Here is a 57,671-nt window from a genome sequence, read left to right as displayed (position 1 = left end):
CATAGATTTTTTCTACTCGGCTTAAATAGTATTCCCTAGTATATTTCCGATTCATGCGCTGGAGTATGAAATTACTCCCGGATTGAATCGGTAAATGGAAGTGCTCACATAATTTCTGACCCTCAGCAACAGTTTCAATCAGCTTATCCGACAAATCCTTGGGATGTGAGGTAATAAAGCGTATCCGTAACAGATCTGCAATTTGATCTACATCCTTAAGCAAATCTGCGAAGTCATAGGCAGGCGAAAATTCTTTACCGTAGGAGTTTACGTTTTGTCCTAGTAAGGTGACTTCGCGACAACCGCTGTCCACCAGGTCTTTAATTTCTTGAATGATTTCCTCAGGTTTGCGACTCCGTTCCCGGCCTCGCACATGTGGAACAATACAATATGAACAAAAGTTATCGCAACCGTACATAATATTAACGTTCGCTTGCAGTTTACCTTTCTCAGCGAGGGGAGTAGATTCCAGGGTTAATTTGGGTTCAGTCCAAACTTCGGCGACTTTTCCGCCTTGTTCTACCTGATGTAAGAGATCCGAAAAATTGTGTAAATTATGAGTTCCTGTCCAAATATCTATAAACGGTGCTCGTTTACGCAAGCGTTCCACGGCACCAGGTTGTTGAACCATACAGCCACTAATGGCAATTTTCAGATGGGGGTTTCTTTCCTTTAGTTTTTTAAGCTCTCCTATTTTCCCGAGTATTCTATTTTCTGCACTCTCTCTTACGCAACAGGTATTTAAGATCACTAAATCTGCATTTTCAAGTTCTTCAGAACTCTGATAGCCTTCTTGCCTAGTAATTTCCGTCAAGGTTTCAGCATCACGTTCAGACATTTGGCAACCATAGGCAATAGTAACTACCTTCTTACCCTTTTCCAAGTTAGTCAACTCCTAAATCATACCCTTATTGTTATAGTCTTATTATATAGTTTTTTTTCTGAGCGAACAATTTTCAGTCAATTCCGTCTCACCATAACAAAAGCATTAGACATCAAATCTAATGCTTCTATCACTTAATTATATTATATCCTAACTTGACTCTCTTCGTTTCGCAAGTCGTGCCTGTCTTTTTAAATAACGAGAGGCGTTTCTTTTATGATTGATAAATACAACAATGCCTACCATCGCCATCGCTCCAAAGAACCAAGATGTTTGAAAAGAACCCACGGTCTGATATGGAATTTTTGGTTGAACTGCCCGTGAGGTTTTTAAAGGAAATGTGTCTAAATGCGTAATACCATCTAAAACTGCAACTTGAGCTACCACTTGCCCTTCTTCTACTGAGGATAATGTACCCAAATTTAAAGGGGATACACGAAGATCTAACGTTTTCTGCTGTTCGCCAAGTTTCTGGGTAATATAGATAGGACGGTCAAGTATAAGGTCAACGGATTGACTATCAACCGTAATGGATGCCATTGCGGCACCTTTAGGTTTATAAACAATAGTTTCAAATTCAGTAAATCCATATTCAAACATGTTTTCCATATCTGTATAGATTTCTTTGCCTGGTGATTTGAGAATGACACCAATTAATTGACGTCCATCCTTGGAAGCCGAGGCCACTAGACAATTTTGGGCAGCAGCCGTATATCCCAATTTGATGCCATCAACAGCAGCATCCATCCATAATAGTTTGTTTTGATTGACCAAAAGTGAAGGCACATTTTCTTTGGAGCGAGAAATGGTTTTTGACTTAGTACGAACATACTCAGCAAAGATAGGATTTTGATAAGCAACACGGGCGATAAGGGCAAGATCATGTGCTGTGGTGACATGTCCTTGCTCGGTTAAACCACTCGGATTCTTAAAATGAGTTTGAAGAGCTCCGATTTCTTGAGCACGTTGATTCATCATTTCGACGAAGTGCGGTAGGTCACCACCGACATGCTCAGCAATAGTTACTGCAGCATCATTGGCTGAGTTTAACAGTGTTGCATGGAGAAGATCCTGTAATGATAGCTTTTCACCTGGTTCAAGGTATATCCGTGTACCATAGACAAGCTTATTATTTAACATAGTAGGACTTGCTGTCACAATGTCATTCAAATTACCACGTTCAATAGCTAATAATCCAGTCATAATCTTGGTTGTGCTGGCAGGTGCAAGAGGCTGATCAGGGTTTTTCATAAAGAGCGTTTGTCCTGATAATACATCAATTAAATAAGCCCCTTCTCCCTGCACTATTGGCAAAGTACCCTTTGTTGATGACGAGCCTAGGGCAATTATCGGGGTAATGCTAAACATCAAAAATAAGGCTAGCAAGAAAGCTGCGATGGATTTCAACTAAGTTTCTCTCCTATTCTGTGTTTTAACGTTGATAAAAAAGTGCCAGTGTACCAGGACCTGTATGGCTTCCAATGACACAGCCCACTTCACTAATTATGACATCCTTTACTTTGAAGTGCTGATGGATTTCATTGGCTAAGATCTGAGCATCTTCATAACATGTTGAATGGGATATTCCAATCACTTGCTGTTCAGGGAACGTGATTTCCTGTTCCATAACTTCGACTAATTTTTTAATTGCGGCACGGCGAGTACGGACTTTAGCAAAAGGTTCTATCTTGCCATCCGGGGTAATATGCAAGACGGGCTTGACATCAAGCAATCCACCAATAAACCCAGCCGTTTTGCTGACTCTTCCCCCTTTTACGAGGTAGTCTAGCACGTCTAGGGTAAAAACATAACGCATTTTTTGGCGGAAAGCAAGTATTATTTCTTCCGCTTCCTCCCAGGAAGTTACGGAAGACAGAGTTTTTTGGGCAAATATAGCGAGTAAGCCATACCCAAATGATGCACCCAGGCTATCGATAATATGCACTCGCTCTGGAGCAGACGTCATTTCGCGTACCATATTAGCCGTCGAAACAGTTGCACTCAAGCCTGATGAAAGATGAATAGCCACCACGTCGTATCCAGCGGATAAAGCCTTTTCATATTCTTCTAATAAGTTGTTCGGATTTGGCTGGGATGTTTTAGGTAATTCCTTAAACTCAGCAAATTGCGCGTAAAACTCTTTGTTGAAAAGGTTAACCCCTTCCAGAAAGCTCTTGCCATCAATGGTTACGGGCATTGGTACAGTAACGATCCCCGCAGAGACTGCCATGTTGAAGGGGATGTCCGACGAGCTGTCTACTATCACTTTGAAGGACATAAACAACCTCCTTCTCAATAAAACTCCTAAATTCTGTAATACATAAGTATTCTCGGTCAACAAGAATTATCCTGCACGAAGTTAGACAAAAAATAAATGCCCATCGATATTGATGGGCATACTTGATTATAATTAAATTCCCTTATATAAGTAAACGTTTTTTCTACGCTAATATTTTTGGATAATTGCATGTTGTCCAAGAGAAGCCATCAAGGTTGGAAGTTCTTGGTTCTGTACGACCCTGTAATTAACTTCTTCTCCTTCAATCCACGTAACTAGATACATAGAATCCCTTCTCTCTTTGTATTTTGTATACATGATAACATAACACAAAGAGTAATGCAATCAGTTTTGGCAGATCCCTGCTTGCTTTTCAAGCACACTTTCTAAACTTTTCCATATTTCATACTTACGTACATCTGTAGCGCGACCTGCCTTGTTCATAAATACATGGACCGTCTTTCCTTCTGCCATCAAAGTTTCTTCAAGGAAAACTCGATAAGAAAACGTTACCCTTCTGGACGTCATCTGTTCTATCTCAGTAACAATAATCAACTCATCGTCATAGCGTGTGGGTTTTCGATAGCGGCAACTGGCTTCTACGACAGCTAATCCTATACCCTGTTCCTCAAACTTAGTATAGGGAAGATTTAATTCCCGGAACAATTCTGTTCTTCCAACCTCAAACCAAATAAGGTAATTTGAATGATAGACAATCCCCATTTGATCAGTTTCAGCATAACGAACTCTTAAGTGTGTTTTGGAAAGCAATCCCATTTAAAAATCCTCCTAGGTATCTTATATAAAGCAAATAGTATTTTGGCATATTATAGCACTCTTGGCTTAGTATAGGAATTATTTGAATTATTTTCGAAGCATGTTATAATGCAAAAAATGATAACCTTTACTATGGTAAGATGAAAGGAGATTCTTAATTGAGTACTTCACCTATCAATATAATTATTGAGCGTATCAACGAACTATCAAAAAAGAAGCGCGCCACTAGTTTAGAAGAGTGGGAACGCGCCGAGCAGGAAGCGTTGCGACAGGAATATTTATCATTTATTCGTGATCAAGTTAAAGATACCTTAAGTAACGTTAAATTTGCTGAGGATTCTCCAGTACAGTAGTAAGTTTTGTCACCATCCCAAGAAGATGTATTTGTTTAGACTATTAGGCAAATAATATCATCAGATTAGTCGTCTGATTATTATTAAAAGGAGGAGATCCTTTTGCCTGAACGTATTTTGAAGTATGGAGGAGTAAAATTCCGAAATCTTGTTCCCCCTGTTAAGATTAATCGGTTTGTCAATCAATTACCTCGTTTCAAACGAGACTCTCTCTTCGAAATTGCGAACGAATTAGAAGGAGCGGGTTTAATAGAGGTTTTTAACGACCGTGCCCATAGTACTATCGATAAAGATACTATTGACAATCAAATGACGAATACCGGAAATTTTGATCACGAACTCCAAGGCTTTAAAAGACATACTAAGGACACTTTAAATCTACCTAAATAGTAGAACACCTTAAATTCATCAAAATAGCAGCTAAAACTCTAATTCTCTGCATAGATAAACGCGTATAGTCGACGGTGGTCGGCTATACGCGTTTTAGTGTATCCGATTTCCAGACCCCTACATAAGTAAGGTTACTTAAGATCAGAAGTCTCGATGTCAGCTTTAGCCGAAAAGTATTAGCTGAAAGAGTTATCGGTTTTAGACCTCACCTATTAGGCAAGTAAAATATTAACACCTAAAAGAGTAAGCTCTTCCTTGATCGATGTCGATAGTCCAGAGTCTGTTACGAGTGTATGAACACTGTCCCAAAGGGCAAAGGTATGATAACGAACTTGCCCTATCTTGGCACTATGGGCAACAAGAATAACGTCTTTTGCTACTTTAAGCATCGTTTGTTTAACTTCTGATTCTAACATGTTTGCCGTCGATAATCCTCGTGCGACATTTACGCCGGTTGCTCCTAAAAATAGTTTATCAGCATTGAAGCCCTCTAAAAACCCTCGGGTCATTGGACCGACCAGAGCGAAGGTATTTGTGCGGACTTCTCCACCTGTCATAAGGACTGTAATCTCTTCTCGATTACCTAGAACACTAGCAATTGGTAGAGAATTGGTGATTACAGTACATTTTGTGTGTATAGCCTGGGCAACGGCTAGAGTCGTAGTCCCAGCGTCCAGAATAATGGAATCCCCTTCATTAATCAAAGTTGCAGCTAATTGGCCTATTCTAGCCTTTTCTCGCTCGGCCTCTCCCATGCTCATCATCAACAAAGTATCCATTGGGGTAATAGGAGGATAAATCGCTCGTCCGTGTTGGCGTTGAATTAAACCCAACGCAGCAAGGTTCTTGAGATCTCGACGAATGGTCATTTCAGATACTTTTAACCGCTGTGCTAATTCTGTAACGGTCAAATTTCCATGTTCTTGGAGTAAGAAATGAATCTCATCCTGCCTTTCAGAACTCACGAATTCCCTCCTCTCATAATTTATAGAATACTAATCGAGCCTTCATACATCATTCCGGATAAGGAGTCGACCGTCAAAGTCTGACCATCGGTTACCTTAGAAAAGGCATCAAAAGCTCCTACAATTGCTGGAATTCCATATTGTAAGGCTGCAATAGCAGCGTGTGATGTCAAACCACCCTCAACAACGACCAAGGCTCCAGCTCGAGCAATGAGTGGGACAAACCTTGCATCAGTAGTCTCTGCAATTAGAATATCTCCATCCTTAAAATCGTCTCGCTCTGGATTCCGTACTTTGCGTGCGATACCGGAATAGGACTTGCGCCCAATACCTGTCCCTTTGGCCAAAATATTGCCCATGATCTGTACTTTGATCATATTTGTCGAGCCTACTTTACCAATCGGAACGCCGGCAGTAATGACTACCACATCCCCCGCATTAATGATCTTTTTGTTGAGAGATGTATTGACAGCTACAGACAACATTTCGTCCGTTCCTGCGCTTTGTGGGACAATCAGAGATTGAACACCCCATTGCAGGGATAGTTGCCTAGCGGTCGTTTCAAAGGGCGTCGCGGCAACAATCAAGGCGCTGGGACGATACTTAGAGATCATTCGCGCAGTCAAGCCTGAGTGGGTTGGGGTCAGAATAGCAGCGGCTTGGAGGTCATTGGCAATAGTATAACTTGCAAAACTTATGGCCTCAGCGACATTAATTTGGGGTTGTCGAATAGCTTGACGGTCAGAACAGATCTGTTCGGTTCTCTGAGCGATCTTATCCATCATCTGAACTGCTTCCACTGGGAAAAGCCCTGCTGCAGTTTCACCGGATAACATGATGGCATCAGTTCCATCGAGAATTGCATTAGCAACATCACTAGCCTCAGCCCTAGTGGGTCTCGGCTGACGGATCATTGAATCAAGCATCTGAGTGGCGACAATAACCGGCTTGCCTAGTAAGTTGGATTTGCGGATCATTTCCTTCTGCCTGATCGGAACTTCTTCCACAGGGATCTCAACTCCAAGATCTCCGCGTGCAACCATTAGACCATCGGCAACCTCAAGAATTGCGTCTAGATTATTGATCCCTTCTTGACTTTCAATCTTGGCAATGATGTGCACATTAGCTTCCATTTCCTCAACAACCCTGCGCACATCCAAAATATTGATCGCTCTACGAGTAAAAGACGCTGCAATAAAGTCAATCCCTTGGGAGATTCCAAAGCGAATATCTTCAATATCTCTTTCCGTAACTGCAGGTAGATCAATCAGCGCCCCTGGCGCATTAACCCCTTTTTGAGACTTAAGAATTCCACCATTCCGAACCGTTGTGCGAATGATTTTATGATCAATCGAGGTGACTTCTAAATCGATTTGTCCATCATCAATCAGAATATGAGTACCTGGGTTGATTTTTCTCCATAAATCAGTATAAGTAATTCCAACACGCTGCTGGTCACCTAGACTTAGATCTGTATCCAATGAGAATTCAGATCCATTTTCAAGAGTAATACCCCCCTCAGGAACTTTACCAGTCCGTACTTCCGGCCCTTTAGTATCGAGAAGAATGCCTAGATGTTTCCCGATCCTGGCAGCTTCCTCTCGCAAAATCTTGATCCTGTGACCATGTTCTTCGTGGGTTCCATGTGAAAAATTCAGACGAGCTACATTCATTCCTGCAGCTAGAAGAGCTTGAACCTTTTCTCTAGATTCACTTGCCGGACCGATGGTACAGACGATTTTAGTTCTCCTCATGGTGCATTACCTCCAAAGCCTACAAGCCTTTATTTACAATGAGCTTCACTAAATCCACAATGCGGTTAGAGTAGCCACTCTCATTATCATACCAAGCTAAGACCTTAACCATGCGATCACCCATCATCATCGTCGATAAGCCATCGACGATTGAACTGGCCGGATTACCATTAAAATCAATGGAGACTAGCGGTAATTCGCAAAATTCCAAGATTCCTTTTAAAGGACCCTCAGCAGCTTGACGTAAAGCAGCATTGACTTCTTCTTTGGTTGTAGGTTTAGTCAAGTTTGCCACAAAGTCAACTAAAGAGACATTAGGGGTTGGAACTCGAACGGCTAAGCCATTCATTTTACCTTCTAATTCAGGTAGAACAAGAGTAACTGCTTTGGCTGCACCAGTGGTTGTTGGTATCATGGATTGGTATGCAGCTCTGGATCTACGCCAATCTGAATGTTCAAGGTCTAAAATGCGTTGGTCATTGGTGACTGAGTGAGTAGTCGTCATCATTCCTTGTTCAATTCCAAACTTGTCAAGTAAGACTTTGGCTACAGGTGCCAGGCAGTTCGTAGTACAGGATGCATTAGAAATAATATGGTGCTTCTGGGCATCATATTTATCTTCATTGACCCCTAAGACAATCGTGATATCTTCATTTTTTGCTGGTGCGGATATAATAACCTTTTTGGCTCCAGCTGTAAGATGTTGAGCAGCAGCGTCACGTTTTGTAAAACGTCCGGTTGACTCGATGACGATATCTACGCCAAGTTTACTCCAAGGTAAATCTTGGGGATTTCTCTCTGCTAAAATTTCGATGCGTTTACCATCAATAATCATAGTCCTGCCATCGATTTCTACTGAATTCGGAAGAATTCCATGAACTGAATCGTACTTGAACAAATGCGCAAGTAAATCTGGACTTCCTAAATCATTAATAGCTACCACTTCAAAAGGAACAGATTGTTTTAGTGCTGCCCGTAGGGTAAGTCGACCAATTCTACCGAAACCATTAATTGCTACCTTTAAACTCATTTGTTGACCTCCTCATATTATCCGGCCTTTAAATCCGGTTCGTGCATTAAACAATGCTCATAAGTATCACTATTCTGTGCAAATAAACAAATTCCTGCTTAAAAAATGTTTAGATACACAAGAATTTAGTTTTAATAGCTTTATGGTACCCTAAATTTAGAAAAACTTGCAAGGCAATGCTTTGCAAGTTTTCAAAGGTGCTTTTCGTCTAATCACCATCAGGTGAGATCTTGCAGTTTGGAACTCCCTTTATGAACTGCAATGGCTGTTTCATCTTGGTAGGCTAAAATTCTTTCAAGGACAGATTTATACTTCACTTCAATTCCCAAAAAGTTCATAGCAGGCACATAATAAGTTTCTAATAAATCATGGGTTGCTTTGGCCTTTTTAGAATGGCCTAAGGCTCGTGCGATATGTTGGTTTACTCGGATTCGACAATCCGCTATCTCCTCTCCACACTCCTTCATGAACTGATCACTATTTAGACTCTGCTCGAAATCCAAAGTAATAATAGTACCACTATAATTTGGACTGTAGGCATAGGGCTCAGCGTTAATGACCAAGGCAATTCGAAGATCCGGAAGAATAATCAGATCGAGTTGCTCAGGATTAAGGGTATTATGATAGTATTCAACATCTAAGCCAAAGGTTATGGCCCGTTCGGCAATTCTTGCCAGGAATGTTGACTTTCCTGTTCCAGGCTGCCCAATTAAGGTGTAGAGCGTTTCCGTACCCTTTACTAAGGTGTCTATAAACTCAGTTTTCCCTTGTGGAGTATGGGCCCAGGCAAACAGATGCCGTTGATTTCCACCATTTTTGGGCGTTATTTTAAAAATTTCTCGTTCTATTTTTAAAGTCAGCTGATTAATTTGATTCCAATTCTGGTAAGACGATATATAATACTTCCACTCATCTAAGGCAATCTTGGCTTCTTTTAAGGCAAAGTAGGCTCTTTGAAAATAGCTTGATACTTTAAGATTGCAGTTTTTGATTTCCTCTCTAGACTGTTTCAACATTTCTTCATTCCAATAATCCCCCAGGTTAATGATTTCATCGACAGCACCTGGGTTTTTAGGATCGACAACATGGGGGGCAGTACCGTCTAAGAGGGCAACATTAAGTTGGGGTATGACAATCCCGTCGATCGAGCCGTTATCAGAGGAACAACAGTGGTATTCCAGGTCGTAACCTTGTTCTAGCATAGCTTGGCCAATTTTCTTCATAAAGGATGATTTACCGACTCCTGGTCCCCCTTTAATTACGAAAATATGATTTGCGCTTTGTTCAATCATGTATTGATAGTATGAGTAGAATCCTTGAGAAGTAACTGCTCCGGGAAACATCTTTTTGATATGTGCACTGGACATGATGAATTCTCCTTTCACATTAAAGCGTCTGCAAACCATTTTTATTCAAAATGATCAAGTTTTAGTTCCGTTTTTTCAAAAAAATTTCGGACCTTGAACCTAAGACTGCCCAGCATGGCGTAAAAGAAAGACCCACTGATCAAGGATCAGTGGGTCTTTCTCTAGTCATTTACAGCGTTTGCATTATATCACAGTGATTTTTCTAAAATCTCAGCAATATCTAAGGCCTTGAGCTGTTCCCCAGCTTCACGAGCAGCAATTCCATCGACGATCATGGTGAGACAGAACGGACAGGCAGTACCGACATAATCAGTTTTCACAGCGATTGCTTCATCTGTGCGCATCTCATTGATACGTTGTCCTTCATGTTCTTCAAGCCACATTCTTCCGCCACCAGCACCGCAACAGAAACTCTTTTCTCCGGTGTGTTTCATCTCCTTGATTTCTAAGCCAACCGCTTTAAGCAATTCACGAGGTTGCTCGTAAATCTCATTGTAGCGGCCTAAATAACAAGAATCATGGTAGGTGACCGATTTTTTGTCTCCATTGGAGAGCTTTAGCTTACCTGATTTAACGAGATCTAAGAGGAATACAGTATGGTGAATGACTTCGAAGTTTCCACCCAATTGAGGGTATTCGTTTTTCAGGAAATTGTAGCAGTGCGGGCATTGAGTAATGATTTTCTTTACCCCATATCCATTCATCACTTCGATATTTTCGGTAGCTAAGGAGTAGAATAAATACTCATTTCCTAGTTTACGAGCGGAGTCACCGCAACATTTTTCTTCATTGCCTAGAATTGCAAAACGTACACCTGCAGCTTGAAGTAATTTTACAAGGGCAGCGGATACTTTTTGGTTGCGAGCATCAAATGCTCCGGAGCAACCAGGCCAATATAAATATTCTACTTCAGGGTCTTCTTCATAGGTTTTAACACCGAGACCTGTGAGGAAATCGGCACGAGTACTCCAGCCAATACCCCAAGGGTTACCGTTATTCTCCATGTTTTTGAATGCCAATTGAGCTTCTGATGGGAAGCGTGTTTCCATCAGAACGAGGTTACGGCGCATATCGATGGTCTTATCGACATGTTCCACAAAAACAGGACACTGTTGTTCGCAAGAGCGGCAGGTCGTACAGGCCCAGAGGTCATCTTCAGGAATCACTTCGCCAATCAGAGCCCTGCCAGTCCACTCTTCGGACTCATCCGCATCACTAGCCGCAGCGGCTTCTTGCCCCTCTACTGCACCTGCTGCTGCTACCTTTTTCAGAGGTAAAAGAGCCTCTCCCGTTTCCTCCATAAGAACACGCATATCCTGAATAATCCCTTTAGGAGTTAAGTGCTTTCCACTCAAGTAGGCAGGACAGTTATCTTGACACCGACCGCACCTCAAACAAGCATCTGTGTTAAATAACGTTTTCCAAGAAAATTCTCGTAACTGACTTTTTCCAAAGGTTTCTAAACTCTCATCTTCAAAATCAATAGGATCTGGAATACCGATCGGTCCACGTTTGCGGAAGAACTGGTTGAGCGGTCCAAGCAAGACGTGGAAAAGCTTGGAGTATGGGAAATAAGCTATGAAAGCCATGGCGAGGACGAGGTGGAACCACCACAGAAAGACGTGTAAGGACAAGAGTTGGGCTTCATTGAACATTGCTTTGAGGGGAATGGCCATCCACTGTCCAACAAAGGCATATCCTGCCCAAGGATCTGGTAATACAGCAATACGTGCACCTTGAATGACAAAACCCGTGACTAAAATCGCGAAGAGTAACGCGAGGGTAATAGCATCGTCAGCTTTATTGTCTAAGCGATCTGGTCTCTCGATGTAGCGACGGTAAGCTGCGATAAGGATTCCAATCACAGCCAAGAGCCCAAACAAGTTAGCAGTTACTTTAATGAAAAGATAAAGCCAACCGTTAAAAATCATTAAGGCAAAGTCTGCTTGGAGGGTTATAATGGCGGTAGCAAAGGCTAGAAATAAAAAGCCGAAGAAAATAGTCGCATGCATTAAGCCTGGATAGGGATCTTTAAGTATTCGCTTGTGAGCAAAGGTATAGACTAGAACGTCTTTGATTCCTGCTCCAATATCTTTCCAACGATTTTCAGGCTGTCCTAATTTCCAGAGCTGTACACGTTTATAAACACCGTAACCAAAGATTATTAGTGCAATGATGAAAAACAAATAAAGCAAACTGTGGCCATCAATGTTCCAATACACTTGACGTGTTGCCATTCTTCCCTCTCCTTACTTTTATTAACGAAGCGCCTTAGAAAGGCGCTTCGCTGAATTTCTTTTATTCAATCGTAAGACTCCCACTTCTACAAGTGGGAGTGGTACCCCCGGCTCCGCTTCGGTGGGGGTAGAGTCCCCCACCGAAGACTCGATGTTCAACTTTAGTTGAACGAGTTCACTCATTAACCAGTTTCTTAAACTCTTCTGTCAATAAGGGAACAACTTCAAAAAGGTCACCGACAATACCGTAATCAGCCACATTGAAAATGTTAGCTTCCGGGTCTTTGTTAACGGCTACAATGAATTTTGAGGATCCCATGCCTGCCAAGTGTTGTATTGCTCCGGAAATTCCACAAGCAATATAGAGCGTTGGAGCAACAGTTTTTCCTGTTTGTCCAACTTGGAACTTATGTTCCTTCCACCCGGAATCTACTGCAGCGCGTGATGCTCCGACAGCAGCTCCAACAACATCGGCAAGATCTTCGAGTATGCCATAATTCTCAGGGCCTTTCATTCCACGTCCACCAGATACAATAACATTTGCCTCTGTAAGCTCAGGACGCTTAGAAGCTGCGATAGCAACTTCCTTAAGAATGGCAACTAAGTCAGAAGCGTCAATTTCTACTGCTTCTTTAACAACTTCAGCCTGACGTCCAGCTTCAGGTGCTGTGGCAGTGAAGGTATTGGGGCGGATAGTTGCGAGAATTGGTCGCACTGCTGACGAAAGATGGGCGAAAGCTTTACCTGCATAAATAGGGCGTTTAAAGGTCAAGAAGTTCGTTGCATCAGTTTCCATACCAGTGCAATCTGAGGCTAAGCCAACACCTAAACGTTGAGCAAGACGAGGAGCAAGATCCTTTCCAACAGCAGTGTTACCCATTAAGACTGCCTGAGGTTCATGCTTACTAATCAGTTTGTTAAGAACTGAGGTATAAGCACCCGTAGTATATTCTGCTAACTTTGCATCATCAACAAGGATAACCTTGTCAGCTCCAGATTCGGCAACAGTCTGAGCAAGTCCATCAATACCTTGTCCGAGAATTACGGCGACTAAAGCTTCGCCTGTTTCATCCGCAATTTTACGTCCTTGACTGAGTAATTCTAATGAAACTTTACGGATTTGCATGTTGCGTTGTTCGACTATAATCCAAATTCCTTTAGCCATGTTAATTCCTCCCTTTACAGAACCTTAGCTTCTTCACGCAAGAGTCGTGCTAATTCATTTGCAGCTTGTGCAGCATCACCGGCAAGTTTTCGTCCACCTTGGCGAGCACTAGGTAAACTGTATTTATCAATATTCATTTTCAAACACAAATCTCCAGCGTTAATTCCAAGGTCAGCAAGGGTCATAGTTTTTAAAGGTTTTTTCTTGGCTTTCATAATCCCTGCAACGGAAGGATAACGAGGTTCATTTAGACCTTTTTGAGCAGTAATTACGACTGGTAAGCAAACTTCAATTAGCTCAGTTCCACCGTCTATTTCGCGGGTTGCAGTCACTTGAGTTCCAGCAACTTCAAGTTTTAGGACACTGCTGACTGAAGGTATTTTTAAAGCTTCTGCTAAGCGAACAGCAATTTGACTAGCGCCATCATCGATGGCGATACGTCCCACCAAGATGACATCATATGGGATTTGGGCAATCGCTTTTGCAAGGATCTCTGCTTTAGCACATTCATCAGTATTATCTAAAGCAGGATCGCTAACTAAAACGCCTTTATCTATTCCCATCGCTAATGCGGTGCGAATAGCTTCTTGGGCACGCGCGCCCCCCATAGTTACTACGGTTACTTCGCCACCGAACTTCTCTTTAAGTCTAATTCCTTCTTCAATGGCAAATTCATCGTAAGGGTTAATAATCAAATTTACCCCATTGGCATCGATTTTACCGTTAGCATCTAGTACGATTTTAGCCTCAGTATCAAATGTTTGTTTGATGAAAACGACAATATTCACACTGTTTCCCCCTTACTGCAACAATATTACTCTTTAAGAATGTGGCTAATAATAGCCGTTAAAGTTCGCCTGTGCCTAAGAACGATAAGCTGACCTAATTAAATACTTGTAACCATGCTATTTTTTTCCCATAACACCCCCCAATACAACGTGAGAAGGAATTATTTTCCAGAACAAATATTATAGACTCTGGCCAGACACAAGTAAGTTAAAATTTCCAGCAGAATCACTGGTCAAAAAGAAAAGAAATAAGATTTGTTTCACATATGCAAGTAAGAGCATTTTCACCCTATTATTTTGAACGTAACTTTTTGCACAAACTATAATAATCTTATTCTTCTCACTTATTAAGACTAGCACTGAGGTCGCAATAAGTCAATATGAGAATAATTAATATATCATATAATGCAACTGTAATGCATTGTCAAAGAATGTAAGGACTGTTTCGTAGAGGTGCCCTGTCTCGATAAAAATTCTAGTCGAGCATACTAACCTTCGAATTTGACCATAGAAATACTGGATGGTAAGATGTAAAAATTCTATTCTGGGTAGAAAAAGAGTGTGCTTTTGAGCACACTCTTTTCTTAAGGATTTTTACGAGGAAGTGGTTTTTGAATATTTCGTTCTTTATGCGTGTCAAATTCTTGGAAATGAGGATCTCTTACAGTAACCGGTGATTTTGGTCGTGAAACCTTCTTATGAGCGCCCATAAATAACCACCTTTCGTGTCAAGATCATTTTCGAAACTAAGCTTATCATTTCCTTATCTAAAATACCTATGCTTGGTTCTGTGAAAAAATCGGTTACTTAGATCTGATTGAATTTAATCTTGCCGTATAACACGTGTTATAATACTCTTGTCACGAATAAGCAATACTTAGCGATTACTTATTAGTCTATGAACGGGGGGGTCACGTGTCCAAAGAACAACAAGTTCGAGAACTTATCGAACATAAACTCGTTTCGGGTAATATGCCATCCGAACTTATAAGTTTTTGCTTAGCCCACGGTCGGATTCGTCACTATGCGCCTAAACAGTATCTATACTTTGCAGGAGATGAAGGAAATACGATCTTTTTTCTGGTTACGGGTAGAATTCGCTTGTACTTAATGGGTGAGTTTTCAGAAAAAATTATTCGCATCCTTAGTAACCCTACTTTCTTTCCTGAAGTTATCCTGGATGGAAAACCCTATCCCCACGCCGCGCTCTGCATCGAGGAGACTGACGTTTTGGCAATCGATCGACAGACCTTAACTCGTTTCATAGAAAATAATCCTTCAGTACTCTGGGTGTTCTACCGAGAACTTGCTTTAGATTTGCGTCGTTCCTATCGACAAATTCGGAATCTATCTCTGGGCGATGCGCGTTTGCGCCTGGGGGCTAAGCTTTTTGCTTTAGCGCATGTGCACGGAAAAGCGTCTCCAAGCGGAACCTTAATTACTATTCCCCTCTCCGCGACAGAGCTTGCCGCAATGTGCAGCCTAGCTCGTGAGTCAGTTAGTCGCATTTTAGGAGAATTAAAAGACCTAAAAATTATCATAATTGAGAAAAAAAATATTACCGTTCCCAATCTTGAGAATTTACGTGCCTGGATTCACGAACGTGCTTCCCGTACTCGAACTTCTTTAGATTAAAATTTTTTAAAAAAACTCTGCAAGTGGTCTTTTGACTCCAGCAGAAGTTTAGCTGAACTTATCGTTCAAGAAATGCGTCAATCTTTCTTGTGGTCGACCCTCATTAATATAGCTCAACATCGTTTCCGTGATCCAGTCCACTACTTCCTGATCAGTAGTGGCTTGCCCAGCCAGCTTGGCAAATTGTGGATGTCGCCCTACTCGTCCACCAAGACGCAATGTCCAACCACTTTCTCCTGCAGTTAGCGTTCCTGTAGGACAGACATTTTGACAATTCCCACAGGAAAGGCAAAGAGTATTATCGATCGTTATCCCGTTTGATTGCCAAGTTATGGCCTTTTCCAGGCAAGTATCAATACAAATTTTACACCCTGAACAGGGAACCTTTGTAATTGCAGGAGTTACATAGCCAGTAATCCCAAAGTCTTTAATATTTGGCTGTGAACACCCATTGGGGCAACCAGCCAAACTTATTTTTGGCAGATGATGATGAAGAACTGGACGAAACTTATCTTCAAGGGTTTCTAATAAGTTCAGGTCATTGAGCGTCTTGCTAAGTGCATGGTAGAGCGTGGTCCAGTCACGAGCTAATTTAGGGCAATTCGGGCGGCAATGATCTAGCTGATATCCCTTCTGTTGCATATCGATAATTCCCCCAGCAATATATAGTCTTTTTTATCCTAACCATCTGGGGGTAGTTTATCAAAAATTATTATCACAAGATGTGGCTTAGATCACATTGTAAAACAATGGTACAAACATAGCAAAAAGCAAATCACTATAAATAGCCCTAATAGTGATTTGCTTTTTGTTTTGATAATGCTATTAATTGACTTATTCGTTTAGATCTACTCTTTTACCAGTACAAATGTACACAATCTCTTCACCGATATTTGTACAATAGTCCCCTAAACGCTCTAAAAAGCGACTGGCAAATAACAAATAATTTGCCTGTGTTACCTTATTGGGATCTTCCATCATGATAGCTCGTAAATCTCCAAATACCTGAGAATAGATCAGGTCAATTTCGTCATCGATTAGAGTCATCTGTGCTGCACTCTGACAATCATCTTGAACATATGCTTTAAGGCCTAGGTCAAGCATTTCATGTACTAAAGCACTCATACGGGGAATGTCAACTAGGGGCTTAATCAAGGGTTCTTCCCCTATCCTAATCGTTAACTTTGCAAGGTCAACCGACAAATCACCCATTCTTTCTAAGTAGATAGAAACTTTAAAACCGGCTACAACCTTCCGTAAATCACCAGCTAAAGGCTGTTGAGTTGCAATAAGAAGGATGCATTTTTCTTCAATGATTGCCTGCAAGTCGTTGATTTCAAGATCCTTGACTACAATAGTATTGGCTAATTCCATATCTTGATTTATTAAGGAACCGACAGCAAGACTAATTTGTTGGTCTACCATATTACCTAGGTCTAAGATATTTAAGCGCAGTTCCTCCAAGTCATTACTGAATTTCTGGCGAGTTGGCATGTTCAGCCCTCCTCTCATTTTATAGATGTCTTTTGATATAGTTCGTTTGAAAATATCATATATCCTTTAGGGTCACCCTTATTTTAGTAAATCTTTTGCAATCTCTATATTCACGAATTCAGATCGGTTCTTTTTCCTGTAGCTATATAGACTATTTCTTCCCCTATGTTGGTACAATAGTCTCCCATACGTTCGAGAAAACGTCCGACAAGAATCAAATAAGTAGCTTGGTCAATCATACTGGAATCTTCCCTCAAAAAGACAAGTAGTTCGCGAAAAATTTGCCCATACAAATGATCAATTTCTTCATCAATTAAGGACATCTCCTGAGCCTTTTCCGCATTTACTTGCGCATAAGCATCAAGACCTTTGACGATCATTTCGCCAACAAGCTTACCCATTTGAGGAATATCGATCAGAGGTTTTATAAGCTTAGCATTTCCAATTCGAATTGTCACCTTGGCAATATCCGCAGCTAGATCCCCAATCCGTTCTAAGTGCATAGCGATTTTAAATCCAGCCACAATTTTACGCAAATCAGTGGCAATCGGCTGCTGCCTAGCAATCAAAAGTATGCTTTTCTCTTCAATTTCCGCCTGTAGGTCATTGATCTTAAGATCCCCGGTAATTACCTCGTTAGCCAGTTCCATATCCTGTATGGACAGAGAAACAATAGCCAAGCCAACCCTTTCCTGTACCATCATCCCCATATTAAAGATTTTCCTGCTGAGTTCTTCCAACTCCTGATCAAAAGCTTGCCTCGTGGTCATCGGCTTTCCCCCCTGACATTAATTTCTTATCCGAAACGCCCAGAAATGTAATCTTCCGTACGTTTATCTCTTGGATTTGTAAACATCTCAGAAGTAGGGCCGTGCTCCACCAATTCTCCGTTGAGAAAAAATGCTGTTGAATCTGCTATGCGGGCAGCTTGTTGCATATTATGGGTGACTATTACTATAGTATACTGATTTTTTAGTTCTGAGATTAACTCTTCAATGTGCAATGTGGCTATCGGGTCTAAGGCTGAGGCAGGTTCATCCATTAACAAAACAGAAGGCTCTACGGCTAAAGCCCGTGCAATGCAAAGACGCTGTTGCTGACCGCCGGATAAACTCATGCCTGAATTGTCAAGTCGTTCACTGACTTCGTCCCAGAGAGCTGCCATGCGGAGGCTTTTTTCTGCGATCTGGCGTAGCTTTTCCTTGTTACGCACCCCATTTAGCTTTAGGCCAGCAATAACATTATCAAATATGCTCATTGACGGAAAAGGGTTAGCTTTCTGAAATACCATACCGATGTTGCGACGCAATTGCACCTGATCTTGAGCAAATATATTCGAGCCGTCAAGGAGTACCTCACCTTTCATTTTTGCTCCAGGCAAGGTTTCGTGCAATCGATTCAGACAGCGAACAAAGGTAGACTTGCCGCAACCCGAAGGTCCAATAATAGCTGTCACATGATTAGACGGTATCTCCATATCTATTCCCGTTAGAGTTTTTTGTGAACCGTACCATGCTTCCAAGTTTCTAACACTAAGACTTTGTCCCATGAAATGTTCCTCCCAATTATTTTTGCCGCTCTTTAAAGATATAGCGGGTCCCCAAGTTTAATATAACTACAATAAATACCAGTACCAAAGCACCTGCCCAAGCCTGCCGGTGCCAGTCCTCATAGGGGGAAACAGCGTAACTGTAGATTTGTACCGGCAAGGAAGCTATGGGCTCATTCAATGACTTAGCCCAATATCTGTTTCCTAAAGCAGTAAACAAAAGGGGTGCTGTTTCGCCCGACACTCTGGCCACGGCCAGCATGATTCCGGTGATAATTCCTTTGGCAGAAGTTGGCACAACAATCGAAATAATAATCCGCCATCTAGGAATACCTAAGGCTAGACCTGCTTCTCGAACGGTATGGGGTACAAGTTTTAGCATTTCTTCCGTAGCGCGGACGACAACCGGAATCATAATAATTCCTAAGGCAATACCGGCTGCCCAGGCGGAAAAATGCTTCATAGGGACAACAATAGCAGTATAGACTACAATACCAATAATAATTGACGGGACACCCGTTAAAACATCAGTGGTAAAGCGAGTAAGTGTACTAAACCAACTTGAACGGTCATACTCAACCAAGTAGATAGCAGCCAAAAACCCTATTGGAACCCCGACCAGGCTTGCGAGAGCTACTAGGATTAAGGTGCCAACGATTGCATTAGCCATCCCGCCGCCAGGCATTCCTAACCCCTTAGGCAAATGCACAAAGAAATCCCAGTTCAGTGAGCCAAGGCCATTGTAGATTACATATCCTAATACTGCAAATAAAGGTATCAGGGAAAGGATCGCAGATAATGTAAAAACTCCCATCATACCTGTATTCCAGTTTTTACGCCACGAATTAATCAATGCAAATGACCTCCTTTTGGGCCTCGTGCTACTGACCATACGAGCAAGCGAGCCAAAGCATTGAGCAAAAAGGTGATTGCAAACAAGATAAGTCCAATTTCAACTAAGGCGCTTAAATAAAGGTCGTAAGTAGCCTCAGTAAACTCATTGGCAATCACACTGGCCATTGAATAAGCTGGGGAAAATAGAGAAGGTAAGATATCCGGTCGGTTCCCGATGACCATGGTCACAGCCATTGTTTCTCCCAAGGCCCGGCCTAGGCCTAACATTATTCCACCCAAGATCCCTGACTTGGCATAAGGCAAAACCGCAATCCGGATCATCTCCCATTTTGTGGCCCCTAAAGCTAAGGCGGCCTCCCTTTGGGCAATTGGGACAGTAGCTATAACTTCACGGGAAATTGCCGCTACCGTGGGCAAAATCATGATGGCCAAAATTAAACCTCCGGCCAGCATATCCAGACCAGAAGGGGTCCCCTGAAATATGGGTAAAAAGCCAAACCATTTGCCCAGCCATGGCTCTATATGGTTCCGTAATAGAGGAGCGAGAATAAATATTCCCCAAAGTCCGTAAACTACGCTCGGAATAGCCGCCAGTAATTCTACCAGAAAAGATACCGTTACTTTGATTTTGGGAGCGGCAATTTCATTTAGAAATATTGCTACCCCTACGCCGATCAGACCAGCAATGACTAGAGCAATGAGTGAAGTAACCAGAGTACCATAAATAAATGTAAGTGCTCCGAACTCTTCCCTGACGGGGTCCCATACCCTATTTGTAATAAAGCCTGGACCGAACTTGGTAATACTTTCCCCAGCGGACCTGAACATTGTCACTCCAATCCAAGCCATAATTCCGATCAATGAGCCTGCCATTAAAAAGGAAGTATAGCGTAAAACTAGATCACCGAGAGAGATATTACCTATTTTTGTTCTACTTGCCATCCCTTTCTTCTCCTTTGTCAAAATAACGTGGCAAAGCCCAGCATACGCTGAGCCATACCTACGTGTCTAAAATTGTATATTATTTAATTAAATCACTATTTCAGCAGAGCCTGACCTTCAAAAGTTATGGATTTAAGCATTGCTTCAATCCGAGTAACGAGGTTGTCAGGTAGCTTGGCATAATGTAATGGTTCGCCTAAATCTTGCCCCTCATGAATAGCCCATTCCATAAAATTAACTAAACCCAACCCTTTATCTTTGTCCGTTTGTTGCTGATACACTAAACCCCACACAAATCCAGCGATCGGGTAGGCATCCGCCCCTGGAGCATTGACGATGGAAACCCTCATATCATCTGGAATCTTAGCAGCAGCTGCTGCAGCGCTAGCCCCTTTCGCGCTGGGTAGTACCCATTTTCCGTCTTTGTTCATCATAGTAACATAACTAATTTTATTTTGCAGCGCATAAGCCAATTCTACATAACCAATCGATCCAGGGGTCTGTTTAACAACACCAGCGACACCTTCATTACCCTTGCCGCCCACTCCAACCGGCCAGTTAAGTGATGTACCTTTGCCAACTTTTGATTTCCAATCCGCACTGACTTCACTCAGATAATCTGTAAAGATAAAGGATGTACCACTGCCATCAGAACGGTGAGCGACAGTTATTGCACTATCTGGAAGGGTAACACCTGAGTTATCTGCTGCAATTTTGGGATCATTCCACTTGGTTATTTTTCCCAAGAAAATATCCGCAAGATTTGCTGAACTCATCTTCAACTCTTGTGGTCCGTTCGGCAAATTATAAACAACCGCCACGGCACCTAAAGAAAGAGGAATTTGCAAAATCTTTCCACCCTTAGCTTTACTCAGTTGGTCATCCGTCATCGGACCATCAGTAGCTCCAAAATCAATGGTTTGTTCGGAAATTTGTTTGATACCTGCACCGCTGCCCACAGATTGATAATTAACTTGTAATTGGGAATATTTAGAGTGATACTTGTCAACCATTTGTGTCATAAGAGGATTTACAAATGAACTTCCGGCCCCAGTTAAAGATACTGATTTTGAACTTGGCTCGTTGACTACTGCTTTTGGTTGTTCACTTGGAGTTTTACTGGTGTCTGCTGCTGGAGCTTTTGCCCCACATCCGGCGAGAGCCAATGCTAGTACTCCAGCCATAATCCCTGTGAAAACTTTTCTTTTGGTTAAAAACACAATGATATTCCTCCTTGATTTTTGATTCATCGAGTACAGTTTGATTATATAATACGTTTGTAAAGTCTCAGAGATGTTTGTGTTAAGTTAAGGTTAATTTTTTTAACTTTAGGACATTATTTATTAAAGGTGTTTTACAGTCAAGAATGAGTTATAAATTCAAAGAAATCGATAGTAACTATTTCTTTGTTTTGCAGGGAATTTTGGATTTTGCTTGTCTTATGTGGCATGAAAATTACACAATAATAGGTATAAAGTATGACCTCATTATAATTTAAATTCTTGTATAGCTGTTAGTAGTTCTTGGGCGATTACGGTTAGGTCTTGACTTTCCCTTGCCATGTGGCTTAGGGTAGTTGCTTGTACCGCAATGGTGTCTGTCACAGACTGTACCCGTTCTGCAGTAACCTGGCTAAAACTGCTGATACTATAGATAGAGTCGACGATCTGTTGATTACCTATGGCAACTTGCTGAATTGAGGAGGAGATTTCCCTAACTTGTGTTGAAACCTGTTCTATGTGTTCAAGGTTTGTTGAAAATGCTTGGCCTGCTATCTCAACAACATTAATTCCCTCCTGAACATCATTCGCGGCAGCATTCATTGCTGAAACGGTGGAGTTAATATTGTCCTGGTTCTTATGAATCAATGAACTAATTTGCTGAGAGGCTTCATGAGACTGTTCAGCTAGTTTCCGCACTTCTGCGGCAACAACTGTAAAACTGCGCCCATGTTCGCCTGCCCGTGCGGCTTCAATTGCAGCATTAAGAGCCAATAAGTTGGTTTGTGCAGCAAGACCACGAATAAATTTAATAATATCGCGAATTTGCTCATTACTCAAAGTAAGATTGGTAATAGTTTTCTGGATCTGCTCCGTTCTCTCGCCTATAATGGACATTTGGTTAACAACTTTGTCTATAGCTTTCTGACCGTTTTTGGTTGTTATTGCTGTTTTCTCAGTAAGATCGGCAACAAGGCTACTAGTAGCTGCGATTTGCTGAGCACTTGCAGATACCTGTTGGATGGCAACGGATGCGTCATTAATGGTAACCGCTTGTTTTTCAGTGTCAGAGGCAGCTGCAGACATTGCGGCTACAATTTGTTCTGCAGCACTTGAGTTCTCTGCTGTGTTAGATTGGAGATCTTCGGCAGAGTTTGTAACTAACCGACTGGATTGGGATACTTGGCTTACAAGATGACGCAAGTTAGTCGTCATGATATTGAAGGCATCAGCCAGTTGCCCTGTTTCGTCATTAGATGAATGACTTTTTTGCACTTCGATAGCGAGATTCCCGCTCGCCACTTGCTGCACACTTTTTATCATGGCTTGCAGAGGCTTGGCAATGAGGCGCGCCACGATTATTCCTATAGTCAGGGCAATGATAACTGCCAGGAAAGGGAGGATTAATAAAATTCTGCTGGCTTGCCGAAAATCTTGATTGTTCTGGTCAATGGTTTTGGTTGCTGCTTTGTTGTTATAAGCAATAAGATCGTCCAGTACTATATGTATTTGATCAATATAAACTAAGGCATTAGTTGAATAGTAGTAGTAAGCATCTGATTTAGTTGCCTGATCAAATATGTCTTGATCAACAATATCGAAGGCCTTCTGCCTTTCAGCCCTATACTGAGTAATGGCTTCTTTTAATTTTTCTAATCGTGGTGCTTCGTAAGAATTTTGGGCAATGGTGGCATAGGAGTTAAGATATGTATCAAAGGCATTCTCGTGTTTATGAATTTTATTTAAGATTGTTTGTTGTCGAATTACTTCAATTGGAGCCAAAAGCATCTCCAAGGATAATGCTTCTATTGATCTGATATCGGCGTAGCTTTCGTTAAGAAGGTTAACAGATAATAATGAACTTGCGTACATCTCATTAATTGAAGAATTCTGTTCTTGGTAGAAAATATAGCCTGTGTAACCGATTCCCCCCATAAAAGTTGCAATAAAAAGTACTATAGATATAATCTTAAAAGCTATTTTTAAGTTATGAAATCTCTTGAAAATGTTTACAATTAACTTCGATTTATTTAAATGTCCAAATTTGGGTAATTTTAAGTCTCGTATTCGCTTTAAACCGTTGACTATCACCTTGTCTTTGTTCAAATAATTAAATTGGGACATTTTTTTGTGAAGACGTGACAAACTGATTTACCTCCAGTTTACATGAATCTAAAGTTGCACTGATACGCCACAAACTTTATATTTTTTGATTGGTATTAATGAGAAAATTAATTTTGCTCTCATTAAATATGTCAACCTAAAATTTGAGTTAAGTTTCCCATCTTTATACTCTGCGAACAAAAGTGTAGCCGACTCCACGTACCGAGTCGAGAACTGGTCCTAAAGATTTTAATTTATTGCGCAAATGACTGATATGGACATCAAGTGCTCTGGTACCTGTGCCGGAAAGGTTACCCCAGATCTTTTGAATTAGATATTCTCGACTGAATACCTGGTAAGGATTTGTTACAAAGAGAACTAGTAATTCAAATTCCTTCACAGTTAAATTTAATGGTTCTTCAGCTAGGGTAACAGTATAGCTTTCTTTCGAGATCTCCAATCCTCCCCACCTCAGTGGGCTATCTTTGGTATCAGTTTTACGTTGAACTTCTCTAAGTCTAGCCTTTATCCTGGCGGATAATTCTCTAGGACTAAAAGGCTTAGATAAGTAGTCGTCGGCGCCAAGCTCAAGTCCGATAATTTTATCCATTACATCGTCGCTGGCATTTAGAATTATGATTGGAATAGCTTGGGTATCCTTCTGTGCACGCAGTGTTTTGATAACATCAAATCCATCAATCAGGGGTAGCGTTAGATCAAGAATAATAAGGTCTGGTTTATCTCTCCTGGCAAGTTCTAATCCTTGTTCGCCATTCAAGGCGTTTATTACAGTAAACCCATCTTTTTCTAAGTTAACCTGGACTAGTTCTTGAATTTGAACCTCGTCCTCTACGAGTAAAATTTTGGCCACACCATAACTCCCTCCAATAAAGGCCCTCCTTTAAGAATTTTGATTCTAAAAGAACAACTACCTATATCATAATAGTTGTATGTTAAGTCTGAATGAACGGCATGTAAAGTTATTGTTAAATATTATTGACTGATGATACTATATATAGCCATCCATCTCCTTTCAAATTCAACAACTCAAAGTCCTCATCGAATTATATATATTACAACATTAAAGTTAAAATCAGATTATCGATGTGTAAACACCCTGTTAAATTGTGCGAAATCACTGAGCATTCCAGAAACCTATAGTCGCCGAAATTCCCTTGATATAGAGATAACCCTGCAGTTTGCTCTGCAGGGTTATCTCTACCATACCTGACCCTAAAGCTTGAAGCGTTCCACCGACAAAGCCCTTTCTGCGATCATTTGAGCCGCATTCGCTAGTTCGGTTACCATTGAACTGATGCAGGGGTTGAGCTTGATTTCGGGCCTCTGTGGCCATTAGGCTCGTGTAACCGGCTCCATTATAGTCTATTTAGTTGACTTCATCCCATACAAATTTTACATTAGTAGTTCTTTCTTTGCCAATGTAACCGGAATATCTAAAATATCTTTGAACCGGGTGTACCCTCCCCCAGTAATGGAACTGTTGCAGTTTTTAAGAATCTTGCCCAGCTAAAATCCGTGCCTTTTTAAAAAGGTAATAGGATAGTACTAATAGGAAGACAACAACAGCGTTAATTAGAATCTCAAGGCTAAGGTTTAACCCTACGTTTTTTTCGATGGAATTTTTAATACCTAAAAATAATATTTCCCGGACACTCGAAATTACCCCTATATATATGAAAGGGCTAAGACTAAACTTTTCCTGCTTAAAAAAACGAAGAACGGTCCAAATAATTTCCTTGATGATCAGAAGCAGCAGGGCATTATTAATGAGTGTTAGTAGTGAGAAATTGGTATGGTGGAAGTTACTGATTGAATCAACAACTATAAGAATTGCAGCAACCACTAGCATCATAAAAACGATAAGGTGAAGTAGCATTTCGGTCCAAATAAGTAAACTGGCAGTTTTCTTAAGTCATTACCTTAACCCCGGCCCCGGCTTTGGCGGTCCATACCTAGCCAAGGATTTAAAATTCTTGATTTGTTTTGCGGGTAAGGCAAATGCCGGACTGCCCCTGTTAAAGGCGGTACTGGAACGAAATGGATTGCAGATCAAAAACATTATCGATTATGTTATGAGTGAACTCAAGGATATAGGAAGTAAGAAAATAGCCGTGCCTTTGCTGCAACGATTAAGTTTTCCAGGGCACAGCCTAAACTGATATACATCTCTCTTAAATAAGGGTCAACAGGGCCGAGATTTCTTCCAGTATCTGCTTTAAGGTCTATCGTTGAGTTTCCTAATTTGAAAAGCCAGGGTTGGGCATTGTGGGCATTAGCAGCTAAAATCGCTGCATTTACTAATCCTTCTAAACCATTAAAACTTGTTTCCCAGGCCGTATAAGCAGGGCCTTTCCCGGTACTGAACACCCCGTTTTCAGCAGCCCTCCAGAAGCCCCCCGCTACCGCCAGGCTGCTGATTATGGCAGAACCTTTTAAGAAATTACGCCGATTGATTAATACTTTATTCCTCATCTCTGCCTCCTCAGTTTTCCTAAGTTTATGTTAGGGGACACAACTCCTCTTGGGAGCGTTACTCTAGGGTTGGAGGAATGTCCCCAATTAAAGAACGTTCAATAAAATTAAACATTTCAGGAATAAGCTCTGTGGTTGAAAGTTGCTGTTCCAGGAGATAACCTTCAAATAACACAAGGGATTCCAGCTAATTCAGGCGGGAATCCTTTGTGTTGATTTCTCTATCGCAAGAACGATTTCAAGTTTTTCTTTGGCGGCAAATTCATTTTCCTAATCTAATTTAACCTTTACGCCCTTAATCAAAAGCCAGAACATAAGCACCAATTCCCCAATAAAAGTAAAGATCGCAATGGTTAAGTTGAAATCTGGTATAAGGATTTTCCCCAAACTGTAAGACCGGTGCGAGCAAATTCAGCAAAAATAGCAGCTATTGTCATGATTATTAAGCCGAGTCCTGCAATTATTGCAGCTTGGCGTAAAGTTATATCGGCAACTCTTGCGGCCTTTTGGTTTGTATTCATCTTTTTTCCTTTCATTATTTAGTAATTATATTTTTATTCATAGATGCAGCTAATGGTTTGCCTACACCTGTGCTGTACTACTATTGTGCCGGCACGATAATCTCTTGTCCCGGGAAAATCAAGTGCGGATTCTTTAATTTATTGATTTCCACAAGCTTCTCCCAGGTCGTACCGTATTGCTTGGCAATCCTCCACAGTACATCTCCAGGTTTGACGATATAGATGGAAGTGGAGGTGGCCGGTTTCGCGGCAATTCTGCCCTCCACCTTTGGTTCGACCACTTGCTTGGCCTGAATGTAGCTGATCACCGCTTCATCCAGAGCCGGATACTCATTGGCAGTAGCATCATCGGCTAACATAGTATAGCCATCTCCACCGGCGGCCATGAAATCATTGGTAGCCAAGACATAGTCTTGATTTATATCTAATGGCTGCCCTTTGATTAAAATGGAAGTCACTTTCTCTCCAGCCAGCTTGGAGGGATCAATGGTATAAGTCATGCCTGATACATGGGGAAAGGCACCGTTCTCTTCAGGATAGGGCTTAACCCCAAGCTCCAAGGCCGACTTTATATCCGCACCCTTCACTTTCTTGGTCACGATATAATTGCCAAAAGGTAATACGGTAATAATCTGTCCCTTAGTAATATCTCCTGCTTCAATGCTGGCACGGATCCCTCCACCATTGGTAATGGCCGCATCAGCTCCGGATACGCTTATCATGGCATCGGCTATGAGGTTGCCTAGGTTGGTCTCACCCTTGCGGACCTGTTCCCGCTCACCATCTAACTTAACTGCGGTTTTCCCAATAACCTGAGACAATACTTTTCCCTGTTCAGTCTTAATCCCGTTAACGAGATTCAGAACGTCTTTATCATCTGCTATCCATTCAGTCTCCTCTTTGGTGACCAGTCCGGCTTTTTTAGCGATTAGTTTTTTACCTTCAAAAGTTAGTTGGATAGCGCCAAGGTTTTTATCATATTCTCCGGCACTGGCGATCAGGGTATTACCGACCATCATGCCGTCTTTCAATGTGGTGTGGCTGTGACCGTCTACAATGAGATCAATCTCCGGTACGGCCTGGGCAAGTTTAATACTGGTGTCCTGACTGGATTTATCCATCCCAAGATGAGCCAAAGCAACGATGACATCCACCTTGCCTTTGAGTTCAGCTACCATCACTTTGGCCTCTTCCACAGGGTCAACAAAGGTTAGGCCTTCCACATTCTTAGGATGGGTTTTATAGGTAGTCTCCGGGGTAGCCAAACCAAAGATGCCAATCTTGAAACCATCAACTTCTTTGATGCTATAAGGTGTCAAGAGTCTCTTGCCATCAGTTTTCTTCACGTTGGCGCTCAATATCGGAAGTTGGTCATGCCATCCAGTTCCAGCAAACGCTCATAGCCATAATTGAAATCATGGTTACCTGCGGTCATGGCATCATAACCCATGACATTCATAAGTTTAGCGATACTCTCACCTTTTTCCAGGGTGGCAATTGTTTGGCCATGGAAGGTGTCCCCGGCATCTAGGACCAGAGTATTGGGATTTTGGGCTTTGTACTGTTTGATCATAGTTGTAATTTTAGCAAATCCCATCCCGTCATACTTTCCTTCGACGACACGGGAGTGGGTGTCATTGGTATGAAGAATCGTAATGCTCTTCTTAGTCGATACACTGATCTCGAAAACTGCAACTGTTCCTGAAAACTCATTCGCTGCTAAGAGCAGAGGTTTTCCTGTTGGACTGTTTTCTGCAGAAACAAACTTTAATCCCTCAGGAGCACTGTCCCCTGCGATCCCCTCCTGGGAGAAATCGCGGCTGGAATAATAACCGACAAAGACAGGCTTTTCAGGTTTGCTGACATTATATACCATGATTCCACCGATGCGCTCTAACGCAACAAAGGCATAATCCTGGTCACCGATTTTTCCGATCTCCACTCCTTCGGGCTCGGGACCTTTATTATCACTGCGATTGTCCATACCATTCTTTTCACTGTTGGCGTTGAACTGGTCAGGCAAGGCCTGGGCCGTAATTCTTTCCAAGTCTTCCCCGCTGTCAAACACCTGAGTGAAATCTTTAGTATTCCAGATCGAAAAAGAACGTCCGCCATAACTGTATAGCGCTTCATATTTTCCATCGGCATTCTTGCCGTTGGCTGTTGTAATGCTCAGGCGTCCTAACTGCTTATCATCAAAAAGTCCCTTGGCAACCATTTCATCCAACTGCTTCTGACTATACCCAGAATAATGCTCGGCCTTCAGGACTATATCTCCTTTGATTTTACCGATACTTCCTTCTTCCGAATAGCCGGCATAATCTCTGGAATCCCCTTCATTAGCAGTCAGCAAGTAGCTGTTGCCATTAACATTCAATAATGTAATACCATCTGGTTGATACATACCCAGTACAGGCCAAGGCCTAATATTGATCTTGCCATCCTTATCGGATGCATCCATTCCCTTCCCTATTACAGAGTGATCCTTATATCCCAAACCGTAGACACGAGTAAATTTTTTGTTCTCGATGTCCAGCTTGGCAATAGCATTGTTTTCCTGCAAACTGACATAAGCGGTTTTGCTGTCCGCTTCCACAGCTATGTATTCCGGTTCAAAATCCTGGGCTTGAGCTGCGCCAGGTTTAGCGATGCGCACATTCTTATCAACTACAACCTCATCTGTAAACCGGACCGTCACCACCGAGGCTTGGCTAGCTCCTGCAGAGACATCAATAATGGAAACCGTGCCCTCGGGATCAACAGCATAATCATCACTGGGTTCTCCTTCATTGGCGACTAAAACCTTTTTGCCATCGGGTGTGAAAGTCACCATATCAGGCAGTGCCCCTACCTCAAGTGCCTTTAAGAGATTCCCCTCTAAGTCAAAGAAGATAACCTTCCCGTTATCGGTTTTCGGTTCTGCCGAAACTGCCACAGCAATGAATTTTCCATTAGGCTCCACTGCTACGCTCGTAATGTCACTGACTTTGCTAAAAGATTCACCTAAGTTGGTAATACTTATGCGTTTTATAGTGTTCAATTGAGTAACGTCATTCATAGAACCGCTGAGCTGGGACAAATCAAAAATATCTAATGACTTCTCGGCTCCATTCACAAGAAAAGCTTTTTTTGATTTGGGCTCATAACTGACAATCTCTGCCCCCGCCTCTGCTCCTGTATCATACCTGGCAATCAAGCTAAGCTCTAAATTCGGGTAGTCCGGATAAGTTAACGTTGTTGTTGGAGAGCTGCTTGCCATAACCATTGAACTGAAATTCATGGTCAGCAGCATGGAAATAATAATCGACCAAATTAGCCACTTGGATTTTCTCACAGGTAAATTCTCCTCCTTCTTAAAAAACAAGTTGATAATATTGACTCCATGCTGAAAGAACTAATTTCAAGAACTATTTATATCTTGGAAATAGTTGCATGGGTGCTCATATAATGGTAACACAAGACCGTAAAGTATTGATTAAAAAAGTGTAAATTATTTGTTAAAGTTTTACAATTATATGAAGCAAGTCCTAAATCGGACTAAAATGTGATTTATTGTTTTTACGCTCATAAAGCAACTCAAGCCATTCCCTTGATGTATAGCAGCTTCCCAGAAGATTCGGCTTACCTTCATACATGCCGTGAAAATCAGAACCACCCGTCAAGATTAACCCGTATTTTTCTGCTTCGGACATGATAAGGTTAACAGCCGCATCATCGTGACTTGGGTGCCACGCTTCCAACCCATCTAAGCCAGCATCTATGAGTTCAGGGATTAGCTCCATGTTTTTATATCCTATCGGATGAGCAAGTACTGCCACTCCTCCAGCTTGTTTTATCACTTTAACCGCTTCAAAAACATCAATGTACTGTATCTCTTGATAAGCTATTCCGCCTGGATTCCCATCCTTAGGTTTAGCAAAAAGCTTTTTGTATAAATCAGCTTTTAAAGCTGATGTGTATCCTAGCTCCATCAAAGCATGCATTATATGCTGTTTATAGACGTTCGTACTGCCCCTAGAGATCTTTTTCACGAAGTCCCAAGTTATTGAATAACCCGCTTCAGAAAGTCTTTCTACTATCCCTTCAGAAGTTATCTGCCTTTTAATTAGCATGGGTCTGCATACTTCTCCGACTTGCTGAGGTTTATCCATCAGAAAACCCAAAACATGTGCTTTCCTGCCTCTTCGATAGTCATAGGCAGATATTTCAATACCGGAGATAATACTAACGCCATATTCTTTACCAGCATTTTCCGCTTCCGCAAGCCCATCAACCGTATCATGGTCAACTATGGACAACGCCTTAATCCCTATTTTTTGGGCTATTGACACTATTTCTCTTATTTCAAGTGAGCCATCAGACACTCTGGAATGACAATGCAAATCAGCTTTCATATTCTTCTCCTTTAGTTTTGCTTAAGCCTTAATCTTCAAATTTATCTCTAAGGGATGGGGGAAGGTATTCAAAAGCTTCCTCCCAGATCAAAGGTGAATGGAAAGCAACTACCAATAGCTTGCCACAACGTGATCTGTTATCGTCTTTTCTTCGTATGAGAATCCCTCCCCCACGTTGTTCCAGAAAAATCCTTGCAGCTGCAACATCCCACTCATGGACATTTGACGAAATAAACAGATCATATTCCCCATTGGCAACCTTGCATAACTCTAGGGATGCACAGCCTAAATATCTGTAGGCCTGCGCCCTGGACAGCATCCCTAAAACATCCATTCCCATATCTGTGAATTCTCTCATAGTTCTCAAACTAATGCCAACAACCGCTTTGTTCAGCCTCTCGTGCCGATCTGGCAAAATATTCAAACGGTACCCATTCATTATTGCCCCTTCACCCTGCCCTGCACTATACATAACGCCGTTTGCAACATCATAGACCAGGCCAAAAATCGGGTTCTCATCCCAATACAAGGCTAGCGAGATGGCGTAATCCTTACCAAAGCGGTAGTAATTGATGGTACCGTCAATTGGATCGATGACCCAAGTATACCCGCCAAGATCATCACTAACCCACGTTTGGCATTCCTCAGCTAGTATTCCATGCCCAGGGTACTTTCCTAGAATGGCGTTTACCAATAGTTTTTCAATTAATAAATCATGTTCCGTAACCAGGTCCATCTGAGATGTTTTTTCCCTTACTTTAATTACAGAGCGTTTGTGTTCTAGTTTCAATTTAGAACCGACGGAATGCATTAAAATGTTGGCGAAGTCATACATTTCTCTTTCTTCAACATTCATAACTATCCTAACCCTTTCTGGCCTGAGTTTGTGCTGTCACACATACCCGGGCCAATGATCCCGACGGTAAAATTCGGAGAAGTTCTGGCAGTTCAGTCTCTGCGGCCTCTCTGATCAACATATATTTTCAACCCTTTCGGTGTTGAACGCCTGAAAATCCGATTGAAAAACAATGTTCCCGCCTACCAGAGTTTTACGAAGTATGGGATAATCCTGATGCATTTCAACAAAGATTAAATCCGCACATTTACCAACTTCTACAGTTCCGACCTCACTGTCAATCCCCAAAGCCTTAGCCGGATTTAACGTTACCATCTTAACTGCTTCTGTTAGATTAATCCCTTCCTTAGTTAGATGAAAAACTGCCGGAAGCATAGCACTCGGCAGATAATCAGAACATACAATGTCAGCAGCATTATTAGTGATGGCATCAATCGCTTTCATGTTATTACTGTGGGACTTACCGCGGATAATATTGGGAGCACCAACGCAGACATGAATCCCTTTGGACCTGGCGTAGACGGCAGTTTCAAGATTAATGGGAAATTCGCTGACTGTCCCTTCATACGCTAGGAGTTTATCTATTTTCCCTCTTGTATCATCATCATGGGACGCCAATCTAATCCCTTTACTTTTGGCGATTTTGGCTAAACTAATTAGTTTCAACCAATCGATCCTGGCCTGGTTCTCGATGATTTTATCCATGGAATCTTCAACTTCCCGCTCATTTTTACCATACGATTGGATGGTAAAGTCCTTAAGTGCTTCCGCATCTTTAAACTGTCCCTGACCCGGAGTATGGTCCATATAGGACATAAAATCAATGCGCTTATCCCGAACAAGACCTTCCAAGACACTAACCCCAGTCAGAAAAGTCAACTCATATCTGAGATGTATTTTGTGATTGATCATGGAGCGAGTCTGTTTAAGCCTGTTTATGCTATTGATAATATTGATAACCATATCCGTATTGCGCACTCCCCACTCGTCGCTCAAGCTCAAAGAATGGTACATGGTTGTAATCCCGCTCACGGCCAGCTTTTTTTCCAGCTCATAGAAGGACATATTTATCGGAAATAAGGTATTCGGCCTGGGTTGGATCTCTTTCTCGATTGCATCACTATGCAGATCGATCATTCCGGGCATAACATAACACCCTTCCGCATCAATCACAGTAGTGTCCGAATAACATTTGACACTGGGGAAACTGTTTTCCGCCACCTCTGAAATTTTATGACCCTCAATTAGGATATGCCCCCTGACAACTTTGTCAGGTAAAATAATCTGGGCGTTGTAAATACATATCTTCTTAGTTCTCATGTATTATTACTCCTTGCGTTTAAAATGAGCTGCCAAGTCTATCCTCAATTCAGGGTTAATGAAGCTTACGTCCTGTTTTGGAGCTTACCCTTTATCTTCATAGAAGCCACCTCCAGAACAATTGCAAAAGCTAAGACAAAATATGTGATCAGCCCGACTTCCCTCAGATCAAAATAAAAACCGCTGGCCATAAACAGATCGAAACCAATCCCGCCTGCTCCGGCAGCAGCACCCATGGCAATGGCGTTGGCGAAGTTTATTTCAAACCTCAAGAAAGTCCAGGAAAGCAAATAAGTAATCGAGGAAGGGATAACCGCCTGAAAAACAATTTGCCACCAATTGGCGCCACTGGCCTTTAAAGCTTCAATAACACTGCGGTCTAACTCCTCAAAAGACTCGGAATAGGCCTTAGTCAAATAGCTAATCGAATGAAAACTCATACCAATAACCGCAGCAGCACTGCCCAGTCCAGCGGCAACGGCAAAGATTAAAACCCATAGTATGGTTGGCACTGCTCTGACAAAAGCGACAAAGCCTTTGATAAAATTGGTTACTTGTTTGGGAGCCAAATTCTGAGCGCCGAGCAGCCCCAAAAACAACGCGACTATTCCACCGATTAAGGTTGTCAAAAAGGCCAGCCCTAAAGTCACCACAACATTGTAGAAAGCTTCCCCTAAACTAAACCGATTTGATTGAGGGTGCAGAAATACCGTCTTAAAATTCTCGAATGTAATGGCAATACTCTGGAGAAGGTCGACACTCTGATAATCAATCGTGACGAAAAAATAGATTGTCAAAGCTGTTAAAAGCAGCAGTATTCCTCTTATAGCTAATGCCGGTCTATTCAGGGGTTTGATTGTGCCATAGTTCACAGTATCTTTAGTTGAATAACTGCTTAACTGCTCACAAATAACTATTGATTCTTTTCTTATTACTTCTTCAAATTGCATCACAAAATCACCCTTCTAATATTATTTGATACAAATTCAATGAAAATAACTGTGATCACGATCAGAATCACAACCAGGCTGGCAGCATGGTAATCAAACCTTTTGTAATACAAATCAAAGGAGAAGCCAATCCCCGTTCCGGTGAGGATTCCCACCAAGGTGGCGTCGCGAATATTGTGTTCAATATTGTATAATAGCCAACTGATCATCTGGGGCAGGCTGGAAGGCAAAACTGCCTGAAATATGATATGAAAATAACCGGCACCCGTCGCTTGCAAGCCTTCAATCGAGTTATTGCCCACTTCCTCCAGCGTTTCCATAAAAGCACGGGTCAGAAAGCCGAGAGAATAAAAAAACAGCGCAAAGTAACCGGTCAGTGGACTTTGACTAAACGCTAACATCAAAACCATGGCCCAAGCCACGAGCGGTATGTTCCGAAAGAGAGAAGCGATCCCCCTGCTTACAATACCAAATATTCTGTTTAGACGTGTAGTTTTGGAACCAGCCAAGGACAAGAACAAGGCAAAAAAGGCTGCTACGGTTGTTGCAGCAATAGCCATTAACACCGTTTCCTGCAATTTGGGTAAAACCTCGGGCAATATCCTCATTGACTTGGCATCAGGATAAAAATTGCCGCCCCCCCAGATTATTGCCTTGTAAATACTGGTAAACCCTTTCAGTACATCGTACTGAGTTATGATAATCGAGCCCACGGTTAGACTAATTAATAACGAAAAGAATACCAGATTGCCATTCCTTCGTTTGCTAAAAATATCATCCCGCATGTCTTTCTCCTAGCTCAATAATCAAATCTTCGGACTCTGAACCATAGATATCCTGAATCTGTCGAGTCGTTAGCTCGCCTGGAGATCCGTCAAAAACAACCTTTCCCCTGTTAATGCCGATAATTCTGTCCGAATACTTCAAGGCTACTTCAACCTGATGCAAATTTACAATCACAGTTATTCCCATCTCGGTGGAAATATTTCTCAAATGATCCATGATAATCTTCGAAGCATTAGGATCCAAGGAAGCAATCGGCTCATCACATAAAATAATTTTAGGATTTTGCACCAAAGCCCTGGCGATTCCAACCCGCTGTTTTTGACCGCCGCTTAACTGATCGCACCTCTTATAAACTTGCTCATCCAGTCCCAAAATCTTAATAATTCGGTAAGCCTGCCCTTTTTCCTCCGGGCTGTATCTGCCTAAGACCCCCGCCAGGGTTGATTTATAGCCGAGCCTGCCGTGGAGCACGTTCTCGATAACGGTCAGCCGATCAACCAGGTTGTAATGCTGAAAGATCATGCCGATCTTTGTTCTTAGCTTGCGTAACTTTTTCTTGCTTAGACTTGAAGAAATAACGCCGTCAACGGATATTTCCCCACTGTTTGCTTCAATCATCCGGTTAATACAGCGCAAAAGGGTTGACTTTCCTGCTCCGGAAGGACCGATGATGGAAACAAATTCGCCTTCATCGACAGAGAAACTGACATCGTCTAAGGCCAAAGTTTCTTGGTTATAATATTTTCTGACGTTTTTTAGTTCTAATAACGACATGCTCTACTTCCTTTCTCTGCTTAGACTGAGAATGAGGCGTCGAGGCAACCTTACCCAATTGATACCATGGATGTGGTTAACTTTGACGCCCTCATTTCAATCCTCTAATTTCCGTTATCCAACCCTAGAACGTTATTTACTTGCTCAGATCGCGGATGGGTTGATAGAAGGAATCTTCCACTGTCAGAAAACGCTGAGGAGCATTGAAAAACCCTTTAGTTTTAGACCCCTTTGGTATGAAGATCTTTTCATTCTTGGTAACCTCATCGGAGGTAAACGCTTGAGTGATTGCCTCCACAGTTTTCTGGCTTAAGGCTCCGGTATTAACAGCAATTGGGGCATTAATGACTGGGGAGGATACAATGACTACGAATTGCTTATCGACTAGTTTGCTGAACGGGTTAGAAGCACCCCTCTTGACCGTATAGACAGCTCCAGGCCTGTTGTCTGTTCCTGAAGTGAGATCCACATAGCTCACTACATCAAAATCGTCGACGGCTGAGAGATCAGATTTATCCGTGAGCACGTTGACTAAGGATAACTGGTGAGAACCCCCAAAAATCACTTGCTTGAAAAATTTATCACTGCCCCCTTGCAGCAGATCCTCCGCCTTCAGAGTCTTCCATTTATCTTGTTTTGAGAAATAGGAAACGATTCCTGCTGAAGGCACTTTAAAGCCTGACGTTGAACTGGTTGAAACGAAAGAGAACTTTTTCCCTACTATGTTATCCAGAGCATAGTCTGTGCCGGAAAGGTATTGATCTTCATTACCTTTCTTAACGACAATCCGGCTATAATACATGGCGTCTTTCAAGGTTCCTGACACCCCACTATTCACCACCAGGGGAAGAACCTTAGGATTTTTTTTGTGAGCCTCAACATAAGACTCCCCTCCGAGAAAGGCAAGCTGGGCATTGCCGCTAGCTACGGCCTCAACAGCAATGGCGTAATCTGTGGTTAATTTGTCTTCCACTTTTTTGCCGGTGGCCTTTTCAATGGCCTTGCCGATTTCGGCCCGGGTCTCCTTAAAATCCTCTGCCGCATTATTCGGCAACCAGGCAATCGTGATGGTATCAGGCTCTTTGGCCCCTGTGTTGGAATCCGTCGCAGGTGTAGAAGCGCACCCTACTAAAAGTGCCGACATTAGAATGACCACCAGAACATGTAATTTAATCTTTTTCACGTTTATTCTCCTCTCAATTTTGAAAAATATATCCGCTGCATTGAATTAACAATGTGGATAACTGATATCTTATTTTACCTGAAAATGATTAAATCCCTATTAAACTACTGTAAGGTTTTGGTTAAACTTCAAGATCCAGTAACTCTCCATCACGCATTGTGTATTCCCTATTACAGAGGTTTTCCATAAATTCAAGATCATGAAAAATCCCCATCATCGTTGTTCCTTCTCGTTTCAATTGTTCGATAAGTTCTCGGACTTTTAATTTGGAGGTATGATCCAAACTGGCAGTAGGTTCATCGAGAAGCAACAACCTAGGGCGCTTTACCATAGCCCTGGCAATATTCAGGCGCAGCTTTTCCCCCCCGGAAAAGGTACCCGGATAGCAGTCCCATAATTCTCTGTCCAATTCAAAATGCTCGAGCATAATATTTGCTTCCCGTTCCGCGTAGTCTTCTTCATACCCCATCTCCAAAACCGCCTGTTTTACCAGTTCCTGTGCGGTGGTCCGGGGCATGGTGCTTAAAAACTGCGATACATAGCCAATCTCATGTTTCCGCAGATAAATCATCTGTCGTTCCGATAGTTCCGCTAAGTTAACTGGACCAAACTTTTTTGATTTATACCATATACTTCCTTTTTGCGGTGCATACGTTCGATAAATACACTTAAATACAGTTGATTTTCCACTGCCGCTTTTCCCGGTGATCCCGACAAATTCCCCTTCTCTTAAATCGAGACTAATATCGTGCAGTGCTGCAATCTGCTTGTCTAAATTATGGATAATAAACGATTTTGATAAATGCTTAATCGCTAGTATCTCTTCCACTTAATCACCTGCTTTATAATACTTGTCTGTGAATTCGTCAATAGGAAGGTAAAAGTCATTAAGCCTTGCTTTAATGATTTCATAGGACCAGTCCCACCACTTGATCTCCATAAGTTTTCTGACAGCAACTTCAGAAAAACGTTGCTTGATTGGTTTAGCCGGCACTCCAACCACAATGGTATAGGGAAGAACATCTTTAGTAACCACCGCGCCACTGCCTACCACCGCTCCGTTGCCGATCCTCACACTAGGCATAATGATCGCGCCGTGTCCCAGCCAGGTATCATGGCCAATATAGACTTTATGCTCGGCTCGCCGCTGGAAGAATAATTCATCATCTGTCGTCGCCAAGCCATACTTCATCCGGCGGTAAGTAAAGTGGTGCAAGGTCGGCCTGTCCAGAGGATGATCAGTAGGCCCAATTCTCACCATGTCAGCAATGTTGGAAAACTTACCGACTTCAACGTTTTGCAAGGTGCAAAAACGACCTGTATAGGAAAAATCATTAAGTTTAGTGTTTTCAAGAACGTTATAAAGCCCTACCTCGGTATACTCACCCAACACCGCATTGTGCAATTGACAGTTCTCATGGATACACGGTTCTCTTCCAACCCTGTTGCTCATTCTCTCCTCAGCCAACCTTTCACACTAAAAACAGCGTATACTAAAGCAATGATTGCACTAACTGCTGGGTATAGCCATGCTGCGGATCTTCAAGAATCTGATCTGTCAAGCCATGTTCAATAACCCTGCCATCCAACATCACAAGGGTTCGATCGGCCAGCATTCGAATAACCCCTAAATCATGCGAGACAATGACCACGGTAATCTTCAACTCTCTCTGAAGGGTCTTGATTAAATCAAGGACACTGGCTTGAACCGACAAATCCAACCCTGTGGTTACTTCATCGAGCAGGAGAAGTGGTGGATTGTTCGATAAAGCCTTGGCAATTTGAACCCTCTGCTGCATTCCGCCTGAGAAGTTCTTGGGAGCTTCTTTCATACGATAAACCGGTATATTTACTTGCTCCAGCAGCTCTTCCCCTCTGGCTTGCATCTTTCCGACATGCCTGTTTCCGGCTGCAATCAATTTCTCGGCGATATTGCCAATCGAGGAGAAATTCATTTTCAAACTCATCAGCGGATTCTGATAGACTTTCCCCATCCTATGATTCCTGATATAACGTTTCTGTTGGGATGATTCTGCCAAGACATTCACTCTTCCGCTCTTGTAGGAATTGATATACCCCTCTCCGCTGCTTACCTCCTGATCAAAATACAGACAATCCATCAAGGTCGACTTACCACTCCCGCTTTCCCCGACAATTCCTAATATTTCTCCCGCATACACCTCTAATGTGATATCCCTGCAGGCATAGACCGTCCCGCAGACAGGACAGTAATTTTTCAGCAAGTGCGCCCCTTTTGCCCCTCTGCAGTTGACACACCCTTTGCCATATTGTTTATTTAGATTACTTACAGACAAGACAGGCTGTTCAAAATCTACCATTTTACAATCCCTCATCCTCTTGATTTTCCATTCAAATTCTGCAGACAATAGCTGGAGTCATTGCATTGATAAGAGGGGGCACCCGTTAAGTCATCCAGTATTTCATCCAGAAATATACCCTTGGCTCCGCACAATCTGCAGTACGCCTCCTGAAATGATTCAACTCCAAAAGGGTAGTCTTCAAAATCAAGTGAGCCAACCCTGGTATACGGAGGCACCGCATAGACCTTCTTTTCACGGCCTGCACCCAAAAGAATCAAGGCTTTGGAACTATTCAGCTTGGGATTATCGAATCTTGGGATGGGGCTGGGGGCCATAACATACCTGCCATGAACCATAACTGGATGGTCCGCACCTGTCGACATAGTTCCGTAGTTCATGATTTGCTCAAAGAGCATCAGCCAGGCACCACTGTATTCTTGTTCCGCGTGCAGCTTTTTGGTTTCATATTCACTCGGCTCATAATATCTCAGAGGTTCTGGCAGCGGTACCTGAAGCACCATAATCTGACCTTCCTGGAGTGGAATTTCGGGAATTCTATGTCTCGATTGGATGATGGTCGCTTCCGCCGTTTCGTCGGTTCCGGTTATACCGGTCGTTAGGGCGATGAGCTTTTTAATATTTACGGCATTGACCGATTCATCTGAGCCTTGGTCAATGACTTTCAGGATGTCGTCTTTACCCACCAGGGAAAGTGTCAGCTGTAGTCCTCCGGTTCCCCAACCTCTGGCGATGGGCATCTCCCTTGAAGCAAAAGGCACTTGGTACCCCGGAATGGCAATCGCCTTCAGGGTTGCTCTTCGAATCTCTCGTTTAGACCCTTCATCAAAAAAAGCAAAATTATACTCAATTTTCATGGATTCAGCTCCTAATGATTTTCATCTGTTAGACCTTCTTTACCTTTTTTCGACTTACGGACGCTGTCCAGCTTGGACTGGAAGGTCACATAGTGAGGCAGTTTGAGGTGTGAAATAAAGCCAGTGGATTCAACGGAGTCAATATGCAAAAGGATAAACTCTTCGTTAAGGATCGAATGCTCCGGATTATCTGTTTCCAGACAACGGTCCAAAATACTGATGGCAATCGCTTTGCTTTCATTTTGTCCATAACAGATTCCATAACCCAGGCTGAATTCCAGCTCTTTTTGACCCGTTAATTTTTGAACATCCTCCGGAAACAAGGACTCAACCTCAGTGACTTTGATTTCGCCGATATAATAAGCATCCTCGCCCTCACTTAGTTCGTTGAATGGATTATCAACATAGAGCGGCAGATTTCCAATCCGCAATTCTCCCACCGTCGGATGCAGCGCCCCATAACTGCGCAGGGCTACATACCCTAAGGAAGTAACCGCACCTGTCTGCCCCCTAGTTAAAATCTGCAGTCTTTCACTGCGGCTGGTCGGAAACTGAAGACTCTCTTTGGTAACGTCGTCCGGCTCACTATCATCATTTTTACAAGGCTGAATCAGACCTTCTTCCCGCAGATAATCCAGAACTTTGGGCAGCTTGGCTAAATCAGTCTTGTCATACTCAACTCCGCTTTCCAAGGAGTATTCGCGTACCCAGTGGATAGCCTCTTGATCTGTTTCTTCATTTAAATTAAAGTCGATTAAACGATGAGTATAATCAGTGGCAGCCCCTAAGATTTGTCCACCGGGAATATCTTTAAAGCTGGCTGATATTCGTCTCTCCACCAGCATATCCTCAGACTCAACTGTTCGCGAATAATGCCTGCGCGGCAAAGTTGAACGGTAAGCTCTCAATAAAAATACCGCTTCTTCAGGACTTCCTTCGGCCTGCTTGATGGCCAGCGCTGCCAGAGTTTCATTGTAAAGACTGCTTTCCGACATAACCTGGTCGATCAGGCAGCGCAGACCACCTTCAATACTGTGACAATCCAAGACTACGCCCTTTTTCAAGCGCTCATATTTCAGGCGTTTGATCGATTCTTCAATCGCCTGAGTTCCGCCTTTTACTGCAACATACCCCATCTATCCACCCACCTGTTCCGTAATTTGAGTTGTTCGCGGCAGACATACAATATTGTCTTCCCGATCTGTAAAGATAAGATCAATTCCCATTGGATATTCAGAGTTTTTTTCAGCTCGTAGATCGACCCAGCCATCGCTTGTTTTGACGTCTATATAGCATTCCGTTTCGATTCCAGGACCCGTTAAGCTTAAATTCCGTTCGTTGCTCACAGAGTCAGCTTCAATGATCATAGTTGCTGCTTTGTGCGGGTTGAGCAAATCTCCTGGATAGGCCCTTCTCAAGGCAACCGCCAAGTCCTCCGCTTTAGCGTCCTTCAGAACAAGAATATAATCCGCACTCTCCACTTCCGTGGCTTTAGCATACGTCAACTGGTTAATAAGTTTGGCCATTTCCGCTTCCCGTTCGGAATACACCTTGAATTTCACTTCTGTATCCAAGAGCATCAGCACCAATACTAAGGTTGAGTCAAAACAACCACTCTCCATCTGCACCTTATCTGCCTGATGACGGATATTTTTAATCAAGCCCGGTCTAGACATTGAATCTAGCGTTTTACGATAAGCTGCTTGGATATCATGCACCAAATCCAGATTCATCTGCTTTTTACCCCTCTTATCTAAACATCCATATTGTCAAAATTCACTTTGGTCTTTAAGACCTTGTTCTTTACAGCTTCCCAGTCTTCATTGATCTGAACTTCCTCACGCAATAATGCATCTGTCCATTCTAATGTCTCTGGTAAATTCGCATTATAAGCTGCATCAATAATTGCCAGGTTGCGGGCAAGTGCCGGTTCATGCCCCATGACCATACCGATTCCTAAAGCTCCCCTGATCATAACCTTACATTCCGTAATCAATACCTCACCCAGATAGAATAAGCTGCGTTGAGCGCTTTCCCGCACTTTAACCATAACTAGACTATTATTGGGTTCCTCAAGGGTCTTGACCTCGTATACAGTGAGTATTTCTTGCGCTAAGTTTACGGAAACCTCTGCTGAACCTTTGATTAGGATCTGGGTTCTTTGTTTTCTAATCATCCATTACCCTTCCTTTGTGAGTGTTTATCCACGAAATCATCATAACTTGTTGCCAAGTTAGTCATGTTAAAGCTCTGTAATTACTCTGTTAAATCTTTGTTAAGTTTCTTTACTTGTCTGCGGGATCCGATAACAGTAGGGAACGGTCTTGACCGTTCCCTACTTTAGTTCACCCATTAGTGGTACCGCGCATAGGCATGGGGGTCTGATACGCATATAAAGCCTTATGCTTTTAAGCATAAGGCTTTATGGTGAGAACGAATGAAGCTCTTGTCTAAGGTATGACATAAGAAAAGCAGTCACATCTATAAAAAATCTTGCGGTACTCCAATACTGTGCCGGTCTTCTTATCCGTACAGCCTGATTCCGAGACCAAAAGCGGTACTAAATCCGGACAATTTAACAGTTTCCGTTGAGACTTCGTGGGAAAGGATACACTTAAAAGACTGGGTTTTGAACAAAGTTCTGTATATCCTTTGCTATGGTAATATTTAAACATCGATGTAATATCCATGCCCACAGCATCGATATCATTTAATACTGATTTGGCAACATAGGATATATGAAGGGCGATAGGTTGTTGAACAATATACCTCAGTCTTGCTACTTTGAAAATCCTGTCCTCTTTATCAGTTTCTAAATAGTCACAAATCTTTTTATTGTATTTGCTCTCCCGACAAAAAATAGTCTCCGAATGAAAATCATAACCTTTATCTATCATTTTTTGGCTGAAACTCACATCACCCGAAAGAACAAGCTCAATTTGTGTAGATCTGTCTTTGACATAGCTTCCTTTGCCCTGCTGTTTATAGATATGCCCTAATTCTTCGAGTCTTTCATAGGCCTTCCGAGCTGTAATTCTCGGCACTTTGTATTGATCTGCTATTTCATTCTCAGACGGCAGTTTATCATGGGGGTTGTATCTGCCTGAGACAATTAAGGGAACCAACTTATCCACTATCTCCATTTCATTAGACATTGTCATACCCCCACTAACACTCTACATACCATTTAACTATATGTTGAACTGAACTATCCGATTTTTTGCTTCATTCTTAAATCCGAGGCTAGTAGAATCAAATCATCGACAACCCGTTCTGTAGAGCGACCAGGCAAAGCTACCGCCGCTTTTTCTCGCATTCTTTTAATATCCTCAGGAGAACTTAAAAAGCCTTCGAGAAGTCGTTCCAGTTCCTCTTCATTACCTGCAATATGTCCTGCGCCTGCGCTTTGCACAAACTGAGCATTTTCGTCTTCTTGGCCAGGGATTGGCTTAAAGATAAGAATCGGCAAGTGTTTGGTTAACGCCTCGGAAACCGTTAACCCTCCCGCCTTCGTGATAATCAGATCGGAAACCTCCATTAATTCCTCAACATTATGGACATACCCTAACCGCAGGATGGGGTTGCGAGCCTGCACAGTTACTTCTTCTATAAAGTGATATAGTTTTTCGTTTTTTCCACAAACAACAATTGTTTGAACCGGGAGCAAAGAATCTGCGAGTTTCTTACAGATTCTTTTTACGATTTCCCCGTCGTACACTCCTCCCATCACTAAAAAGGTAGGAAAATCCGGGTTTAAGCCTAACTTGGAATTAATAAACCCTCGGTTCATTTCCTCTTCGAATTTCGGACTTACCGGGATCCCAGTCACCAGAATCCGTTGTGCTTCAATTCCCCAGGACACTAAGCTTTTCTTCACCTGTGCACAGGCCACCATATAGCGATCAACTCCTGGATGTACCCAATGACTGTGAACAGTATAATCTGTGATTACGGTAATCACCGGAACATGAAGAATTCGTTCAAGCCTGAGTTGGGCAAGAATTGAAGAAACTGTGGGATAAGTACATACAATGAGATCTGGTTCAAAAGCCTGAATGTATTTAAGAAAATCACCTCGTCCCAGTTGTTTAAGAAAACGTTGCAGCATGGATTCGGGTTGGAGCTTAGCTGTTTTATAATAAAATCTTCCCCAAAGTTTCGGGGTATGTTTAATCATCTCCATGTATAAGTTTTTAACCATGGTGTTTAAACGCTTACTTAGAAAATCTCCAAAATCTAAATGAGTAATTATTGCAGAAGGCTCTTTAATACGTATTCCTTCAATAACAGCTTCCGCCGCTCGGAAATGTCCGTTTCCAAACGCTGCAGAGAATACCAGAATCCTTAATTGTTTCAAACCCTAGCCCTCCCTCTCAACATTCTTTTTCTACCTATTCTAATCTCTTAGAAGCAAAATTCAAAAAACCCGCTGAACTGGCAATTGTCAGAGGGATCAAGATTTCTGACGCCATTTTATAGCTCTCTTCAGAACATCCTTCGACCTGCGATACCAAGGGATATAGAGGGTTAGAAATGCTTGCATTATGATCAATCCATTGGGCTGGGTGAGAAAATGGCATATACATACCACTTGTTGCCGGGAACTTATCCCAGTTTTGAGTCGCCCAGGTTTCGAACTCTTTGTGCCCGTCGAAAACAATCCCCAAGGCATGGTGCGGTACACACATGTCTTGTATTAGGTGTAGTGCTGCTCCCAAAAAAAACATACCTTTATCGACGTTATTTGGGAAAAAGGTGAAGGCCTTGTTGTAATAATACTGGCACTCAGCCGTTGCTCCCGGCCAGCCAATGATTCCTTGCTTGTCTGGATGGCTGTAAAAATGATTGACGTTTTTCCAACCTCGATCAGCCCAGTATATCCCTTTTGTCAGCGTTGAGTGATGAGCTGAAAACAATCTGACGACATCCTCTTTTCCATCATTCCTCAAAACAATATAGGCCTGCTCCAAACAATGAACATGGGTTACGCCAGGAGAGTCGAGAAAATATTGTAAGGGACCCGCTGAAGCAAGAAGTAGCTTTGTCACCTTACCGAGTGTCTGACCAATAATCCTCTCATACATATCCAAGTCAACACCTCTCCTTTGTTCTTGGTTTAATTTTAAACCATGACTGTAAAGGAGGTATTATTCTGATGTTAAGAAACTACTAAGTTATGTTAAATTTGAGTTAATTATTAAGGAATTGTTTATGTATCTACTCAGTCATAGATAGACAGAAATTACAAAATATGACTCACTAATAGAATTAATTACTTTTTTTATATACCAAGAGGATATATTTAACATCTAATTAACATTCAGTTAATTAGATGTTTACAAATAGCTATTATTATGTAGTAAGGATATACAAATATACATTGAAATAGACTCGAAATTAGGTGCCATCTTTTTGTCAAAAAAGGGGGTTTTGTATGTTTAAGTCGGTAGATATGAGCCAACAAAAGCTATACCGTCTACTTAGGGACGAGAAAACGATCTGGGTGTTATATCTTGATATTGTTAAATTTCAAGAGGTGGAATTTCGATACGGTTACAAAATCTGCAGACAAATCCTAGACGAGATTGAGCGTGAAATTAATCATACGATCAAACAGCAACGCAATCTCTACCTTTTTTCTCATTTCGAAAGCAGGGGCGGGGACGACTTCGTTGTTTATTTTGTTCCGGGAAAAAATACATGTTGGAACATTACGGGAATCATCGAACAATGGGTTCTCCCTTTAGAAGAACGCTTTAACCATAGAATTAGGAAACTCGTTAGCGAGAAAATAAGCCTTCGTTCCGGACTTGCTCAGTGTATCAACGAAGTCGGTCGAGGCCCCGATTATTTACTGTATGCGGCAGTGAAAGAGGCCTTCCTCCTCAACAAATCCGAACCGGATCCCCATTTTTTTGCTCGTCGCGAAGAGATTTCCCTCCTAATCGAAGAACCCGACACATACTTGAAAGCCGCTTTTCAACCAATCATTGAAACCCGAAGCGGTGAGGTGTTTGGTTTTGAAGCGTTAGCCCGTATGCCAGGATCCACTTGTTTTAACAATATTGCAGACCTCTTCCCCTTTGCTGAAAAGATAGGTCATCTCTATCCAATCGAAACTCTTTGTCGACGCCAAGCAATCATTTCCTTCCCTACTGTTGCCCAAGGCAAAGAAATGCTCTTTCTCAACATTAACCCCCAGGTTCTTAGCGACCCCGAATTTGCCTCCGGACATACTAGAAAATTTCTTAATGAAAAAGGGTTGGCCCCTTCCGACGTTGTGCTAGAAATTACCGAACGAAGTGCCATAGAGGATTTTTCCGCGTTCCGGGACGCTTTAGATCATTATCGTAATCAGGGTTACCTGATTGCTTTAGATGACGTTGGGGCCGGCTACTCCTCTTTACAGTCCGTAGCAGAGCTACATCCGGACTTTCTCAAAGTTGATCGATCCCTGATAGCGGGAGTTAATGCTGATCCAATTAAATGGGCCTTATTAGAGACATTTGTTACTTTTTCCAAGCGTATAGGATGCCGAATAATTGCTGAAGGTGTAGAAACGGAAGAAGAGATGCGCACCGTAGTTCAATTAGGGGTCGATTACATTCAGGGATTTTTTGTTGCAAAGCCCACCTTTATGAGAATGAACATTAATCCTGCCGTTATGGAAATTCTGGGCCTAACCCGACGTCTAAAAGGCCATGATCAAAACCCGATTATTTCTATGATTGAACCCTTGCCTCTCTTTAATACTCACACCCAGGTCAATACCGTCGAAACTTACTTCCGAGAGCACCCAAATCAATATCTAGTGGGTATTACCGATGACTCTCGTTTAGTCGGTGTGGTTCAGCGCGATCGACTTTTTGCCGCATTAGGTACTCGCTATGGTGTCCCTCTTTTTTCAGAACGTACAGTTCCCCTTATTATGGACAGAAATCCACTAGTAGTGGAAGATACCACTCCTTTGGAAGTGATGTCAAGCATAGCAATGCAACGGCCAGATGCTCAATTGTATGACGGCATCATTGTGGCTAACCAACAGATGCCGATTGGCCTAGTGTCCGTGGCAAAACTTATGAAAGCAATGACCGAGAGACAAATCCAAATTGCTCGGGGGGCCAACCCTTTGACAGGATTGCCAGGCAACCTAAGCATTGAGCTCGAGATTCGGCAGCGCCTTGAACAGGCCTTGACCTTTGGACTTATTTATGTTGATCTTAACAAATTTAAAATTTACAACGATTTATACGGTTTCCAGCAAGGAGACATGGTCATCAAGATGTTAAGTGAGATTTTACAGAATGAGGCCTCTAAAACGACTGAGGAAACCTTCGTCGGCCACATCGGTGGTGATGATTTTATTTTGATTTCCTCTATGTCCGACCTAGAAAATTTAGCAGTTCCTATTCTTGATCGATTTAAGGAGTCATGCAAACTATTACCCGGAGCGGAAAACCTTAGCGTTGCCCTTGCTGGCTTCATGATCGACTCCACTGAACAAGAATGGACCCCCTTACTTGTCTCCGAACGGGCTGCCCAAATCAAGAAAGAAGTTAAGGCAATAGGAGGCAACTCTTTTTTACTACGCTAGGAAGAATTATAATAATCTATCGATTCTCAGGATCAGCCGCTAAATTAAGAATTGCTTGGGCGTAGACTTTAGTCGTTAAAAGGAGATTATCGATGGAAATATATTCATCAGGACAATGAATCACTTCAGGTTCACCTGGGAAAAGGGGACCAAAGGCTACCCCTTGAGGGAGCGCTTTAGCATAGGTTCCACCACCAATGGCAAAGGCAAAGGGTTCGAGACCCGTTACATCCGCATATGCTTTGAGCAAGGATTGAACCAAAGCACTCTCTTTGGGAACATGATGTGCTTCTTGGTGGGTTAAAACTTTGATGATTAAATGCTCATTTTCAGCGATTTTGGCAATCGGAAGAAAAACGTCGTCCCGCTTAAAAGTAACTGGATAACGGATATCGATGACATAACGCGTCTCGTCTGATGTTAATTCAAAAATGCCTAGATTGAGGGATAATTTGCCAGAGGGTTCATCACTCAGAGTAATACCAAAACCCTCTCCTGTAAAGCCTGTGCCAGGGTATTTCAAGACATTATCTAGAGAGCGATTTTCTTCTGAGTTTAGTGGTAATGTCTTAAGAAACTGCAAGGCATAAACAACGGCATTCTTCCCATTTTGCGGTAGACTACCATGGGCTCCGACTCCTTTAAAGGAAAGTTTAATCTCCTGATCCGTTGCTTGACTATCGATTATTCCACTAACCCCTTCAGGAAATGAAAAACTTTTCAGCAATTTTTCAACCACTTCACTTGATATTTCCTTTAAGGTTACTTCACAAAGATCTGGAACAACATTAGCCCGTTCCCCACCTTGTACGCGTACTAAATGAGGAAAAGAAGTTGGATGAGATTGAATTAATTCCAGATGCAGAATTCCTTTTTCGGCATGAATTAAAGGGAATTCTGCATCTGGTGCAAATCCTATTTGGGGTACCTCTTCCTTCTTAAGATAATAATCCATATCCGCCCAGCCAGACTCCTCATCCGTACCTAGGATCAAACGAACTCTCATGTTTAAAGGAATTCCAGCATCTTTTATAGCTTTCATGGCGAAAAGGGCTGCCAGAGTTGGTCCTTTATCATCTAAGGCACCTCGACCATATAGTTTCCCATCGTTAATGCTCGCACTATAGGGGGGGGCAGACCATCCATCCCCTTCTGGAACAACATCAAGATGACCTAAAATCCCCAAAAGGTCCCCCTTGCCCATTTCAATATGACCAGCGTACCCGTCAACGTTTTTGACAGTAAAGCCGAATTTTTCTCCTAAGTCAAGGGTCCATTCTAACGCCTCTTGAATTCCAGGCCCGAATGGAGCACCGGTCGCAGCATGCTCGACATCTTTAACACTCTTAATCCGAATACAGGTCTGTACGGCAGAGATCAAGTCCTCTTTAATTAAATCAATAGTTTGGTTCAGACGCATCGTTTATTCCTCCATGATTTCTTATTCACTTTCAAGTCGCCACTTCTTACTAATGAGTGTTGTATGTTCAGCTTTAGCTGAACATACAACACTCACAACTCATCCTAGGTTACCCCGATTTAAGACAATGTAGCATAAGATCAAAGTTCGAGATTGGAAACTTAAGGGTTACTGAGATAAGGGCGAAAACTTGATATTGATCGTTGTCCCCTTAGTAACAACTTTTCCTGCTTGTGGTGATTGTTGTTGGGCTAAGCCGCTCCCAGTAAAATTAAAATGAAGCTCTGACTTTGCTAATGTTTCTCCAACCTGGCGCATTGTCATACCTAATAACTCTGGAATTATAACCTCCCCCTCGATAGGCGTTCGTTCTGGGATTACGGGTTGGGGTGTGGGTCTAACTGCAGAATCACTGGGTGAGATGGTAACAGTACTCTGTGTATCATTTGCTACGGGTAAACCATAATACTGTAAAGCTCCCTCAATAATCCCTTTTGCTCTAGGTCCTGCTAAGGTTCCCCCTTGATGTCCCTCTTCCGTTCTTGGGGTATCAATGATAATTAAGACTGCAATTTTAGGATCTTCTGCTGGGGCATAGGCTGCAAATGTTGCAATATAATCTGTGCTAGAATATTCCCCTGTTTTTGGATCTACTTTCTGAGCGGTTCCTGTTTTACCCGCTACATTGACACCAGGAATTTTGGCCAGTTGGCCAGTTCCATCATTAACGACTTCTTGGAGGATCTGTGTGATTTGTAAAGCCGTCGATTTCGAGATTACCTGGCGTACGGGATAAGGTTTTTGTTGTTTAAGGAGTTGTCCATCGGGATTCGTGATTTTGTCAACAACATAGGGGCGGTAGAGAGTACCCCCATTGGCAACTGCAGAAATTGCAGACAGTAATTGGATCGGCGTGACTGAATTGGCTTGTCCAAAGGACATCGTGGCAATGTCGATTTCTAGAATCTTAGCTTGTGGAAGGAGTAACCCCGTTTCTTCTCCGGAAATATCGACCCCTGTTTTGGATCCGAAACCAAAGGCTTTTAGATACGTATTAAACTTCTCTTTACCCAACTTCCTTCCAACCTGAGCGAGTACAACATTCGATGACAGTTTCATCCCTTCCGAAAACGTGATGTTACCGTGTGGTTTCTGATCTGAGTCCCAGTTTGTGATTCGTCGAGGGGGAATGTTCAGGTAGCCCGGATCCTCAAAGGTTTCGTTCAGATTGATAATTCCTTCTTCCAAAGCAGCTGCTCCAGTAATAATTTTAAACGTTGATCCTGGCTCGTAGGACATACTGATCGCTAAGTTTCGGCGGACTTCTGGTGTCACTTTATTATAATCCGTTGGATCAAAGGATGGGCGAGATCCCATGCCTAATATACGCCCAGTCATCGGGTCCATAGCTAAAATCGTTACACTATCGGCTTTGGTTGATTGATATGCTTGATCAAGTTCTTGCTCAATAAAATATTGAATGCTTGAATCAATGGTTAAAGAAATTGAGTTTCCATGGCTTGACGGTGCGCTTTGATGGAGAGTATCTTGTATAAAACTGGCTTTAGTATCCCGCTCTTGGGATTGGAAGCCAGGTTTACCAAACAACTCCTTATCATAAAAGTATTCGACTCCTTCTACCCCATGCCCCTCACGATTTACAATCCCAAGTGTAGAAGCCGCAAACATCCCCATGGGATAGATGCGCTTTTCTTCTTCATCGTGACCCACTCCTGGGATTTTTAGAGCCATAATTTGCTCAGCTTTCTTAATATCCACCTGATGGGCTAAACTAATCCACTTCAAATCTTTATTCAGTTTATCAAGAATGGCCTTAGAATCAATTCCTAAGATAGTTCCTAGTTCGATAGAAATCTCTTCTTTTGTTCTTTTTAATTGCCCTTTACTGATCAAATCACTTAAGATTTTAGGATCTGCGTAAATTTCTTTGACTGGAATACTTTGAGCTAAGACATTGCCCTGAGCGTCATAGATAGTCCCTCTATCCGGCGGTAGACTTTGATCGGTTGTTCGACGCTCAATTCCTTTGGCCTTGAGGTCTGGCGCTTGAACAACTTGTAATAATACGAGCCGACCCAAAACAAGTAGGATCCCCAATAACAATACCACTTGAACCCATCGATCCCGAGAAAAATACTTCGTACGGTTGCTCATTTTCCAAACTGCGTCCCTTCTTTATCCACTTTGAAGACAAGCACTACTATAAAAGTGGGAGTTCTATGTTCTACTTCACTCTCCTAGCTTTATTATAGCATCTAACCACGTCGTTCCTAGTCCTATCATAAAAGAATAAATTACAAAGCTTAAGCGCCAGATGAGCAATTCTTTAGTTTAATTCAGAAAGAGAACTCACGTTTTCTTAACTAACGATGGCATTTTTAAAAGCCACCTTGCTAAGAAACCGCAAGCTCTTGACTGTATTTTGTCCCCTCAGAGTGGAATAATACATCGATTATGAAAGGTATATTTTTGAAAATTTGGAACACATAAGCCAATAGATAACACTCTTTAAATCGATCTTGTTAGTAAAATACTAATCATGGTTCCCATGAAAAGTCCACCTAAATGAGCAAAATTGTCAATCCCAGGCACGATAAATCCAAATGCAATATTCACTAATATAACAATGACAAGATTCATTCCTAAGCCAGACTTCCAGAGATTAGGCCGTTTATAACTATGATAAAGTAATGCTCCAAGCAGACCGAAAATTGCTCCTGACGCCCCTGCGGAAAGCGCAGGAGAAAATAAAAAGCTGGCAATTGACCCACCTAGACCTGCGGAAAAATAGACCAAGAAAAATTTACGATGCCCAAGAATTTCTTCCGTCAAGGACCCTAATGCCCTTAAAGCATATAAGTTAAAGAATAGGTGCATGACCCCAATATGTATAAACATACTAGTTATTAGCCGCCAAACTTCACCCTCTTGGATAAGGGTATTCACTTTGGCTCCGAAGGCAATCAGGACGCGTTGCTCTGTTGAACCTCCAGCAAGGGTCATCAGAACAAAAACAATAAGATTAACGACTAAAAAAGCGTAAGTAAAAAATGGCATAAAACGCTTCTCAGCATGGATTACTTGTTCGAAATCCAAAGGCTTACCACTGGCAAGTTGCTTAATCCAGCGGGGAATTATTGGGTCCTCCGAGGGAGGAAAGGGAAAAAGGTTCCCGTATCGAGTATCCCAGTACCAAAGCTGAAGATTGGGGAAACGGTGTTCCTTTAAAAGCGTGGAGTCGATCCCTTGGGGGCAAAGAACTAGGACATCAAATTTGGAAAAATCAGCAAATCTCTGAATCCACGGCTGAAAATCATCCGGGAGTTCGCTATAATCACCTAGGAAAAGTCCCCGCCGTAACGACACATGAGTCGCGCACACCCAATTTCTTTCTAGAGAATGAATTGCCCAGCCTGATTGAACGAGATTGTTGATGACGAGTTCCAACATATTAACACCTCAAGTCTTAAATCTCTCCTAAAACCCCGCGTAACAAACTGGGAATGCCATAATCATTTTTACCCGATCCATACCCTACGTTAAGCAAGGTCATTTCTGGAAAGCTAGATTGTTGAGCTAAGGCCCTTATCAGAGCAGCACCCGTCGGTGTAATCAATTCTCCTGTGATCCCTGATTCTTGGAATTTGAAGCCGCGTAAAAGTAAGAGGGTGGCCGGGGCGGGTAAAGGTAATGTTCCATGGGCACATTGCACAAAACCATGTGACCAGGGGAGTGTGGAGACGCGTATCATTTCAATATCTAACTGATCCAAAGCGATACAGGTCCCTACAATATCAACCAAGGAGTCGACTGCACCTACTTCATGAAAATGAACCTTCTCGATGGTTGTCCCGTGAACAAGCGCTTCAGCTTCAGCCAAAACATTGAAGACCTGAAGAGCATTTTTTCGAGCGCGTTCAAACAATGATCCACTATGGATCATTGTTTGAATGTCACCGAGATGGCGTTTATGTTTGTGTTTGTGTTGATGTTGATGTTGATGATCGCCGTGATTTTCTGGTATATCTTCTAAGACAACATCAATGTCTGTAGCTTGAATACCGTGGACTTGGCGAGAACTTACCTTAAGTCTAAATTCCGTTAATCCGATGGAGTGAAGTTGATTCACAATCTCTTTCGAATCTGCACCTAAAGCAAGCAATGATCCGAGGGCCATATCACCGCTGATTCCAGCAAATGTATCCCAATATAAAACTTTCAAGTCCTTGTTCCTCCTCAATTATCTCGATATTCGTCGTACAATAGCAGATGCTAAAGAGGCTGCCCCAAAGCCGTTGTCAATATTAACAACTCCGATTCCCGAGGCGCAGCTATTTAGCATACTGAGTAAGGCTGCCAAGCCTTGAAAGTGGGCACCATATCCTACGCTGGTCGGTACTGCGATCACAGGCTGCTCCACTAATCCACCGACTACACTGGCCAAGGCCCCTTCCATTCCTGCCACGACAATTAATACTTCTGCACGTTCCATCAGCTCACGCTGCCCAAGCAAACGGTGTATACCCGCTACACCCACGTCAAATAAAGTATCTACTTCGTGCCCCATATAGCGAGCTGTCAGATATGCCTCTTGTGCCACAGGCAAATCTGCGGTACCAGCCGTCATAATCAGAATCCTGCCCGGAATAGTCGGTTCAGCTAAAGGGCGAAGCAGAAGACAGCGCGCCAGGGGATCATAATGAGCATTCGGAAAATGGAGTAAAATCTTGTCCGCACTATTCTGTTCTAAACGAGTTGCCAAGACATTTTGAGACTTAGCACCTAAGTGCGTCAAAATGGCTATGATTTGATCGGGCTGTTTTCCCTGACAGAAAATTACCTCAGATTGTCCGGTTCGCAAGGCACGATGATGATCTAAGCGCGCAAATCCTAAATTTTCATAAGGAAGATCCTTTAATTGACGTAATGCCTCATCAGGGGAACATGCACCCTGCTGAACAGATTCGAGTAATGTCTTTAACGTCTCTTCATTCATTGTAAATCCTCCGCTTGGTTGGGGTTCAAGCTGCCTGAACGCAGACCCATCAAATCTAATGTGACATATCGAAAGCCTAGTTTTAAGAATGGGGTCGTAATATCTGCTAGTTCCTGTAACAGCTTCGTGAACTCACTAACTGGAATCTCAATCCTGGCAATATCGCCATGCACCCTTACCCTGTATTCAAGATACCCTTTCTGATGGAGAATCCCCTCAGCTTGCGCAATTCGTTGCAGAAGACTTGCTGTGATCTTATCTCCATAGGGGACTCTCGAGGCCAGACAAGCCATGGAGGGCTTGTTCCAGGTCGGTAAATTCCTACGTCGCGATAAAACCCTGATTTCAGCTTTTGATAGACCTACTTCCAGTAAAGGGCTAATAACATTTAACTCCTGAAGAGCAATCCGACCCGGGCGAAAATCTTGGGTATCTGAAGCATTTGTTCCCTCAATAATGGTAGCACATCCAAATTGTGCTCCGAAAATCCGGAAGGTCTCGAAGAGTTTCTTTTTGCAGAAATAACATCGATCCTTGGGGTTATCCCTGAACTCCTTTAGCGAGAGAATATCGGTGTCGATAACCGAAACAGGAAACTCAAAATCTCGAATAAGAGCCAAAGCTTCTTTTTCTTCCTGAGCAGAAATCATCGCCCCACGCGCAAAGACGGCCTGACAGTTCTTATTCAAAACCTCTTGAGCGATTGCCAATAGATACGTTGAATCCACACCTCCGGAAAAAGCAACCAAGACGTTCTTGAGAGATTTTATACGATCAATCAGTTGTAATTCTTTTTTATGAGCTTCTTCAAGTGTTATGTCCATTATCTTAATCCATCCATCCCTTCCTACCCCTCTATTCTACCCATTCGCTAAATGACTGTAAAGCTTAGAAATTCTTAACGATTACTGTAATGCAATATAATTAAAAGAGCAGGGGGCTAATAAACCCCACTGCTCTTCTTTTTCGTTGCATAATCACTCAAAAATAATAATCAACGATCACCCGTTTTTCCAAGATACGCCAAAGCCGCCTCTAGGGTATTTCCAGTCGATATTGCCAAATGGACAGCCAATGAGACAGGTTCCGCACTCCAGGCATCCTTCGTACCCTACAGCAATACGTTTTTCCTCTTCGTCCCAATCATAAACATGGGCCGGGCAAAACCGTGTACAAGGTTTATCTTGACACTGCTTCAAGCATACATTAGGATCAACGATCTTAATGTGACATAATTTATCCGTATTAAACCGCACTAAAAAAAGTTTATCATCTAATTTCATAACAGCGCCCTCCATGCCCCATAGATATCCTTAATTAAACCGCCTTTGGAACGCTTTTCGAAGGCCATCTTGATAATTTCTTTTTGGCGCTCTTTTTTAGGTGTCCCGTCCGCTGTTAGATACATCTTGACAGCTTGAGAAAATAACTTCGGATAGACTTTCAAGAGATGAGTATTATCCTCAAAGAATTTGCCCATATGTCGATAATGGTGAAGGTCTTTAAGCACGAAGGAATCCCGCAAGCGCGTTTCGTAAACCGTCATAGCTTGATCACTAACATCCCCGGTCTTAATCGCTTGAGCAGCAACTTCTCCGGCAATCTTACCTGAGATCATGGCTAGATTCGAACCCTCTCGGTTTAAGGAATTCATCAGCATCGCCGTATCCCCTACCACAAGGACTCCCTGGCGATGGAGCCTGGGAACTTGAGTATATCCACCTTCAGGTATTAGGTGAGACAAGTATTCCTTAGTCTCCCCCCCTTGAAGAAGACGTCTAACATAAGGCTTAGATTTCAGATTCTCGAGCAGATCATTGGGGGTCCAGTTATTGCGAATTAAGGGTTGTAGAATAGCCCCAACTCCGATTGAGATAGACTCTTTATTGGTATAAATAAAGCCTACTCCCATCATCCCGGCCGTTGAATCCCCATATAATTCTATCGTAGCCCCTTGTCCTTCATCAAGACAGAAGCGATCTTCTATCTTTTCTTTAGGTAAGGCGATAACTTCCTTGACTGTAACAGCCACCGATTCTGGTTTTAAAGGCTTAGCGAGCCCTGCTTTTACTGCTAAGAAGTTATTTACCCCTTCAGCAATAATCACTACTTTTGCTCCTAAATCCCCTTCAGCGCGTCCAGTACGAACTCCAACCACATCGTCGCCTTTGTATAAGAGATCTTCAACAATCGTTTCCGGAATAATCATGACTCCTGCTTTTTCAGCTTGTTGCGCTAGCCAACGATCAAATTTCACTCTAAAAACAGAATGCGCATTATAGGGTTCACTGGCCCAGGCAGGGTCTCGATATCCCGCTAAGATCGACTCATCCCCGCTTAACATGGCAATTCGTTGTTCTATGATCGGACGCTCTAAAGGTGCCTCTTGCCAAAAATCAGGCACAACTTGGCTGGTTGCTTTTGTGTAAAGGATACCGCCCATTACGTTCTTAGTTCCTGGATAATCTCCACGTTCAATTACGACTGTCTTCATGCCAGCCTGAGCAGCACTGAGCGCGGCAGACAGGCCAGCAGGACCGCCTCCAACGACGATCACATCAAAGTTTTCCATGTTTGCCCCTCCTTAATTTGCCACGCCGTGCTGAAGGCGTTTCTTGAATTCAGCAGTTAGTGCCGGTACTATTTGGAAAAGATCGCCAACGATCCCGTAATTGGCTACTTTTAGAATTGAAGCCTCGGGGTCATTGTTGATGGCAATAATGAAGTCAGAGGTTTCCATCCCGACTAGATGTTGAATTGCCCCTGAAATTCCAATGGCAATATAGACTTTTGGACGAACCGTAACCCCTGATTGCCCTACTTGTTGATCATGAGTCAGCCAGCCTGCCTCCACTGCTCCACGTGAACCAGCAATTGTAGCCCCTAAGACCTCTGCTAATTCTTCGGCAAGTACCATGTTCCTTTTAGCTGCTAGACCCAGACCAACTGCAACAATGATTTCGGCCTTATCCAAGAAAGCACTCTTAGCGTCTGAGGAGATAAACTCGAGGACTTTTGTCCGAATATTAGTTTCATCAAAAAGAATTTCCTCATGAATGAGTTCACCTTCACGACCATCAACACGCTCAGGCATTGCCATAACTCGTGGGCGAACCGTCGCCATTTGTGGTCGGCTGGAACGGCAGAGAATTGTGGCCATAATATTTCCCCCGAAGGCGGGACGGGTCTGTTGAAGGAGTTTCGTCTCTGGGTCAATACCAAGAACTGTACAGTCCGCAGTTAAGCCAGTTTGCACTCTAGTAGCTATAGCCGGAAATACATCTCGCCCCATAGACGTGGCACCCATTAAAATAATCTCAGGTTGATATTTTGTAACGAGACTCGTTATTGCTTCAGCATAAGGCTCCGTACGGTAATCTTT

57 protein-coding genes (1 of these 57 running past the window's edge) are annotated in these 57,671 nt (G+C 42.4%); 5 read left to right on the top strand and 52 right to left on the bottom strand.

The features are described from left to right. The 4 genes from miaB to JL57_RS11730 form a co-directional block, all read right to left on the bottom strand. Positions 1-892, bottom strand: partial view of a tRNA (N6-isopentenyl adenosine(37)-C2)-methylthiotransferase MiaB gene (gene miaB, locus JL57_RS11745; protein ID WP_034142233.1) — the 5' portion only. 449 nt of this gene lie to the left of the window's left edge; 892 of the gene's 1,341 nt are visible here — the first part of the coding sequence; the start codon lies at positions 890-892; its stop codon lies beyond the left edge, outside the window. 141 nt (positions 893-1,033) lie between these two features. Then, the gene (locus JL57_RS11740; protein ID WP_034142232.1) at positions 1,034-2,290 is read right to left on the bottom strand and encodes a D-alanyl-D-alanine carboxypeptidase family protein; all 1,257 of its coding nucleotides are present in this window, start codon (positions 2,288-2,290) and stop codon (positions 1,034-1,036) included. A 25-nt stretch (positions 2,291-2,315) separates the two neighbouring features. Next, complete coding sequence (locus JL57_RS11735) at positions 2,316-3,161, bottom strand: DegV family protein (protein WP_034142231.1); 846 nt, start codon at positions 3,159-3,161, stop codon at positions 2,316-2,318. A gap of 345 nt (positions 3,162-3,506) precedes the next feature. After that, positions 3,507-3,938 carry a thioesterase family protein gene (locus tag JL57_RS11730; protein ID WP_034142230.1) on the bottom strand — a complete coding sequence of 144 codons (432 nt, stop codon included), beginning with the start codon at positions 3,936-3,938 and terminating at the stop codon, positions 3,507-3,509. A 158-nt stretch (positions 3,939-4,096) separates the two neighbouring features. Here JL57_RS11730 and JL57_RS11725 point away from each other — a divergent pair, with 158 nt between their 5' ends. Together JL57_RS11725 and JL57_RS11720 are read left to right on the top strand one after the other, a co-directional pair. Further along, positions 4,097-4,291, top strand: coding sequence for a DUF896 domain-containing protein (locus JL57_RS11725; RefSeq protein ID WP_045691598.1), 195 nt, complete (start codon positions 4,097-4,099; stop codon positions 4,289-4,291). A 102-nt stretch (positions 4,292-4,393) separates the two neighbouring features. Further along, positions 4,394-4,681 carry a hypothetical protein gene (locus JL57_RS11720; protein ID WP_034142229.1) on the top strand — a complete coding sequence of 96 codons (288 nt, stop codon included), beginning with the start codon at positions 4,394-4,396 and terminating at the stop codon, positions 4,679-4,681. Between the two features lie 212 nt (positions 4,682-4,893). Here the strand turns inward: JL57_RS11720 and JL57_RS11715 are convergent, their stop codons facing one another. The 7 genes from JL57_RS11715 to JL57_RS11685 form a co-directional block, all read right to left on the bottom strand. Continuing rightward, a complete protein-coding gene (locus JL57_RS11715; protein ID WP_034142228.1) occupies positions 4,894-5,646 on the bottom strand; it encodes a DeoR/GlpR family DNA-binding transcription regulator in 753 nt (250 codons plus the stop codon). Positions 5,647-5,666: 20 nt separating this feature from the next. Then, positions 5,667-7,400, bottom strand: a complete 1,734-nt coding sequence (gene pyk / locus JL57_RS11710) for a pyruvate kinase (protein WP_034142227.1) — start codon at positions 7,398-7,400, stop codon at positions 5,667-5,669. Between the two features lie 19 nt (positions 7,401-7,419). Next, positions 7,420-8,430: a type I glyceraldehyde-3-phosphate dehydrogenase gene (gene gap, locus JL57_RS11705; RefSeq protein WP_034142226.1), complete on the bottom strand. Its 1,011-nt coding sequence runs from the start codon at positions 8,428-8,430 to the stop codon at positions 7,420-7,422. Between the two features lie 218 nt (positions 8,431-8,648). Then, positions 8,649-9,797: a PRK06851 family protein gene (locus JL57_RS11700; RefSeq protein WP_034142225.1), complete on the bottom strand. Its 1,149-nt coding sequence runs from the start codon at positions 9,795-9,797 to the stop codon at positions 8,649-8,651. 188 nt (positions 9,798-9,985) lie between these two features. After that, the gene (locus tag JL57_RS11695) at positions 9,986-12,034 is read right to left on the bottom strand and encodes a heterodisulfide reductase-related iron-sulfur binding cluster (RefSeq protein WP_034142224.1); all 2,049 of its coding nucleotides are present in this window, start codon (positions 12,032-12,034) and stop codon (positions 9,986-9,988) included. 175 nt (positions 12,035-12,209) lie between these two features. Continuing rightward, positions 12,210-13,199: an electron transfer flavoprotein subunit alpha/FixB family protein gene (locus JL57_RS11690; RefSeq protein WP_034142223.1), complete on the bottom strand. Its 990-nt coding sequence runs from the start codon at positions 13,197-13,199 to the stop codon at positions 12,210-12,212. Positions 13,200-13,213: 14 nt separating this feature from the next. Next, a complete protein-coding gene (locus JL57_RS11685; RefSeq protein WP_034142222.1) occupies positions 13,214-13,987 on the bottom strand; it encodes an electron transfer flavoprotein subunit beta/FixA family protein in 774 nt (257 codons plus the stop codon). Positions 13,988-14,902: 915 nt separating this feature from the next. On the opposite strand from JL57_RS11685, the gene JL57_RS11680 reads away from it, so the two are divergent. Next, positions 14,903-15,622, top strand: coding sequence for a Crp/Fnr family transcriptional regulator (locus JL57_RS11680; protein WP_034142221.1), 720 nt, complete (start codon positions 14,903-14,905; stop codon positions 15,620-15,622). A 48-nt stretch (positions 15,623-15,670) separates the two neighbouring features. Here the strand turns inward: JL57_RS11680 and JL57_RS11675 are convergent, their stop codons facing one another. From JL57_RS11675 to JL57_RS36360, 11 genes are all read right to left on the bottom strand, one after another. Beyond that, positions 15,671-16,264: a 4Fe-4S dicluster domain-containing protein gene (locus JL57_RS11675; protein WP_291299988.1), complete on the bottom strand. Its 594-nt coding sequence runs from the start codon at positions 16,262-16,264 to the stop codon at positions 15,671-15,673. Positions 16,265-16,456: 192 nt separating this feature from the next. Beyond that, entirely contained in the window at positions 16,457-17,116 is a 660-nt protein-coding gene (phoU, locus tag JL57_RS11670) for a phosphate signaling complex protein PhoU (protein ID WP_034142219.1), read from the bottom strand. A 110-nt stretch (positions 17,117-17,226) separates the two neighbouring features. Then, entirely contained in the window at positions 17,227-17,886 is a 660-nt protein-coding gene (phoU, locus tag JL57_RS11665) for a phosphate signaling complex protein PhoU (RefSeq protein ID WP_034142218.1), read from the bottom strand. 26 nt (positions 17,887-17,912) lie between these two features. Beyond that, a complete protein-coding gene (gene pstB / locus JL57_RS11660) occupies positions 17,913-18,665 on the bottom strand; it encodes a phosphate ABC transporter ATP-binding protein PstB (protein WP_034142217.1) in 753 nt (250 codons plus the stop codon). Positions 18,666-18,681: 16 nt separating this feature from the next. Then, complete coding sequence (gene pstA, locus JL57_RS11655) at positions 18,682-19,518, bottom strand: phosphate ABC transporter permease PstA (protein WP_291299987.1); 837 nt, start codon at positions 19,516-19,518, stop codon at positions 18,682-18,684. After that, entirely contained in the window at positions 19,515-20,462 is a 948-nt protein-coding gene (pstC, locus tag JL57_RS11650) for a phosphate ABC transporter permease subunit PstC (RefSeq protein ID WP_034142215.1), read from the bottom strand. The genes pstA and pstC overlap by 4 nt, the downstream gene beginning before the upstream one ends. Positions 20,463-20,557: 95 nt before the next feature. After that, the gene (pstS, locus tag JL57_RS11645) at positions 20,558-21,682 is read right to left on the bottom strand and encodes a phosphate ABC transporter substrate-binding protein PstS (protein ID WP_034142214.1); all 1,125 of its coding nucleotides are present in this window, start codon (positions 21,680-21,682) and stop codon (positions 20,558-20,560) included. A gap of 267 nt (positions 21,683-21,949) precedes the next feature. Further along, positions 21,950-23,827, bottom strand: coding sequence for a methyl-accepting chemotaxis protein (locus tag JL57_RS11640; RefSeq protein ID WP_291299986.1), 1,878 nt, complete (start codon positions 23,825-23,827; stop codon positions 21,950-21,952). 142 nt (positions 23,828-23,969) lie between these two features. Continuing rightward, entirely contained in the window at positions 23,970-24,656 is a 687-nt protein-coding gene (locus tag JL57_RS11635; RefSeq protein ID WP_034142213.1) for a response regulator transcription factor, read from the bottom strand. A 264-nt stretch (positions 24,657-24,920) separates the two neighbouring features. After that, positions 24,921-25,139 carry a hypothetical protein gene (locus JL57_RS11630; RefSeq protein WP_034142212.1) on the bottom strand — a complete coding sequence of 73 codons (219 nt, stop codon included), beginning with the start codon at positions 25,137-25,139 and terminating at the stop codon, positions 24,921-24,923. 156 nt (positions 25,140-25,295) lie between these two features. Continuing rightward, entirely contained in the window at positions 25,296-25,682 is a 387-nt protein-coding gene (locus tag JL57_RS36360) for a phosphate-starvation-inducible PsiE family protein (protein ID WP_034142211.1), read from the bottom strand. Here JL57_RS36360 and JL57_RS36355 point away from each other — a divergent pair. After that, complete coding sequence (locus tag JL57_RS36355) at positions 25,681-25,965, top strand: hypothetical protein (protein ID WP_366557013.1); 285 nt, start codon at positions 25,681-25,683, stop codon at positions 25,963-25,965. The two genes, JL57_RS36360 and JL57_RS36355, sit on opposite strands and share 2 nt — an antisense overlap. Here the strand turns inward: JL57_RS36355 and JL57_RS11620 are convergent. From JL57_RS11620 to JL57_RS11525, 21 genes are all read right to left on the bottom strand, one after another. Next, positions 25,889-26,278 (bottom strand): twin-arginine translocation signal domain-containing protein, encoded by a 390-nt coding sequence (locus tag JL57_RS11620; protein WP_034142210.1) that lies wholly within the window; start codon positions 26,276-26,278, stop codon positions 25,889-25,891. The genes JL57_RS36355 and JL57_RS11620 overlap by 77 nt on opposite strands. Positions 26,279-26,631: 353 nt before the next feature. Then, positions 26,632-26,799 carry a hypothetical protein gene (locus tag JL57_RS34225; RefSeq protein WP_291299985.1) on the bottom strand — a complete coding sequence of 56 codons (168 nt, stop codon included), beginning with the start codon at positions 26,797-26,799 and terminating at the stop codon, positions 26,632-26,634. An 80-nt stretch (positions 26,800-26,879) separates the two neighbouring features. Then, positions 26,880-28,145, bottom strand: a complete 1,266-nt coding sequence (locus tag JL57_RS11615; protein ID WP_291299984.1) for a 5'-nucleotidase C-terminal domain-containing protein — start codon at positions 28,143-28,145, stop codon at positions 26,880-26,882. Positions 28,146-28,153: 8 nt separating this feature from the next. Next, complete coding sequence (locus JL57_RS11610) at positions 28,154-30,133, bottom strand: choice-of-anchor I family protein (protein ID WP_291299983.1); 1,980 nt, start codon at positions 30,131-30,133, stop codon at positions 28,154-28,156. A gap of 193 nt (positions 30,134-30,326) precedes the next feature. Then, positions 30,327-31,193: a PHP domain-containing protein gene (locus tag JL57_RS11605; RefSeq protein WP_034142209.1), complete on the bottom strand. Its 867-nt coding sequence runs from the start codon at positions 31,191-31,193 to the stop codon at positions 30,327-30,329. Positions 31,194-31,221: 28 nt separating this feature from the next. Further along, a complete protein-coding gene (locus tag JL57_RS11600; RefSeq protein ID WP_034142208.1) occupies positions 31,222-32,049 on the bottom strand; it encodes an inositol monophosphatase family protein in 828 nt (275 codons plus the stop codon). 114 nt (positions 32,050-32,163) lie between these two features. Then, positions 32,164-33,369, bottom strand: coding sequence for an alpha-D-ribose 1-methylphosphonate 5-triphosphate diphosphatase (locus tag JL57_RS11595; protein ID WP_034142207.1), 1,206 nt, complete (start codon positions 33,367-33,369; stop codon positions 32,164-32,166). 65 nt (positions 33,370-33,434) lie between these two features. Continuing rightward, positions 33,435-34,319: an ABC transporter permease gene (locus tag JL57_RS11590; RefSeq protein WP_034142206.1), complete on the bottom strand. Its 885-nt coding sequence runs from the start codon at positions 34,317-34,319 to the stop codon at positions 33,435-33,437. After that, positions 34,319-35,104 carry an ABC transporter permease subunit gene (locus tag JL57_RS11585; RefSeq protein ID WP_034142205.1) on the bottom strand — a complete coding sequence of 262 codons (786 nt, stop codon included), beginning with the start codon at positions 35,102-35,104 and terminating at the stop codon, positions 34,319-34,321. The genes JL57_RS11590 and JL57_RS11585 overlap by 1 nt, the downstream gene beginning before the upstream one ends. Then, the gene (phnC, locus tag JL57_RS11580; RefSeq protein WP_034142204.1) at positions 35,094-35,879 is read right to left on the bottom strand and encodes a phosphonate ABC transporter ATP-binding protein; all 786 of its coding nucleotides are present in this window, start codon (positions 35,877-35,879) and stop codon (positions 35,094-35,096) included. The genes JL57_RS11585 and phnC overlap by 11 nt, the downstream gene beginning before the upstream one ends. A gap of 136 nt (positions 35,880-36,015) precedes the next feature. Beyond that, a complete protein-coding gene (phnD, locus tag JL57_RS11575) occupies positions 36,016-37,062 on the bottom strand; it encodes a phosphate/phosphite/phosphonate ABC transporter substrate-binding protein (RefSeq protein WP_034142203.1) in 1,047 nt (348 codons plus the stop codon). A gap of 121 nt (positions 37,063-37,183) precedes the next feature. Next, positions 37,184-37,891: a phosphonate C-P lyase system protein PhnL gene (locus tag JL57_RS11570; protein WP_034142202.1), complete on the bottom strand. Its 708-nt coding sequence runs from the start codon at positions 37,889-37,891 to the stop codon at positions 37,184-37,186. Then, on the bottom strand, positions 37,892-38,515 hold the full coding sequence (locus JL57_RS11565) for a DapH/DapD/GlmU-related protein (protein WP_034142201.1): 624 nt from the start codon (positions 38,513-38,515) through the stop codon (positions 37,892-37,894). A 40-nt stretch (positions 38,516-38,555) separates the two neighbouring features. Next, the gene (locus tag JL57_RS11560; RefSeq protein WP_034142200.1) at positions 38,556-39,401 is read right to left on the bottom strand and encodes an ATP-binding cassette domain-containing protein; all 846 of its coding nucleotides are present in this window, start codon (positions 39,399-39,401) and stop codon (positions 38,556-38,558) included. 11 nt (positions 39,402-39,412) lie between these two features. Next, positions 39,413-40,258, bottom strand: a complete 846-nt coding sequence (locus JL57_RS11555; RefSeq protein WP_034142199.1) for an alpha-D-ribose 1-methylphosphonate 5-phosphate C-P-lyase PhnJ — start codon at positions 40,256-40,258, stop codon at positions 39,413-39,415. Positions 40,259-40,269: 11 nt separating this feature from the next. Next, positions 40,270-41,394 carry a carbon-phosphorus lyase complex subunit PhnI gene (locus JL57_RS11550; protein WP_034142198.1) on the bottom strand — a complete coding sequence of 375 codons (1,125 nt, stop codon included), beginning with the start codon at positions 41,392-41,394 and terminating at the stop codon, positions 40,270-40,272. Next, entirely contained in the window at positions 41,395-41,991 is a 597-nt protein-coding gene (gene phnH, locus JL57_RS11545; protein ID WP_034142197.1) for a phosphonate C-P lyase system protein PhnH, read from the bottom strand. Positions 41,992-42,011: 20 nt separating this feature from the next. Then, positions 42,012-42,434, bottom strand: a complete 423-nt coding sequence (phnG, locus tag JL57_RS11540) for a phosphonate C-P lyase system protein PhnG (RefSeq protein WP_034142196.1) — start codon at positions 42,432-42,434, stop codon at positions 42,012-42,014. Between the two features lie 274 nt (positions 42,435-42,708). Next, on the bottom strand, positions 42,709-43,413 hold the full coding sequence (locus tag JL57_RS11535) for a GntR family transcriptional regulator (protein WP_034142195.1): 705 nt from the start codon (positions 43,411-43,413) through the stop codon (positions 42,709-42,711). A 53-nt stretch (positions 43,414-43,466) separates the two neighbouring features. Beyond that, positions 43,467-44,615, bottom strand: coding sequence for an MGDG synthase family glycosyltransferase (locus JL57_RS11530; RefSeq protein WP_034142194.1), 1,149 nt, complete (start codon positions 44,613-44,615; stop codon positions 43,467-43,469). Between the two features lie 34 nt (positions 44,616-44,649). Further along, positions 44,650-45,342, bottom strand: a complete 693-nt coding sequence (locus JL57_RS11525) for a zinc dependent phospholipase C family protein (protein WP_034142291.1) — start codon at positions 45,340-45,342, stop codon at positions 44,650-44,652. 350 nt (positions 45,343-45,692) lie between these two features. Between JL57_RS11525 and JL57_RS11520 the strand changes: the two genes are divergently transcribed. After that, positions 45,693-47,852 carry a bifunctional diguanylate cyclase/phosphodiesterase gene (locus JL57_RS11520; RefSeq protein ID WP_034142193.1) on the top strand — a complete coding sequence of 720 codons (2,160 nt, stop codon included), beginning with the start codon at positions 45,693-45,695 and terminating at the stop codon, positions 47,850-47,852. 16 nt (positions 47,853-47,868) lie between these two features. Here JL57_RS11520 and pepV read toward each other — a convergent pair whose 3' ends face one another. The 9 genes from pepV to JL57_RS11475 all read right to left on the bottom strand — a co-directional run. Beyond that, on the bottom strand, positions 47,869-49,272 hold the full coding sequence (gene pepV / locus JL57_RS11515) for a dipeptidase PepV (RefSeq protein ID WP_034142192.1): 1,404 nt from the start codon (positions 49,270-49,272) through the stop codon (positions 47,869-47,871). Between the two features lie 168 nt (positions 49,273-49,440). Then, positions 49,441-51,447 (bottom strand): penicillin-binding protein, encoded by a 2,007-nt coding sequence (locus JL57_RS11510; protein WP_034142191.1) that lies wholly within the window; start codon positions 51,445-51,447, stop codon positions 49,441-49,443. A 354-nt stretch (positions 51,448-51,801) separates the two neighbouring features. Then, positions 51,802-52,743 carry a rhomboid family intramembrane serine protease gene (locus tag JL57_RS11505; protein ID WP_291299982.1) on the bottom strand — a complete coding sequence of 314 codons (942 nt, stop codon included), beginning with the start codon at positions 52,741-52,743 and terminating at the stop codon, positions 51,802-51,804. Between the two features lie 16 nt (positions 52,744-52,759). Beyond that, positions 52,760-53,515, bottom strand: a complete 756-nt coding sequence (locus JL57_RS11500; protein WP_034142190.1) for a LarC family nickel insertion protein — start codon at positions 53,513-53,515, stop codon at positions 52,760-52,762. 18 nt (positions 53,516-53,533) lie between these two features. Further along, the gene (gene larB / locus JL57_RS11495; protein WP_034142189.1) at positions 53,534-54,289 is read right to left on the bottom strand and encodes a nickel pincer cofactor biosynthesis protein LarB; all 756 of its coding nucleotides are present in this window, start codon (positions 54,287-54,289) and stop codon (positions 53,534-53,536) included. Then, positions 54,286-55,113, bottom strand: coding sequence for an ATP-dependent sacrificial sulfur transferase LarE (gene larE / locus JL57_RS11490; protein WP_034142188.1), 828 nt, complete (start codon positions 55,111-55,113; stop codon positions 54,286-54,288). The genes larB and larE overlap by 4 nt, the downstream gene beginning before the upstream one ends. 177 nt (positions 55,114-55,290) lie before the next feature. Further along, a complete protein-coding gene (locus tag JL57_RS11485) occupies positions 55,291-55,572 on the bottom strand; it encodes a ferredoxin family protein (RefSeq protein WP_034142187.1) in 282 nt (93 codons plus the stop codon). Further along, positions 55,569-56,861, bottom strand: a complete 1,293-nt coding sequence (locus JL57_RS11480) for an FAD-dependent oxidoreductase (RefSeq protein WP_034142186.1) — start codon at positions 56,859-56,861, stop codon at positions 55,569-55,571. Before JL57_RS11480 ends, JL57_RS11485 begins: the two co-directional genes overlap by 4 nt. A 12-nt stretch (positions 56,862-56,873) precedes the next feature. Further along, positions 56,874-57,671 (bottom strand): electron transfer flavoprotein subunit alpha/FixB family protein (locus tag JL57_RS11475; protein ID WP_034142185.1); only part of this gene is annotated, 798 nt, incomplete at its 5' end.

The organism is Desulfosporosinus sp. BICA1-9 (genome assembly GCF_000802135.1).
The sequence above is the reverse complement of the archived record's forward strand: the minus strand, read 5'-3'. Positions and strand labels throughout refer to the sequence as shown.

Coding starts and splice junctions, on each gene's coding strand:
- JL57_RS11485 (WP_034142187.1), bottom strand. CDS start 55,572: ATGAAATTAGATGATAAACTTTTTTTAGTGCGGTTTAATACGGATAAA.
- JL57_RS11735 (WP_034142231.1), bottom strand. CDS start 3,161: ATGTCCTTCAAAGTGATAGTAGACAGCTCGTCGGACATCCCCTTCAAC.
- pepV (WP_034142192.1), bottom strand. CDS start 49,272: ATGCGTCTGAACCAAACTATTGATTTAATTAAAGAGGACTTGATCTCT.
- phoU (WP_034142218.1), bottom strand. CDS start 17,886: ATGACCACGAGGCAAGCTTTTGATCAGGAGTTGGAAGAACTCAGCAGG.
- larB (WP_034142189.1), bottom strand. CDS start 54,289: ATGAATGAAGAGACGTTAAAGACATTACTCGAATCTGTTCAGCAGGGT.
- JL57_RS11480 (WP_034142186.1), bottom strand. CDS start 56,861: ATGGAAAACTTTGATGTGATCGTCGTTGGAGGCGGTCCTGCTGGCCTG.
- phnC (WP_034142204.1), bottom strand. CDS start 35,879: ATGTCGTTATTAGAACTAAAAAACGTCAGAAAATATTATAACCAAGAA.
- phnH (WP_034142197.1), bottom strand. CDS start 41,991: ATGAATCTGGATTTGGTGCATGATATCCAAGCAGCTTATCGTAAAACG.
- pstB (WP_034142217.1), bottom strand. CDS start 18,665: ATGGGACAAAGTCTTAGTGTTAGAAACTTGGAAGCATGGTACGGTTCA.
- pstC (WP_034142215.1), bottom strand. CDS start 20,462: ATGGCAAGTAGAACAAAAATAGGTAATATCTCTCTCGGTGATCTAGTT.
- JL57_RS11520 (WP_034142193.1), top strand. CDS start 45,693: ATGTTTAAGTCGGTAGATATGAGCCAACAAAAGCTATACCGTCTACTT.
- JL57_RS11675 (WP_291299988.1), bottom strand. CDS start 16,264: ATGCAACAGAAGGGATATCAGCTAGATCATTGCCGCCCGAATTGCCCT.
- JL57_RS11510 (WP_034142191.1), bottom strand. CDS start 51,447: ATGAGCAACCGTACGAAGTATTTTTCTCGGGATCGATGGGTTCAAGTG.
- JL57_RS11595 (WP_034142207.1), bottom strand. CDS start 33,369: ATGAGAACTAAGAAGATATGTATTTACAACGCCCAGATTATTTTACCT.
- JL57_RS11505 (WP_291299982.1), bottom strand. CDS start 52,743: ATGTTGGAACTCGTCATCAACAATCTCGTTCAATCAGGCTGGGCAATT.
- phnG (WP_034142196.1), bottom strand. CDS start 42,434: ATGATTAGAAAACAAAGAACCCAGATCCTAATCAAAGGTTCAGCAGAG.
- JL57_RS11605 (WP_034142209.1), bottom strand. CDS start 31,193: ATGAAAGCTGATTTGCATTGTCATTCCAGAGTGTCTGATGGCTCACTT.
- JL57_RS11690 (WP_034142223.1), bottom strand. CDS start 13,199: ATGGCTAAAGGAATTTGGATTATAGTCGAACAACGCAACATGCAAATC.
- gap (WP_034142226.1), bottom strand. CDS start 8,430: ATGAGTTTAAAGGTAGCAATTAATGGTTTCGGTAGAATTGGTCGACTT.
- JL57_RS11560 (WP_034142200.1), bottom strand. CDS start 39,401: ATGGTAGATTTTGAACAGCCTGTCTTGTCTGTAAGTAATCTAAATAAA.
- JL57_RS11630 (WP_034142212.1), bottom strand. CDS start 25,139: ATGGCCACAGAGGCCCGAAATCAAGCTCAACCCCTGCATCAGTTCAAT.
- JL57_RS11585 (WP_034142205.1), bottom strand. CDS start 35,104: ATGCGGGATGATATTTTTAGCAAACGAAGGAATGGCAATCTGGTATTC.
- JL57_RS11550 (WP_034142198.1), bottom strand. CDS start 41,394: ATGGGGTATGTTGCAGTAAAAGGCGGAACTCAGGCGATTGAAGAATCG.
- JL57_RS11535 (WP_034142195.1), bottom strand. CDS start 43,413: ATGTCTAATGAAATGGAGATAGTGGATAAGTTGGTTCCCTTAATTGTC.
- JL57_RS11700 (WP_034142225.1), bottom strand. CDS start 9,797: ATGTCCAGTGCACATATCAAAAAGATGTTTCCCGGAGCAGTTACTTCT.
- JL57_RS11565 (WP_034142201.1), bottom strand. CDS start 38,515: ATGAGCAACAGGGTTGGAAGAGAACCGTGTATCCATGAGAACTGTCAA.
- larE (WP_034142188.1), bottom strand. CDS start 55,113: ATGGACATAACACTTGAAGAAGCTCATAAAAAAGAATTACAACTGATT.
- pyk (WP_034142227.1), bottom strand. CDS start 7,400: ATGAGGAGAACTAAAATCGTCTGTACCATCGGTCCGGCAAGTGAATCT.
- JL57_RS11730 (WP_034142230.1), bottom strand. CDS start 3,938: ATGGGATTGCTTTCCAAAACACACTTAAGAGTTCGTTATGCTGAAACT.
- JL57_RS11525 (WP_034142291.1), bottom strand. CDS start 45,342: ATGTATGAGAGGATTATTGGTCAGACACTCGGTAAGGTGACAAAGCTA.
- JL57_RS11620 (WP_034142210.1), bottom strand. CDS start 26,278: ATGAGGAATAAAGTATTAATCAATCGGCGTAATTTCTTAAAAGGTTCT.
- JL57_RS11695 (WP_034142224.1), bottom strand. CDS start 12,034: ATGGCAACACGTCAAGTGTATTGGAACATTGATGGCCACAGTTTGCTT.
- phoU (WP_034142219.1), bottom strand. CDS start 17,116: ATGCCAACTCGCCAGAAATTCAGTAATGACTTGGAGGAACTGCGCTTA.
- JL57_RS34225 (WP_291299985.1), bottom strand. CDS start 26,799: ATGAATACAAACCAAAAGGCCGCAAGAGTTGCCGATATAACTTTACGC.
- JL57_RS36360 (WP_034142211.1), bottom strand. CDS start 25,682: ATGCTACTTCACCTTATCGTTTTTATGATGCTAGTGGTTGCTGCAATT.
- JL57_RS11590 (WP_034142206.1), bottom strand. CDS start 34,319: ATGCAATTTGAAGAAGTAATAAGAAAAGAATCAATAGTTATTTGTGAG.
- JL57_RS11555 (WP_034142199.1), bottom strand. CDS start 40,258: ATGAAAATTGAGTATAATTTTGCTTTTTTTGATGAAGGGTCTAAACGA.
- JL57_RS11600 (WP_034142208.1), bottom strand. CDS start 32,049: ATGAATGTTGAAGAAAGAGAAATGTATGACTTCGCCAACATTTTAATG.